At 72.0% G+C, this 56,858-nt stretch carries 52 protein-coding genes, 1 pseudogene and 1 riboswitch (2 of these 54 only partly in view); of the genes and pseudogenes, 11 read left to right on the top strand and 42 right to left on the bottom strand.

All coding sequences use genetic code 11. From position 1 onward, the window contains the following. The 3 genes from ACFY2Z_RS23045 to ACFY2Z_RS23035 form a co-directional block, all read right to left on the bottom strand. Positions 1–273, bottom strand: the 5' portion of a protein-coding gene (locus ACFY2Z_RS23045; protein ID WP_390745968.1) for a peptidase C39 family protein. Its footprint begins 1,098 nt before the window's first position; only the first 273 of its 1,371 coding nucleotides appear in the window; it begins with the start codon at positions 271–273; the stop codon falls past the left edge of the window. Between the two features lie 245 nt (positions 274–518). After that, complete coding sequence (locus ACFY2Z_RS23040) at positions 519–2,060, bottom strand: amino acid permease (RefSeq protein WP_390745967.1); 1,542 nt, start codon at positions 2,058–2,060, stop codon at positions 519–521. A gap of 49 nt (positions 2,061–2,109) precedes the next feature. After that, positions 2,110–3,066, bottom strand: a complete 957-nt coding sequence (locus ACFY2Z_RS23035; RefSeq protein ID WP_390745966.1) for a hypothetical protein — start codon at positions 3,064–3,066, stop codon at positions 2,110–2,112. A 336-nt stretch (positions 3,067–3,402) separates the two neighbouring features. Here ACFY2Z_RS23035 and ACFY2Z_RS23030 point away from each other — a divergent pair, with 336 nt between their 5' ends. Together ACFY2Z_RS23030 and ACFY2Z_RS23025 are read left to right on the top strand one after the other, a co-directional pair. Further along, positions 3,403–3,909, top strand: coding sequence for a uridine kinase (locus ACFY2Z_RS23030; protein ID WP_390745965.1), 507 nt, complete (start codon positions 3,403–3,405; stop codon positions 3,907–3,909). A gap of 430 nt (positions 3,910–4,339) precedes the next feature. Continuing rightward, on the top strand, positions 4,340–6,196 hold the full coding sequence (locus tag ACFY2Z_RS23025) for an AAA family ATPase (protein ID WP_390745964.1): 1,857 nt from the start codon (positions 4,340–4,342) through the stop codon (positions 6,194–6,196). 59 nt (positions 6,197–6,255) lie between these two features. On the opposite strand, the gene ACFY2Z_RS23020 is transcribed toward ACFY2Z_RS23025, so the two are convergent. The 9 genes from ACFY2Z_RS23020 to ACFY2Z_RS22980 form a co-directional block, all read right to left on the bottom strand. After that, a complete protein-coding gene (locus ACFY2Z_RS23020; RefSeq protein ID WP_390745963.1) occupies positions 6,256–7,326 on the bottom strand; it encodes a hemolysin family protein in 1,071 nt (356 codons plus the stop codon). After that, a complete protein-coding gene (locus ACFY2Z_RS23015) occupies positions 7,323–8,660 on the bottom strand; it encodes a hemolysin family protein (RefSeq protein ID WP_390745962.1) in 1,338 nt (445 codons plus the stop codon). Before ACFY2Z_RS23015 ends, ACFY2Z_RS23020 begins: the two co-directional genes overlap by 4 nt. Positions 8,661–8,894: 234 nt before the next feature. Further along, entirely contained in the window at positions 8,895–9,359 is a 465-nt protein-coding gene (locus ACFY2Z_RS23010) for a PH domain-containing protein (RefSeq protein ID WP_390745961.1), read from the bottom strand. A 14-nt stretch (positions 9,360–9,373) separates the two neighbouring features. Continuing rightward, positions 9,374–10,222 carry an ATP phosphoribosyltransferase gene (hisG, locus tag ACFY2Z_RS23005; RefSeq protein ID WP_390745960.1) on the bottom strand — a complete coding sequence of 283 codons (849 nt, stop codon included), beginning with the start codon at positions 10,220–10,222 and terminating at the stop codon, positions 9,374–9,376. 50 nt (positions 10,223–10,272) lie between these two features. Next, complete coding sequence (locus ACFY2Z_RS23000; protein WP_311695937.1) at positions 10,273–10,545, bottom strand: phosphoribosyl-ATP diphosphatase; 273 nt, start codon at positions 10,543–10,545, stop codon at positions 10,273–10,275. Between the two features lie 34 nt (positions 10,546–10,579). Beyond that, positions 10,580–11,065 (bottom strand): 6,7-dimethyl-8-ribityllumazine synthase, encoded by a 486-nt coding sequence (gene ribH / locus ACFY2Z_RS22995; RefSeq protein WP_390745959.1) that lies wholly within the window; start codon positions 11,063–11,065, stop codon positions 10,580–10,582. A 19-nt stretch (positions 11,066–11,084) separates the two neighbouring features. Next, a complete protein-coding gene (locus ACFY2Z_RS22990) occupies positions 11,085–12,374 on the bottom strand; it encodes a bifunctional 3,4-dihydroxy-2-butanone-4-phosphate synthase/GTP cyclohydrolase II (RefSeq protein WP_390745958.1) in 1,290 nt (429 codons plus the stop codon). After that, entirely contained in the window at positions 12,371–13,015 is a 645-nt protein-coding gene (locus tag ACFY2Z_RS22985; RefSeq protein ID WP_390745957.1) for a nicotinamide riboside transporter PnuC, read from the bottom strand. The genes ACFY2Z_RS22990 and ACFY2Z_RS22985 overlap by 4 nt, the downstream gene beginning before the upstream one ends. After that, positions 13,012–13,611: a riboflavin synthase gene (locus ACFY2Z_RS22980; RefSeq protein WP_390745956.1), complete on the bottom strand. Its 600-nt coding sequence runs from the start codon at positions 13,609–13,611 to the stop codon at positions 13,012–13,014. Before ACFY2Z_RS22980 ends, ACFY2Z_RS22985 begins: the two co-directional genes overlap by 4 nt. 146 nt (positions 13,612–13,757) lie before the next feature. After that, positions 13,758–13,888, bottom strand: a riboswitch (FMN riboswitch). Positions 13,889–14,222: 334 nt separating this feature from the next. On the opposite strand from ACFY2Z_RS22980, the gene ACFY2Z_RS22975 reads away from it, so the two are divergent. Beyond that, positions 14,223–15,107 carry an RNA polymerase sigma-70 factor gene (locus ACFY2Z_RS22975; RefSeq protein ID WP_390745955.1) on the top strand — a complete coding sequence of 295 codons (885 nt, stop codon included), beginning with the start codon at positions 14,223–14,225 and terminating at the stop codon, positions 15,105–15,107. Positions 15,108–15,195: 88 nt separating this feature from the next. Then, positions 15,196–15,954, top strand: a complete 759-nt coding sequence (locus ACFY2Z_RS22970) for an SDR family oxidoreductase (protein WP_390745954.1) — start codon at positions 15,196–15,198, stop codon at positions 15,952–15,954. Between the two features lie 432 nt (positions 15,955–16,386). Here ACFY2Z_RS22970 and ACFY2Z_RS22965 read toward each other — a convergent pair whose 3' ends face one another. Continuing rightward, complete coding sequence (locus ACFY2Z_RS22965; protein ID WP_390745953.1) at positions 16,387–17,649, bottom strand: ROK family transcriptional regulator; 1,263 nt, start codon at positions 17,647–17,649, stop codon at positions 16,387–16,389. A gap of 151 nt (positions 17,650–17,800) precedes the next feature. On the opposite strand from ACFY2Z_RS22965, the gene ACFY2Z_RS22960 reads away from it, so the two are divergent. After that, entirely contained in the window at positions 17,801–19,012 is a 1,212-nt protein-coding gene (locus ACFY2Z_RS22960) for an MFS transporter (protein WP_390746015.1), read from the top strand. Here the strand turns inward: ACFY2Z_RS22960 and ACFY2Z_RS22955 are convergent. Then, a pseudogene (locus ACFY2Z_RS22955) lies at positions 18,972–19,429 on the bottom strand (acyl-CoA thioesterase). The gene ACFY2Z_RS22960 and the pseudogene ACFY2Z_RS22955 sit on opposite strands and share 41 nt — an antisense overlap. A 157-nt stretch (positions 19,430–19,586) precedes the next feature. Between ACFY2Z_RS22955 and ACFY2Z_RS22950 the strand changes: the two are divergent. Continuing rightward, positions 19,587–19,712, top strand: a complete 126-nt coding sequence (locus ACFY2Z_RS22950; RefSeq protein ID WP_390745952.1) for a hypothetical protein — start codon at positions 19,587–19,589, stop codon at positions 19,710–19,712. 202 nt (positions 19,713–19,914) lie between these two features. Here the strand turns inward: ACFY2Z_RS22950 and ACFY2Z_RS22945 are convergent, their stop codons facing one another. Then, positions 19,915–21,189 carry an alginate lyase family protein gene (locus ACFY2Z_RS22945; RefSeq protein WP_390745951.1) on the bottom strand — a complete coding sequence of 425 codons (1,275 nt, stop codon included), beginning with the start codon at positions 21,187–21,189 and terminating at the stop codon, positions 19,915–19,917. Between the two features lie 122 nt (positions 21,190–21,311). On the opposite strand from ACFY2Z_RS22945, the gene ACFY2Z_RS22940 reads away from it, so the two are divergent. The 3 genes from ACFY2Z_RS22940 (at position 21,312) to ACFY2Z_RS22930 (ending at position 24,573) form a co-directional block, all read left to right on the top strand. Then, entirely contained in the window at positions 21,312–22,712 is a 1,401-nt protein-coding gene (locus ACFY2Z_RS22940) for a uracil-xanthine permease family protein (protein ID WP_390745950.1), read from the top strand. 165 nt (positions 22,713–22,877) lie between these two features. Continuing rightward, complete coding sequence (locus tag ACFY2Z_RS22935) at positions 22,878–23,552, top strand: DUF5995 family protein (RefSeq protein WP_390745949.1); 675 nt, start codon at positions 22,878–22,880, stop codon at positions 23,550–23,552. Between the two features lie 91 nt (positions 23,553–23,643). Continuing rightward, positions 23,644–24,573 (top strand): LLM class F420-dependent oxidoreductase, encoded by a 930-nt coding sequence (locus ACFY2Z_RS22930; protein WP_390745948.1) that lies wholly within the window; start codon positions 23,644–23,646, stop codon positions 24,571–24,573. 56 nt (positions 24,574–24,629) lie between these two features. On the opposite strand, the gene ACFY2Z_RS22925 is transcribed toward ACFY2Z_RS22930, so the two are convergent. The 10 genes from ACFY2Z_RS22925 to ACFY2Z_RS22880 all read right to left on the bottom strand — a co-directional run bounded on the left by ACFY2Z_RS22925 (position 24,630) and on the right by ACFY2Z_RS22880 (position 36,256). Then, a complete protein-coding gene (locus ACFY2Z_RS22925) occupies positions 24,630–26,342 on the bottom strand; it encodes a flavin monoamine oxidase family protein (RefSeq protein WP_390745947.1) in 1,713 nt (570 codons plus the stop codon). A 54-nt stretch (positions 26,343–26,396) separates the two neighbouring features. After that, positions 26,397–27,185: a carbon-nitrogen hydrolase family protein gene (locus ACFY2Z_RS22920; RefSeq protein WP_390745946.1), complete on the bottom strand. Its 789-nt coding sequence runs from the start codon at positions 27,183–27,185 to the stop codon at positions 26,397–26,399. Between the two features lie 227 nt (positions 27,186–27,412). Then, positions 27,413–27,796, bottom strand: coding sequence for a DUF742 domain-containing protein (locus tag ACFY2Z_RS22915; RefSeq protein ID WP_390745945.1), 384 nt, complete (start codon positions 27,794–27,796; stop codon positions 27,413–27,415). 6 nt (positions 27,797–27,802) lie between these two features. After that, complete coding sequence (locus tag ACFY2Z_RS22910; RefSeq protein WP_390745944.1) at positions 27,803–28,252, bottom strand: roadblock/LC7 domain-containing protein; 450 nt, start codon at positions 28,250–28,252, stop codon at positions 27,803–27,805. Beyond that, complete coding sequence (locus tag ACFY2Z_RS22905; protein ID WP_390745943.1) at positions 28,242–30,638, bottom strand: nitrate- and nitrite sensing domain-containing protein; 2,397 nt, start codon at positions 30,636–30,638, stop codon at positions 28,242–28,244. Before ACFY2Z_RS22905 ends, ACFY2Z_RS22910 begins: the two co-directional genes overlap by 11 nt. A gap of 139 nt (positions 30,639–30,777) precedes the next feature. Then, positions 30,778–32,244 carry an HAD-IA family hydrolase gene (locus tag ACFY2Z_RS22900; protein ID WP_390745942.1) on the bottom strand — a complete coding sequence of 489 codons (1,467 nt, stop codon included), beginning with the start codon at positions 32,242–32,244 and terminating at the stop codon, positions 30,778–30,780. A 64-nt stretch (positions 32,245–32,308) separates the two neighbouring features. Beyond that, positions 32,309–33,397, bottom strand: a complete 1,089-nt coding sequence (locus ACFY2Z_RS22895) for an ABC transporter ATP-binding protein (RefSeq protein ID WP_390745941.1) — start codon at positions 33,395–33,397, stop codon at positions 32,309–32,311. A gap of 5 nt (positions 33,398–33,402) precedes the next feature. Further along, positions 33,403–34,215, bottom strand: a complete 813-nt coding sequence (locus tag ACFY2Z_RS22890) for an ABC transporter permease (protein ID WP_390745940.1) — start codon at positions 34,213–34,215, stop codon at positions 33,403–33,405. Continuing rightward, positions 34,203–35,102 carry an ABC transporter permease gene (locus ACFY2Z_RS22885; protein ID WP_390745939.1) on the bottom strand — a complete coding sequence of 300 codons (900 nt, stop codon included), beginning with the start codon at positions 35,100–35,102 and terminating at the stop codon, positions 34,203–34,205. The genes ACFY2Z_RS22890 and ACFY2Z_RS22885 overlap by 13 nt, the downstream gene beginning before the upstream one ends. Beyond that, positions 35,099–36,256 carry an ABC transporter substrate-binding protein gene (locus ACFY2Z_RS22880; RefSeq protein ID WP_390745938.1) on the bottom strand — a complete coding sequence of 386 codons (1,158 nt, stop codon included), beginning with the start codon at positions 36,254–36,256 and terminating at the stop codon, positions 35,099–35,101. The genes ACFY2Z_RS22885 and ACFY2Z_RS22880 overlap by 4 nt, the downstream gene beginning before the upstream one ends. A gap of 224 nt (positions 36,257–36,480) precedes the next feature. Here ACFY2Z_RS22880 and ACFY2Z_RS22875 point away from each other — a divergent pair, with 224 nt between their 5' ends. Continuing rightward, on the top strand, positions 36,481–37,221 hold the full coding sequence (locus ACFY2Z_RS22875; RefSeq protein WP_390745937.1) for a GntR family transcriptional regulator: 741 nt from the start codon (positions 36,481–36,483) through the stop codon (positions 37,219–37,221). Between the two features lie 34 nt (positions 37,222–37,255). Here the strand turns inward: ACFY2Z_RS22875 and ACFY2Z_RS22870 are convergent, their stop codons facing one another. The 8 genes from ACFY2Z_RS22870 to fmt all read right to left on the bottom strand — a co-directional run bounded on the left by ACFY2Z_RS22870 (position 37,256) and on the right by fmt (position 46,400). Next, a complete protein-coding gene (locus ACFY2Z_RS22870) occupies positions 37,256–37,708 on the bottom strand; it encodes an Lrp/AsnC family transcriptional regulator (RefSeq protein WP_263228900.1) in 453 nt (150 codons plus the stop codon). Positions 37,709–37,718: 10 nt separating this feature from the next. After that, a complete protein-coding gene (locus ACFY2Z_RS22865; RefSeq protein ID WP_390745936.1) occupies positions 37,719–39,212 on the bottom strand; it encodes an amino acid permease in 1,494 nt (497 codons plus the stop codon). 343 nt (positions 39,213–39,555) lie between these two features. Next, positions 39,556–40,998 (bottom strand): GuaB1 family IMP dehydrogenase-related protein, encoded by a 1,443-nt coding sequence (locus ACFY2Z_RS22860; RefSeq protein ID WP_390745935.1) that lies wholly within the window; start codon positions 40,996–40,998, stop codon positions 39,556–39,558. Positions 40,999–41,128: 130 nt separating this feature from the next. After that, positions 41,129–41,458 carry a barstar family protein gene (locus tag ACFY2Z_RS22855; RefSeq protein WP_390745934.1) on the bottom strand — a complete coding sequence of 110 codons (330 nt, stop codon included), beginning with the start codon at positions 41,456–41,458 and terminating at the stop codon, positions 41,129–41,131. 187 nt (positions 41,459–41,645) lie between these two features. Beyond that, complete coding sequence (locus ACFY2Z_RS22850) at positions 41,646–42,689, bottom strand: sugar-binding transcriptional regulator (protein WP_390746014.1); 1,044 nt, start codon at positions 42,687–42,689, stop codon at positions 41,646–41,648. Between the two features lie 78 nt (positions 42,690–42,767). After that, positions 42,768–43,454, bottom strand: coding sequence for a ribulose-phosphate 3-epimerase (gene rpe, locus ACFY2Z_RS22845; protein WP_390745933.1), 687 nt, complete (start codon positions 43,452–43,454; stop codon positions 42,768–42,770). 519 nt (positions 43,455–43,973) lie between these two features. Next, positions 43,974–45,392, bottom strand: a complete 1,419-nt coding sequence (locus ACFY2Z_RS22840) for an RsmB/NOP family class I SAM-dependent RNA methyltransferase (RefSeq protein WP_390745932.1) — start codon at positions 45,390–45,392, stop codon at positions 43,974–43,976. Between the two features lie 75 nt (positions 45,393–45,467). Next, complete coding sequence (fmt, locus tag ACFY2Z_RS22835) at positions 45,468–46,400, bottom strand: methionyl-tRNA formyltransferase (protein ID WP_390745931.1); 933 nt, start codon at positions 46,398–46,400, stop codon at positions 45,468–45,470. A 300-nt stretch (positions 46,401–46,700) separates the two neighbouring features. Between fmt and ACFY2Z_RS22830 the strand changes: the two genes are divergently transcribed. Next, the gene (locus tag ACFY2Z_RS22830; protein ID WP_390745930.1) at positions 46,701–47,234 is read left to right on the top strand and encodes a hypothetical protein; all 534 of its coding nucleotides are present in this window, start codon (positions 46,701–46,703) and stop codon (positions 47,232–47,234) included. Positions 47,235–47,665: 431 nt separating this feature from the next. Here the strand turns inward: ACFY2Z_RS22830 and ACFY2Z_RS22825 are convergent, their stop codons facing one another. The 9 genes from ACFY2Z_RS22825 to carB all read right to left on the bottom strand — a co-directional run. Then, a complete protein-coding gene (locus ACFY2Z_RS22825; RefSeq protein WP_390745929.1) occupies positions 47,666–49,828 on the bottom strand; it encodes a primosomal protein N' in 2,163 nt (720 codons plus the stop codon). 133 nt (positions 49,829–49,961) lie between these two features. Then, positions 49,962–51,170, bottom strand: coding sequence for a methionine adenosyltransferase (gene metK / locus ACFY2Z_RS22820; protein WP_390745928.1), 1,209 nt, complete (start codon positions 51,168–51,170; stop codon positions 49,962–49,964). Between the two features lie 240 nt (positions 51,171–51,410). Beyond that, positions 51,411–52,613, bottom strand: a complete 1,203-nt coding sequence (gene coaBC / locus ACFY2Z_RS22815; RefSeq protein WP_390745927.1) for a bifunctional phosphopantothenoylcysteine decarboxylase/phosphopantothenate--cysteine ligase CoaBC — start codon at positions 52,611–52,613, stop codon at positions 51,411–51,413. Between the two features lie 164 nt (positions 52,614–52,777). Further along, entirely contained in the window at positions 52,778–53,050 is a 273-nt protein-coding gene (gene rpoZ, locus ACFY2Z_RS22810) for a DNA-directed RNA polymerase subunit omega (RefSeq protein ID WP_005319902.1), read from the bottom strand. 51 nt (positions 53,051–53,101) lie between these two features. Continuing rightward, positions 53,102–53,659, bottom strand: coding sequence for a guanylate kinase (gene gmk / locus ACFY2Z_RS22805; protein ID WP_390745926.1), 558 nt, complete (start codon positions 53,657–53,659; stop codon positions 53,102–53,104). 37 nt (positions 53,660–53,696) lie between these two features. Further along, a complete protein-coding gene (locus ACFY2Z_RS22800) occupies positions 53,697–54,020 on the bottom strand; it encodes an integration host factor (RefSeq protein ID WP_055492888.1) in 324 nt (107 codons plus the stop codon). Between the two features lie 275 nt (positions 54,021–54,295). Continuing rightward, positions 54,296–55,141 carry an orotidine-5'-phosphate decarboxylase gene (gene pyrF / locus ACFY2Z_RS22795; RefSeq protein WP_390746013.1) on the bottom strand — a complete coding sequence of 282 codons (846 nt, stop codon included), beginning with the start codon at positions 55,139–55,141 and terminating at the stop codon, positions 54,296–54,298. A gap of 5 nt (positions 55,142–55,146) precedes the next feature. Continuing rightward, positions 55,147–56,253, bottom strand: coding sequence for a quinone-dependent dihydroorotate dehydrogenase (locus ACFY2Z_RS22790; RefSeq protein ID WP_390745925.1), 1,107 nt, complete (start codon positions 56,251–56,253; stop codon positions 55,147–55,149). Positions 56,254–56,310: 57 nt separating this feature from the next. Further along, positions 56,311–56,858 carry the end of a carbamoyl-phosphate synthase large subunit gene (gene carB, locus ACFY2Z_RS22785; RefSeq protein WP_390745924.1) on the bottom strand. Its footprint extends 2,761 nt past the window's final position, so only the last 548 of its 3,309 coding nucleotides appear in the window; its start codon lies beyond the right edge, outside the window; its stop codon occupies positions 56,311–56,313.

Below are 56,858 nucleotides of genomic sequence, written 5' to 3'. Positions count from 1 at the left end.
CGGGTAGTCGGTGCGGCCGGCCGGGGTGGCGATCACCACCCCGGGGCGGGCGCCGGCGAGGGCCCGGACCCCTTGGCCGGCGCCGCTGCGCCAGTCGGAGTACGTGGTCCAGGCGCGGTAGTCCACGGGGCGCGGGGGTTCCTCCGCCGGTCCGGTGGCCGGACCCGCCGGGGCGGCCGCGGCCGCCGGACTCGTGACCGCCCCGGTCACCGCGGCCACGGCGATCGCGGCGGCGAGGAGGGTTCTGCGGGACGGCTCTGAAGCTCTGCTCATCTGTCGAGACCCCCAGGTGTCCTGAAGCGATGGTCCGGACGCACGGTGTGCGCCAACTATGGCGGCCGTACGGGGAGTACGCCACCGCTTCGGCCCTCGGCGTGTCCACCACTATTGGTCCCGACCACTGGCGGGACCTGGGGCTTTCGTGCCCGGCGGACGCACGCGGGTGCCGGGCACCCCGGCGCGCCCGGCGGGTGGACACGAGAGTCGCGCACCCCGCCGGACGCGGCGCCGGGTGTCCCTCAGACGAGGTCCATCGCCGCCACCTCGTCCGGGCGGCCGTAGCTGACCGGCCCCTGGAAGCGGCGGCGCGCGGTGGCGAACCACCACGCCGTGGCGACGACCAGCACGGCCCCGAGGGCGATCGGGGCGTAGTTGAAGGAGTCGACGGTGATCGGCGAGGCCTGGGGCAGCATGAACAGCACGCTGCTCAGCAGGATCCAGGCGACGGCGACCACCCCGACCGGCCGGCTCCAGCGTCCGAGCTGCCAGGGCCCGGGGTGGAATTCGGCGCCGAGCCGGAGCCGCAGGAAGATCGGCACGGCGTAGGCCAGGAAGAGCCCCACGACGTTGACGCTGACGATCGCCGTGAACGCGGTGTGGGACCACCAGCCGGGCAGCACCAGGGCGAGCGAGCAGACGACCGCGAGCCACACCGCCTTCACGGGGGTACGGGTGCGCGGCGAGACCGAGTGCCACCAGCGGGAACCGGGCATCGCGCCGTCCCGGGAGAAGGCGAAGATCTGCCGGGTGTTGCTGGTCAGGTTGGCCAGGCCGCAGAAGAGCATGGCGCCGATGACGATCAGCAGCAGCGCCTTCGCCGCGCCCGTGCCCAGCCCGTCGATGAGGATCTGTACGGGCGGCGCCGAGGAGCCGGCCACCTTGGCGTAGTCACCGATGCTGTACACCAGGGCCAGCATGAGGACGAGCCCGGTGGCCGCCGACCAGGCGATGGAGCGGGTGATGCCCCGGGGCGCGTTGACCGTCGCCCGGACCGTCTCCTCGGACATGTGGAAGCTGCCGTCGAAGCCGGTGAAGGTCCAGCTGGTGACGAGCAGGCCGAGCATGCCGCCGTAGAGCCCGTTGGTGAAGCCGGTGTTGTTCACGAAGTGCGTCACGAACGAGGCGGGCCGGTGTTCGTCGGGGCCGAACGCCAGGGCGCCCACGATCACCCCGAGGCCGATCAGCAGCCACCACACGGAGATCCGGTTGAGGACCGCGACCAGACGCACCGTGTAGGTGTTGGCCAGCCCCTGGAGCACGATGATCAGCGCCGTGATCAGCACGGTCTGGTGTGCGGTGGGCCGGTAGGAGGTCCACTGCAGGGCGATGAACGCCTGGATGAAGGTGGCGGCCGCATATCCGGTGGCCGCGGTACCGCCCACCTGGCCCACGAAGTTCAGCCAGCCGGTGTACCAGGACCAGGCACCCTTGTGCCGTCGGGCGAGTTTTCCGGCGGAGAAATACAGGGCCCCGCTGGTCGGATAGGCGGATGCCACCTCCGCCATCGCGGCGCCGATGAAAAGCACCATGACGGAGACCCCGATCCAGCCGAAGACGAGAATGCGGGGTCCGCCCGCATTCATGCCGAAGCCGAACGAGGAGAAAATTCCGGAGAGGATGTTGATGATGGTGAAGGATATGGCGAAATTGTCGAAGGCCTGGAACCTTCGGGTGAGTTTCCGCGGATATCCCATCGCGTGCAGGGTCGCGTCGTCGTCGATCGCGACGGGATCCCGGCCCGCACGGCGTCTCGTACGGGGCAGCGACGTCCGTTCTGACACAATCGGACCCTTTCTGTGTGGGGGGTGGACCGATGGACGGAGAGACGGATCAGGGGGCTCCCGGGACGGGCAGTCCGCAGGTGCGACGGGCGCGCGAGAGCTGTTCCTCGGGGTCCCCGAAGACGCTCCACGGCATACGGGAGGCGTAGGGCCCCATGGCCATAAGGACGGCGCGCGCCTCGAACACGCACTGGGCCATGACCAGCGCGTGCGCGAGATACGCCAGGTCGAGCACCGGTGTGAAGCGGTAACCGGCGACCTGGGGCAGCCAGTTCTGGTAGACCGCGAGCGCGGTGGACCGCCACTGGGGCTGTTCCCAGACCCGGTCGGCGAGCGACTGCGCCGGGTTGTAACTCTCCACGAGCGCGACCAGGGGCAGCAGCCGCAGCGCGGAGGTGACGGGCGCCCGCTGACCGAGGAAGGCGGCGACGTCCCAGGCGGCGTTCACCGAGCCCCGGTGGCGGGCGAAGAAGTAGGCGAGAAAACGGTGGTGGCCCTCGCGGTGGAAGGGGTCGAGCCGCAGGATGTGCGAGAACAGCTCCCAGGGGCCCGGCGGCGCGGTGAGCAGCCCGTGCGGCGCGGGTTCACGGATCTCGTGCAGTCGCGCGAGCGACATTCTGGCCACCCAGGGAGTGGGGTCGTGCGGTGCCATGACGGTGGCGCGCGCACAGGCCTTCAGCGCGATGTGCTCCAGCGGACGGGCCCGCTCGTCGTGGGCGTCCGCGGCCCGCAGCGCCCGCAGCGTGGCCACGCGTGCCCAAAACAACGCGGCCTCGGGGCCGGGCTCCTCGGCGAGCCAGCGTTCGGCCAGGTCGGAGTCGGCGGCCTCGGAGGCGAGCACCAGGGATCGATGGGCGCGCAGTCCGGGGTCGTCACGCGTCTCGGCGAGCAGTCCGTGGGCGCCCAGATAGCGGCCGGCCCGTACTTCCACACATACGCTCGCCAGCTCACGGTCGTCGGCCGCCGGATGCCACACGTACTGCCCTGCGAATAACCCCGCGGCCATGCTCCCCTGTCCGTCCCCGTAACGACACCGGCGGTTGCGCATCTGCACCTTACTCACCATGCGGCACAAGCGGAATGCTCATTCCCGCCTCCTGGGCCGCGCCGGTGATTGATCAATGAACAGTTCAATGAGAGACCGATTTCCCGGACCGGGACCTCTGACGCGGTCGCGTAAAATGTCCTGCGGAAAACGCCCCTGTCCCTTCCACCCCTCGCAGGAATCGCCATTCACACGCTCGCCTCCCGTCTGCGGCGGCTGCCGCCGTCCTGCGGCCCCGTCCGCCTCGTCGGCGTCGACGGGCACGCCGGCTCCGGGAAGTCCACGTTCACCGGGCAGTTGGCAGCCGCGCTCGGTGCGCCGGTGCTGCACCTTGACGACATCGCCACCCACGAGGACCTCTTCGCCTGGACGGACCGGCTGCTGCGCGAGGTGATCACCCCGCTCGGCCGCGGCGAGAGCGCGCACTACCGGCCCTACGACTGGCGCACCCGCACCTTCGCCCCCGCCCGCACGCTGCCGCCCGCTCCGGTGGTCCTCGTCGAGGGGGTCGGCGCCGGACGCCGCGCGCTGCGCCCCCATCTGCGGCACCTGCTGTGGATGGAGATGCCACGCGAGGAGGCCTGGGAGCGCGGACGCTCCCGGGACGGCGAGGAACAGAGCGCGTTCTGGGCCGGATGGACGGCGGCGGAGCGACAGCACTTCGCCGAGGACCCCTCGCGACCGTACGCCGATCTCCTGGTGCACCAGAGGCCGATGGGTTATCAGGTGGTGCGCGGACCCGCCGGGACCTCTGGTCCGGACCACGAGATCACCGACAGTGACGGATCCACGCCGTTGTGCTGAACTCGTGAAGGCCCTTGCGGACGAACTTCCTTGAGGGCTTCAGGTCGGCTTGACCCGGGGGCCGGGCAGGACTTACGTTCTCAATGTGCGGTTTCGAAGCCGCCCTCAGACGCGAAGCCCCCGGTTGTTCCCCCGTGATCGGGGGCTTCGTTCTGCCCTGGACACCCTTTTCGGGCGCCGCGAGGCGTGATCCGCTCACACTCGGTCACCATCCGTAGTGCGCCCGTCGCCTCCCACCTCGTCGAACGGCTCGTGCGGCACCCTTCGGTGCGCCACTCCCCCGCAGGTACGATGCCTCTCGGTGCGACCATCGGACAGCCGCTTCGCGCACTGTTCCAACTCCGGTCCGCGGTACAGCGGTTCGAGCACAACGGCCGACGGGCACGGGCCCGGCGGTGAACCAACGGGGGCACGGTTTGTGGGGGACGTGATGGACTTCGGCACGCGGGGCCCCGAGGCTCCGGCCGACCTCGCCTGGGTGCGAGGCGTCGACGCCTACACCATGGGCGCCTATCCGCAGGCGGAGGAGGAGTTCCGCGCGGCGGTCCGGATGGATCCCGGGATGGCCGACGGCTGGCTCGGGCTGCACGCGCTGCGCGTGGACACGACGACCGCGCTGCTGCGGATGTTCCGCCATCGCGACCGCTTCGGGGAGCAGCGGGCGCGGCACCGGCGGACGCTCAACTCCTGGTACTGGCTGGGCTGGTGGGTTCAGCCGGTGCTGGAGAGCCCGCGCGACCTGCTGCTCGCGCACGCCTCGCACTGGCTGGACGGCCGCCATGTCCCGGAGCTGGACCGGGCGCTGGCCGGGCTGCCGCCCGTCGACACCGACGCCCAGGTCCGCTTTCTGCACGCCTGCCGCGCCTACCTCGTCAAGGACTGGGAGCAGCTGGTCCGGCACACCGATCCGCTGATCGACGACCCGATGCTGGGTATCGAGGCCGGGCTGTTCGGCGGGATGGCCCGGGTCCGCCTGGAGATGTACGGCCAGGCCGAGCCGCTGCTGTCCGCCGCGCTGATGCGCTGCCGCAGCGAGCAGCCGCAGCGCAAGGAGCTGCGGTACTGGCTGGCCCGGGCGCACGAGGGCACCGGCCGTTCGGCGGCCGCGCTGCCCCTGTACCGGGCGGTGCACCGGGTCGACCCGGCCTTCATGGACACCTCCGCCCGGCTCGCCGCGATCGCCGAGGGCGACGGGTACGACGAGTCGGCCGACTTCACGTCGGTGGCGTTCGCCGGGGGCGGCGACGTGCTGGACGGGCCGGACTGCCTCGATCCCCTCTTCGGCGCCGAGAGCCGGGAGGTGAAGCTGTCCGAGCCCGAGCCGCCGACGGGCCCGCTGCCGGCGCAGAACGATTTCGTACGGGAGAAGGCCACACCTCCGGCGCCGCCGCTGCCGACGGGCCCGACGGATCCGGCGCTGCTGGAGGAGGCCCTGACCGAGCTGGAGCGGATGGTCGGCCTGGAGCCGGTCAAGCGCCAGGTGAAGGCCCTGTCGGCCCAGCTGAACATGGCGCGGCTGCGGGCGGGCGAGGGGTTACCCGTACAGCCGCCCAAGCGCCACTTCGTCTTCTCGGGCCCCTCGGGCACCGGCAAGACCACGGTGGCGCGCATCCTGGGCCGGGTCTTCTACGCGCTCGGTCTGCTCGGCGGCGACCATCTGGTGGAGGCGCAGCGGGCGGACCTGGTCGGCGAGTACCTGGGCCAGACCGCGGTGAAGGCCAATGAGCTGATCGACTCGGCGATCGGCGGCGTGCTGTTCGTGGACGAGGCGTACTCGCTGTCCAACTCGGGCTACGGCAAGGGCGACGCGTACGGCGACGAGGCCCTGCAGGTGCTGCTGAAGCGCGCGGAGGACAACCGGGACCACCTGGTGGTGATCCTCGCCGGCTACCCGGAGGGCATGGACCGCCTGCTGGCCGCCAACCCGGGCCTGTCCTCCCGCTTCACCACCCGTGTCGACTTCCCCTCCTACCGGCCCCTTGAGCTGACCTCGATCGGTGAGGTCCTGGCGGGCGAGAACGGGGACGTCTGGGACGAGGAGGCGCTGGACGAGCTGCGCTCCATCGCCGGTCATGTCGTGGACCAGGGGTGGATCGACGAACTCGGCAACGGACGGTTCCTGCGGACGCTGTACGAGAAGAGCTGTGCCTACCGGGACCTCCGGCTGAGCGGATACTCCGCGATCCCCAACCGGGACGACCTGTCGACCTTGCGGCTCCCGGATCTGATGCAGGCCTACGGGGAGGTCCTGTCCGGGCGCGGGCCGCACGATCCGTCGAGTCCCTGAACGGCGAGGGCCGGCGTCCGCGATCGCGGACGCCGGCCCCTGTGACCGAGAGCACGGTGTCAGCCGGCCACGGCTGCCCGCTCCTCCGGCATGCGCGGCTGGGGCGGGGCCTCCCGGTGGGCCGGGTCCCTGACCTCACCCACGAGGAGTTCCAGCACGTCCTCCAGGGCGACCAGACCGAGCACCCGGCCGGAGCCGTCGGCGACCGCTGCGAGGTGGGTGGCGGCGCGCCGCATCACCGTGAGCGCGTCGTCGAGCGGCAGCTCCGCCGCGAGCGTGATCATCGGGCGCCACAGCTGCTGCGGCACCGCCCGCTCGGACTCCTCCAGATCCAGGACGTCCTTGACGTGCAGATAGCCCATGAAGGCGCCGTTCTGGCCGACCACCGGGAAACGGGAGTACCCGGTGCGCGCCGTGAGCGCCACCACCTCGCCGGGGGTCACCGTGGGCGCCACGGTGACCAGCAGCGCCGGGTCGAGGAGGACGTCGGTCACCGGGTGTGAGCCCAGCTCCAGCGCGTCCCCGAGCCGCTCCTGCTCCCCGGGGTCGAGCAGTCCGGCCTGGCCGGCGTCCTCCACCAGCTGGTTGAGCTGCTCGCTGGTGAAGACGGCCTCGACCTCGTCCTTCGGCTCCACCCGGAACAGCTTGAGGATCAGCCGGGCGCAGGCGCTCAGTGCGACCGTCACGGGCCGGCACAGTCGCGCGAACGCGACCAGTCCCGGGCTGAGCCAGAGCGCGGCCTTCTCCGGTGCCGCCATCGCCAGGTTCTTCGGCACCATCTCGCCGATCACCAGATGGAAGAAGACGACGGCGGCGAGCGCGATCACATAGCCGAGGGGATGGACCATCCCGTCGGGCAGCTGCGCCGCCTCGAATATCGGTTCGAGCAGATGGGCCACCGTCGGCTCGGCGACCGCGCCGAGCGTCAGCGAGCAGACGGTGATGCCGAACTGGGCCGCGGCCATCATCTGCGGGAGCCGCTCGAGGCCGTAGAGCACCTGACGGGCCCGGGCGGTGCCGAGCGGCTCGATCTGGCTGCGCCGCACGGACACGAGCGCGAACTCGGCGCCGACGAAGAACCCGTTCACCAGCACCAGCAGTGTGGCGAGCACGAGTTGGAGCAGGCTCATCGCACCGCCTCCGCGACCGGTGCGGGGGCGTCCGCGAGCTTCACGAGCCTGACCCGCTCCGCGCGGTAGTGCTCCACCTGGCGCACCGTGAGCCGCCAGCCGGGCAGCTCGGCCCGGTCGCCGGGCGCCGGGATCCGGCCGAGGAGATCCGCGACGAGTCCGGCGACGGTCTCGTAGGGCCCCTCGGGCACGTCCAGGCCTATGCGCTTGAGGATGTCGACCCGGCAGCTGCCGTCGGCCTCCCAGGCGGGACGCCCGTCCTCGGGCGGCGCGACCGCGAGTTCCGGCAGGTCCTGTACGTCGTGCTCGTCACGCACCTCGCCGACGAGTTCCTCGACGATGTCCTCCAGGGTGACGACACCCGCCGTGCCGCCGTACTCGTCGACGACGACCGCGATGGGCTGCTGGCTGCGCAGCAGCTCCAGGAGGGGCTGCACCGGCAGGGTCTGGGGGACGAGCAGCGGCGTCTGGGCGATGCGCACCACGGGGGTGCGCAGCCGTTCGTAGGCCGGCACCGCGAGGGCGTCCTTGAGGTGGACCATGCCGACGACCTCGTCGATCTTCTCTCGGTAGACGGGGAAACGGGACAGTCCGGTGGCCCGGGTCAGATTGACCACGTCCTGGGCCGTGGCGGACGACTGCAGCGCGCTCACCTTGACCCGGGGGGTCATCACATGCTGCGCGGTCAGCTCGCCGAGGGACAGGGTGCGCACGAACAGGTCGGCCGTGTCCTGTTCCAGCGCCCCGGCCCGCGCCGAGTGCCGGGCCAGGGAGACCAGCTCCCCGGGCGTACGGGCGGAGGCCAGCTCCGCTGTGGGCTCGACGCCGAGCGCGCGCACCAGCCGGTTGGCGACCGTGTTGAGGGCCGCGATGACGGGCCGGAACAGCCGGGAGAACAGATGCTGGGGGCCCGCGACGAAGCGGGCGACCTGGAGCGGCCGGGACACCGCCCAGTTCTTGGGGACCAGCTCACCGATCACCATCTGGGCGGCGGACGCCAGCAGCATGCCGACGACCACGGCTATGCCGTCCGCCGCGCCGTCGGGGATGCCGACGAGGCCCAGGGGGCCCCGCAGCACCCGGGTGAGCGCGGGTTCGGCGAGCATGCCGACGAGGAGCGAGGTGATGGTGATGCCGAGCTGGGTGCCGGAGAGCTGGAAGGACAGCTCCCTGAGCGACTCGACGACCGTACGGGCCCGTGCGTCGCCGCCGGCCGCGGCCTTCTCGGCGTCGGCCCGTTCGACCGTGACCAGTCCGAATTCGGCCGCGACGAAGAATCCGTTGGCCAGGATGAGCAGAAGGGCCGCCCCGAGGAGCAGCAGAGCGAGGGTCATGATGCCGCCGCCTCCGCGTCGACGCGTACCGCAGGAGAGCGGTACGCGCTATGTCGGCAGGGGGCGGCGCAGGTACTACAGGACGATCCGTCCATCGCCGGAGGGAGTCACTCCTCGGGTAGCAGGAACCCCTGAGCACCGGGCGGAGCCTCAGGGGCGGAGGCGCAACAGGAACGCCTCTCCCACCAGATTAATCAAGATTCCGTCGTATGTGTCGGGCAGGACCGCCCGGAGTCAGTCCTGATGTCGCTCGACAGCGGCCGTGGAGCGGGCCTCGGCGAGCGCGCGCAGGGTGCGCGCGTCCTCGATGGCCCGCTGCTTGGCGATGCCCGGCTGGATGCCGAGCGCGGGCAGGCTGGTGCCGTCGCTCAGGTTCAGGAACACCCAGGGGTCACCCGGACGCAGGTTGACCTGAAGGATCTCCGCCCAGTCCAGACGGCGTCGGCTTGCGATGTTGACGACGGTCACCCCGGATTCGTCGGCGACGACCTTGGGCCGGGCGAGCAGCAGCAGGATGCCGCAGAGAAGGGCCCCTGTGAACACGAAGCTGACCCGTTCCCCGGCGGTGAGCGTCTCCAGCAGCAGGGCGACCGCGGTGATCACGGCGAACATCGCGATTCCCGCGGTGACCAGCACGGCCCGGGTGCGGGCGGGGCGGAAGGTCACGGGGAGGGCGGGCAGGTGTGACAGATCCGACATCGGTGTGCGATCCCTCACAGACGGCAGGCGTGGATCGCCGTGGTCAGGATGGCCCGGGCGCCGATGGCGTACAGGTCGTCCATGATCCGCTGGGCCTCCTTGGCCGGGACCATGGCGCGGACGGCGACCCAGCCCTCGTTGTGCAGCGGGGAGACGGTCGGGGACTCCAGGCCCGGCGTCAGGGCGACGGCCTTCTCCAACTGCTCGACCCGGCAGTCGTAGTCCATCATCACGTACGTCCGGGCCACCAGGACGCCCTGCAGACGGCGCAGGAACTGCTGGACCTTGGCTTCCTCGGCGTCGGCGCCGGTGCGGCGGACGACGATCGCCTCGGACTTCATGATCGGCTCGCCGAAGACCTCCAGGCCCGCGTTGCGCAGCGAGGTGCCGGTCTCGACGACGTCCGCGATGACCTCGGCGACACCGAGTTCGATGGCGGTCTCCACGGCGCCGTCCAGGTGGACGACGGAGGCGTCGACGCCCTGGTCGGCGAGGTGCTTGGCGACGATGCCCTCGTAGGAGGTGGCGACCGTCATGCCCGCGAGGTCCTCGACGCTGCTCGCGGTGCCGGGCTTGGTGGCGAAACGGAAGGTCGAGCGGGCGAAGCCGAGCGGAAGGATCTCCTCGGCGTTGGCGTCGGAGTCGAGCAGCAGGTCCCGGCCGGTGATGCCGATGTCGAGGCGGCCGGAGGAGACGTAGATCGCGATGTCGCGGGGGCGGAGGTAGAAGAACTCGACCTCGTTCTGCGGGTCGACGATCCTCAGTTCCTTGGACTCGCGGCGTTGCTGGTAGCCGGCCTCATGCAGCATCTCCGCCGCAGGGCCGGACAGTGAACCCTTGTTGGGGACGGCGATGCGCAGCATGAGGTCGGCTTCCTTTGCTCGTTACGTACGGAACTGGGGTGAGGGCTTGCTCAGAGGTGGGCGTAGACGTCGTCCAGGGAGATCCCGCGCGCCACCATCATCACCTGGACGTGGTAGAGCAACTGGGAGATCTCCTCGGCGGCCGCCTCCTTGCCCTCGTACTCGGCGGCCATCCAGACCTCGGCGGCCTCCTCGACGACCTTCTTGCCGATGGCATGGACACCCTTGCCGACCAGCTCGGCGGTACGGGAGCTGGCGGGGTCGCCATGGACGGCCTTGTGCTGGAGCTCGGTGAACAGCTCCTCGAACGTCTTCTTGGACATGGTGGTGCTAACCCTACGCGCTCCGGACGCTGTCTCAGTGCCAGGGCTCGGATACGGAGCGAAGCGTCGCGGCGGTCGCCACGGCCGCCGTCACGGCCTCGTGGCCCTTGTCCTCGTTGGAACCCTCCAGTCCGGCGCGGTCCAGGGCCTGCTCCTCGGTGTCGCAGGTCAGTACGCCGAAGCCGACGGGGACGCCGGTCTCCACGGACACCTGGGTGAGGCCCTGTGTGGCGCCCTGACACACATAGTCGAAGTGGGGCGTGCCGCCGCGGATGACGACCCCGAGGGCGACGATGGCGTCGTAGCCCCGGCCCGCGAGGACCTTGGCGGCGACCGGCAGCTCGAAGCAGCCGGGGACCCGCAGCAGTGTCGGCTCGTCGATCCCGAGCTCGCGCAGGGCCCGCAGGGCCCCCTCGACCAGACCGTCCATCACCTTGTCGTGCCACTGTGCCGCGATGACGCCGACCCGCAGGTCGCTCACGTTGCGTACGGACAGCTCCGGTGCACCCTTGCCGCTCACGTCTCTCCTCAGTGCTCTGTTACTGGTTGCCGCAGGCGGACACGGCGGTCGTGTCCAGCCAGGGCAGGTCGTGCCCCATCCGGTCCCGCTTGGTGCGCAGGTAACGGAGATTGTGTTCGCCCGCCTGTACGGGCATCGGCTCCCGCTCGGTGACCTTGAGCCCGTGCCGGGTCAACGCCTCCGTCTTGTCGGGGTTGTTGGTCATCAGACGCAGGCTGTGGACCCCGAGGTCCTCCAGGATCTGGGCGCCGGCCGCGTAGTCGCGGGCGTCGGCGGGCAGGCCCAGCTCCAGGTTGGCGTCCAGCGTGTCGCGGCCGCGCTCCTGAAGTTCGTAGGCGCGCAGCTTGGACGTCAGCCCGATGCCGCGTCCCTCGTGGCCGCGCAGATAGACCACCACACCCCGGCCCTCGGTCTGGATGCGCTCCAGGGACGCCTCCAGCTGGGGGCCGCAGTCGCAGCGCAGGGAGTGGAAGACATCGCCGGTGAGGCACTCGGAGTGCACGCGGACCAGGACGTCCTCGCCGGCGCCGATCTCGCCGTGGACGAGGGCGATGTGCTCGACGCCGTCGGTGGTCGACCGGTAGCCGTACGCCGTGAAGGCGCCGAAGGCGGTGGGCAGATGGACCTCGGCCTCGCGGCGGACCGTGGGCTCGGAGGTACGGCGGTAGGCGATCAGGTCCTCGATCGAGATGATCGTCAGGCCGTGCTTGCGGGCGAACGGGATGAGTTCCGGCAGGCGCAGCATGTGGCCGTCCTCGCCGGCGATCTCCACGATCGCGCCGGCCGGGCGCAGGCCCGCGAGCCGGGCGAGGTCGACAGCGGCCTCCGTGTGGCCGTTGCGGACGAGGACACCGCCGGGCTTGGCGCGCAGCGGGAAGATGTGGCCGGGGCGGACGAAGTCGCCGGGGCCCGTCTCTCCCCCGGCGAGCAGCCGCAAGGTGGTGGCGCGATCGGAGGCGGAGATCCCGGTGGTCACGCCGTGGGCACCGCTCGCGTCGACGGACACGGTGAACGCGGTGCGCATGGACTCGGTGTTGTGGTCGACCATCTGCGGGAGTTCGAGGCGGTCCAGTTCGTCGCCCTCCATGGGGGCGCAGATCAGGCCGCGACACTCGCTCATCATGAAGGCGACGATCTCGGGGGTGGCCTTCTCGGCCGCGATGACGAGGTCGCCCTCGTTCTCCCGGTCCTCGTCGTCGACGACCACGACCGGGCGGCCGGCCGCGATGTCGGCGATGGCCTGCTCGACCGGGTCGAGCGTGAAGTCCTCGATGTCGTCCATGCTGTACAGGACGGGCGCGGTCGTCATGCGTGGGCTCCTTCCAGAACGGGCCGCGCGGCGTTGCGGGAGCGCAGCCACCAGTCGCGCATGCCCCACAGGACGAGCGCGCCGTAGATGACGTAGACGAATCCGGAGAAGGCGAAGCCGTTGGCGAAGTTGAGCGGGACACCGACGGCGTCGACGAGCAGCCAGGCGAACCAGAACTCGACCATGCCGCGCGCCTGGGCGTACATCGCGACGATGGTGCCGACGAAGATGTAGGCGTCCGGCCAGGGGTCCCACGACAGCGACGGGAAGGCGGTGAACAGGCCCGCCACGGCGACCGTGCCCACGGCCGCTACGCCGACCAGGACCGCGCGCTCCGGCCAGGTGGCGAACCGCACGGCGACGTGGCCGTCCTCCGCCCGGCCCTTGCCGCGGCTCCACTGCCACCAGCCGTAGCCGGCGACGACCATGACCACGATCTGCTTGCCCGCGCTACCGGACAGATGGGCGGTCGCGAAGGCCGCGAAGAGGATGAGGCCGGACAGGAACTGGGTCGGCCAGGTCCAGAGGGAACGCCGCCAGCCGAACGCCAGAGCGACCAGGCCGATGATGTTGCCGATCATGTCCGACCACTTGATGTGCTGGCCGAACAGGACGAACGCCTCCGAGTTCAGCCAGTTCACCGGGTGGCTCCGTTCGCCAGCAGTCGCTCGACGTACTTGGCGACGATGTCGACCTCCAGGTTGACCGGGTCGCCGGGCTGCTTGAGGCCGAGCGTGGTCAGAGCCAGGGTGGTGGGGATGAGGCTGACGGTGAAGTAGTCCTGGGCCGCCTCGACGACGGTGAGGCTGATGCCGTCGACGGTGACGGAGCCCTTCTCGACGACGTAGCGCGAAAGCTCCGCGGGCAGCGCGACCTTGACGATCTCCCAGTTCTCGGAGGGCGTGCGCGCCAGCACCGTTCCGGTTCCGTCGACGTGGCCCTGCACGATGTGCCCGCCGAGGCGCGCGCCGACGGCGGTGGGGCGTTCGAGGTTGACCCGGGAGCCGACCGCGAGGGCGCCGAGGCTGGAGCGTTCCAGGGTTTCCGCCATGACGTCGGCGGTGAACTCGTCGCCCTCGTGCTCGACGACGGTGAGACAGACACCGTTGACGGCGATGGAGTCACCGTGCCGAGCTCCCTCGGTGACGACGGGTCCACGGAGCCGGAAGCGGGAGGAGTCGCCGAGATTCTCGACGGCGGTGACCTCACCCAGCTCTTCGACGATTCCGGTGAACACTTCCCGGGTCCTCCTGCCTCTGTAGGGCACGGACTCCGGGGCCTGTCGATGACGACAGCAGACACGAGCGAGAGCACCGGGACGACGCCGGACAGAGCCCGTCCCATGGACGAGCCGGTACGGCGGCGCGCATGAATGCCCGCCCGCCGCGCACTGCCTCCCATCCGGACTTTAACCGTCGGTCCAGGAATTTCACCTGGTCAACCGATCGCTGGAAGCGACCGGGTCGCGGACTGTAACCGCCGGTTCGGACTTTCACCGACCCCGGAGTGCGCTGCTTTTGGTACAGGCCCAGTGTGCCACGCTCGATCCGCGGCCATGTGGGTGAACCTGTGTGCGGTGCCTCACACGTTCAGGTGTGGTCTCTCCGGACTCGTCGAGCGGGCTCCGCCTCGCCCGACGGCGCGCCATCGCCACCCCCGCACCAGGGACAACACTCGCCCCATCGACGCCAGTTGACGAGTGGTCCATACCTATTGACGCTGCTGGTCTAGTCCTTTTAGTGTCGGCGGTCCCGGCGCGGTGCGCCGTCCCTGAACGGCCCGGCGGCGGTGACGAAGGCCCTTGCCCCGCCGCCGGGCTCTCACCGGGAGGTCTGCGAGGCTGGCGGCGTGACCACACACGCCGACGAGTTCGAGATCCACCGTTCCCGCCTGTTCGGCCTCGCCTACCGGATGCTGGGATCCGCCGAGGAGGCGGAGGACACGGTCCAGGACGCGTATCTGCGCTGGAGTTCGGCCGACCGGCAGGACGTGGAGCGGCCCGGGGCCTGGCTCGCCAAGGCCGTCACGAATCTCTGCCTCACCCGGCTCACCTCGGCGCGCGCCCGGCGCGAGGTCTACCCCGGGCCCTGGCTGCCGGAGCCCGTGGTCACCTCGGACGGCACCCTCGGACCACTGGAGTCGGCCGAACAGCGCGACGCCGTGTCGTTCGCCCTCCTGGTCCTGCTGGAGCGGCTCACCCCAGCCGAGCGGGCGGTGTACGTGCTGCGCGAGGCGTTCGCCTACGGCTACCGGGAGATCGCGGAGGTGCTGGACCTCGGGGAGGCCAACTGCCGTCAGCTGTACCGCCGGGCGGCACAGCACCTGTCCGCGGAGGGCACCCGGTTCGAGGCGGAACCCGAGCGTCAGGCCCGGCTCGTGGAGTCCTTCCTGACGGCGGCCCGCGACGGCGACGTGGCCAAGTTGGAGCAGTTGCTCGCGGCGGACGTCACCTGGTGGGGCGACGGCGGCGGCAAGGTCAGCGCGGCACGGCGGCCGATCGAGGGGCGCGAGAAGGTCCTGCGTGTCATGGCGATCGGGTTCCGGCGCTTCATCGCGCCCCTCGGCCTCACGGTCGAGGAGATCAACGGCGCCACGGCGCTGGTGGCCCGGGACGGCGACCAGGTCGTCGGGGTCATCGCCCTCGAGATCCACCACGGGGTCATCACTCAGGTGCGCGCGGTGATGAACCCGGACAAGCTGGCCTTCGTGAAGCGCCAACTCGGCGGCGCCTGAACATGTCACATTCGACGGGTGCTGTGCGGTCGTGGCGTCGAAGGGGCGTTCCGGAGGGGGGCGCCCCCACGCGAAGGGAGACAGCGGCATGAGCACGATCCTGGTGACCGGCGGTACCGGAACCCTCGGCCGGCTGGTCACCGAGCGACTGCGGGCGGACGGCCACGAGGTGCGGGTTCTGTCCCGGCACGCGCAGCCCTACGCCGTCGATCTGATCCGGGGCGGCAGCGGTCTGGAGGCGGCCGTCGCGGGCGTCGACACGGTGGTGCACTGCGCCAGCACGCCCCGCGGGGGCGACGAGCGGGCCGCCACCCATCTGATCGAGGCCGCGCGCCGGGCGGGGGTGGCCCATCTCGTGTACATCTCGATCGTCGGGGTGGACGCGGTGCCGATCGGCTACTACAAGGCCAAGCACGCCGTGGAGCGGCAGATCCAGGAGTCGGGCCTGAACTGGACGATCCTGCGGACGACCCAGTTCCACGATCTGCTGGTGCGGGTGTTCGAGACCATGGGCCGGCTGCCGCTGCTGCTGCTCCCGGCCGGGGTGAGCGACCAGCCGATCGCGGTGGCGGAGGTGGCGGACCGGCTGGCGGCTTCGGCGGCAAGCGGTCCGGCCGGGCGGGTGGCGGACATGGGCGGCCCCGAGGTGCGGACGTTCGAGGACCTCGCCCGCGCCTGGCTGCGGGCGACGGGACGGCGTCGGCCGGTCATGACGGTGCCGGTCCCGGGCAGGGCGTTCCGCGCCCTGCGTGCCGGTGGCCATCTGAGCCCCGGGAACGCCGTGGGCAAGGGCACGTTCAAGGAGCACCTCGTGGGGCGGTACGGGAGCGGGTCGGCGGCGCGCTGACCAGTTCGCGGAGGCCGTCCGCGGACTCGCGGACGCCTGCCTGCAGTTGGGCACGCCCCGGCGGGGGCGGTGCGCAGGGCCGACGGCGAGGCGCGGTCCGCAAGGCCGACGGTGAGGCGCGGTCCGCAAGGCCGACGGTGAGGCGCGGTCCGCAGGGCCAGCGGTGAGGCGCGGTCCGCAAGGCCAGCGGTGAGGCGCGGTCCGCAAGGCCAGCGGTGAGGCGCGGTCCGCAGGGCCGACGCCGAGGCGCGGTCCGCAGGGCCAGCGGTGAGGCGCGGTCCGCAGGGCCAGCGGTGAGGCGCGGTCCGCAGGGCCAGCGGTGAGGCGCGGTCCGCAGGGCCGACGCCGAGGCGCGGTCCGCAGGGCCAGCGGCGAGGCGCGGTCCGCAGGGCCAGCGGCGAGGCGCGGTCCGCAGGGCCCCGCGGCCTCCGGTCAGCGGGCCGGGGGCGCGAAGAGGTCGTCCTGCGCACCGTCCCGTGCGGTCAGCAGCGCACCGCGCAGGACCGCGCCGCCGCCCAGCGCACTCGCTCGCACCTCGGTCGGCAGCGGCGACATCCGGACCAGCCGTTCCTGGACGCGCCCGGCGAGCACCCGGCCGCCCGCCTGTCCGACCTCGCCGCCGAGCACCACGCAGCCGGGGTCGAGGACGGCGGTCACGGACGCGGCGCCGATGGCGAGACGGCCGGCGAGGGCGTCGAGGAAGCCGGAGGCGGTGTGCTCGTCCGGGACGGCGTCCTCGCGGCCACCGATGTCCCGGCCTGCCCCGGCGTCTCCGTCGTCGCCGGCCCCCCGGCCTGCCACCGCCCGCACGGCCCGGTGGACCAGCGCGGACGCAGCCGGGCCGTCGGCCTGACCCCCGGTCAACAGTCCGTGGGAACCGGCTAGTTCGGTGATGGCGGCTGCGCCCACCAGAGAGTGGAAGCCCCCTTCGCAGTCCGTCGCCGAGGGCAGGGTCGCGGTGCCCGGCACCGGCAGGAAGCCGATCTCACCGGTGCCGCCCGAGGCACCGCGGCGCAGGGCGCCGTCCAGCACCACGGCCGCGCCCGTGCCGTGTCCCAGCCACAGCAGCACAAAGGTGTCACGGTCGCGCGCCGCGCCCTCGCGCTGCTCGGCCAGCGCCGCGAGGTTGGTCTCGTTCTCCACGATCACGCGCGCGGGCAGCCGCTCCTGGAGCGCGGTGACCAGCCGGCGGTGCCATTCCGGCAGCCCGCTGGAGTCGCGCAGTTCGCCGGTGGCGGGGTCGATCAGCCCGGGCGCCCCGACCCCGACCGTGTGCAGCGACGCGGCACCGGCCTCCTTCGCGGTGCGCTCCACCAGCGTCACCGCCTGTTCCACCGCGGGCCCCGTACCGGTGTCGCCGCGAATGGGCACCGATGCCTCGGCGAGCACCTCGCCGAGCAGATCGGACACGAGGACGGAGACGCCACCGGTGCGCACGTCGAGGGCCGCAAGATGGGCGCGGTCGGCGACGATCCCGTACAGCCGCGCGTTCGGACCGCGCCGCTGCTCGCCCGACTCCCCCACCACCGTGATCAGCCCTGCCGCGGCCAGCCGTTCGACGAGGTCGGCGACCGTGGGCCGGGACAGTCCGGTGAGCTGCTTCAACTGCCCTGCCGTCAAGGGGCCTTCCTGCTGGAGGAAGCGCAGGGCGAGCCGGTCGTTGATGGCCCGGGCGGTGCTCGGGGATGCGGGCATACCGGGATCCTTCCAGATCGACGGGGCCTCGGGCGACGGAGCCGTAGGAGGGTCGGCTTCCTTCCTCACTCTATCTATCAGGCAGGGTTCCTGATAGTTTTCGCCGCGCAGCGGGGGCGGACACCCGGGGAGGGGCCCGAGAATGAGCGTGATGACCGGCAGGGGCTACGACCAGCGCGAGGTGAGGCGCGCCCGGTACGCCGTGGCCGCCGTGTTCGCCGTGCACGGCGCCGTCACCGGCTCCTTCGCGACCCGGGTGCCCTGGATCCAGGACCATGCCTCGCTCAGCGCCGGCCAGCTGGGGCTGGCGCTGGCGTTCCCCGCACTCGGAGCATCGGCCGCGATGCCGCTCGCGGGCCGGATCACCCACCGCTTCGGCGCCCGCAACGCCCTGCGCGGTCTGCTCGCCCTGTGGACGCTGTCCCTGGTCCTGCCGTCCCTCTCCCCGAACCTCCTCACCCTGTGCCCGGCGCTGTTCGTCTACGGCGCCTCGGCGGGCATGGCGGACGTCGCGATGAACGCCCTCGGCGTGGAGGTGGAGAACCGGCTCGGCCGGTCGATCATGTCCGGTCTGCACGGCATGTGGAGCGGGGGCGCCCTGCTGGGCTCCGCCGCCGGTACCCTCGCCGCGCACCTCGGCTCGGACGCCCGGGTGCATCACGCCGTCGCGGCCGCCGTGCTGACCATGCTGGGGCTGGTCGCCTGCACCTGGGTGCTCGACCTCCAGGCCGCCGAGGACGAGGAGCCGCCGCCCCGGTTCGCGCTGCCGCCGAAGTCGGCGCTGCTGATCGGTGCCATCGGGTTCTGCGCGGTGTTCGCGGAGGGAGCGAGTCTGGACTGGTCCGCCGTGTATCTGCGGCACGAGCTGGCCACCTCCGCCGGGCTCGCGGCCGCGTGCACGACGGGCTTCACCCTCACCATGGCCGTCGCCCGGCTCGCGGGCGACAGGGTGGTGGACCGTTTCGGCTCGGTGCGCACGGTCCGGGCGAGCGGTGTCCTGGCCGTCCTCGGTGGTCTGCTGATCGTCGGCGCGGGCCGTCCGGCGGTGGCGATGGCCGGGTTCGCGCTGATGGGCCTCGGTATCGCGGTCGTCGTGCCCCTGTGCTTCGCGGCGGCGGGCCGCAGCGGGCCGAACCCCAGCCAGGCCATCGCCGGCGTCGCGACCATCACCTATACCTCGGGGCTGGTGGCGCCGAGCGCGATCGGCGGACTGGCCCAGGCGACCAGTCTCGTGGTGTCGTTCGGCCTGGTGACGGTGCTGGCCTGCGGGCTCGCCGCGTTCGCGGGGGTGCTGCGCGCGGGCGAGCGGGACCGTCCGGGGGTCAGTCGGCCGGACGCAGCAGTTCCCGGCCCGCGACCCTGAACCGCTCGCTCCACGACGTGGGGCGCAGCGTCGTCGCGTCGAGCCGGACGAGGACCCGGGTGCCGTGCGCGTACGTCACCGCTCCGTCGGCCGAGCAGAACCGGAACCCGTAGGTGAGACCGGTGTTCCCGAGCCGCTCCAGCCACAGGTGCACGGCGTACCCGCCCGGCTTGGTCACGGGGGCCTCGTAGCTGATCCGCAGTCCTTGACGGCGTTGCAGAAGTCGCCCGCGGCCTCCCAGTCCCCGTCGAAGACCCAGCCCAGCTCGTGCCACAGCGCCGACCAGGCCCGCTCGACCATGACCGGATAGCGGGCGTTGTGGAGCAGTCCGAGCGCGTCCAGGTCGTCGAAGTGGACGGTGACGGGGATCAGCCGACCGTACGACAGGGCGGGCGCGGCCTGGGCTTCGACGGTCACGGGCAGGGCTCCAGACGTTCCTGGTGAGGCGCTCGCGACGCTGCGGCGCTTGACCCGCCCATGGTAAGCGGTCGCTCAGCCGACTCCCTGCGTGGGGCTGGTTGATGCTGCTGAGCGAGGGGGCCTTGGCCCAGATGCTCTTGGCGGCGGCCAGCCGGTGTCCGACGGCGTCGAGGACATCGCCGAGGCCTCCCGCGCCGCGAAGGCGGCGGCCAGGTGCTTCGAGTGCTTCCTCGCCGGCACCAAGGTCCTGATGGCCGACGGGTCGACGAAGAACATATAGACCGCGTTCCCCAGGCCGCCGGCCTGAGCTTCGAGGGACGCCCGGGACTACGCGAACGTAGGTGCAACCTTCGGGTGGCGGTCGCTCGGGTTGTTCGCGCCCGGCAATGAGGGAGCCAGGGTGGGTCCGCACATGGACGCGGACCCACCCTGGCTTCGTGACCTGGCGTGCCGGCGAGGCGGGGAACACTCCCCCGGCAGGCTCAGCCCGCGATCGAGTCCAGTTGCTCGGCCGCGGGGCGCAGGGCCCACAGATCGCCGCCGGGCGGGGGCTCCAGCAGGTGTACGGCCTGCCCGGCCCGGGCGTCGCCCGCGTCCGCGGCCGCGTGCACCACGTCGGTCGCCGCGTACCGGTGGAACTCCAGCTCCGGACGGGTCCAGGAGGCGGCGCCGGTGGCGGCGGGCAGCAGGTAGTCGACGGCCTTGAACAGGCTCTGTCCGTCCGGGCCCCGGTAGGACCACAGGTCCACGCCGACATGCCGGCCGATGGCCGCGAGCCGGGTGTAGGCGACCAGGTCGAAGGTCGAGTAGTGCCAGCTGCGCGTCCGGGCCAGTTCCTGCGGCTGGCTGCCGTCCCCCGCTATCTGTGTGTCGATGCGCGCGGTGCGCGCGGCGAGGACGGTCCGCCGGGCGAGGTCCTTGTCGCCGGTGGCGTAGGCGAGGGCGGCGAGCTGCATGTCGTAGAAGGTGCCGTGGTTGTTCTGGGCGGCCCCCTCCTCCTTGCCGAAGGCGCTGTCCGCCAGCCAGTTCCGGAAGGCGACGTTCCAGTCTTGCATCGCGGTCCGGTCCGCCCTGGACCAGCCCGGAGCGCCGGTGTCCAGCAGGGCGATCGCGTCGAGGACGCTGGTGTAGGACTGCGAGAAGTCGATGATGCCGATGGCGCGGCCGTCGTACTTGCACGGGATGAACTGCCCGTGGTCCAGATCGGGATTCATCCGGGTCGCCGGGTCGAGGAACCAGGTGCGCATGACCTGGGCGGCCTTCTGGGCGTACTGTTTCTTCCCGGTGTAGTACCAGGCCAGCGAGAGGTCGTAGGACGAGTCGAAGACCTTCTCCACGTCCTGGCGGTCCGTCCCGCTGTCGACGTCCGGGTTGCGCTGCCCGTCACGCTGCGCATAGGGGCAGCCCCACGGGTTGTCCGCGGTCTTCGGCTGCGTGGGCCACCAGTAGGGAGCCTGGCTGAGGTACTCGTGGACGTCCCCGCCGGGTGCGGGCCTCGGCTTGTCGACGACCGTCCACGGCCCCTGCCCCAGCCAGGCGTCGGCGCGCGCGGTCAGATCCTTGAGTGCACCGCGCAGCCGGGCGTCCCCGTGGTCGAGCCGGACTCTGGTCTGCTGCAGCCGGGTGCCGTCGAGCACAGCGGTCGCGGGGACTTTCGGTGCCGCGTGGGCGGAGGCGGTGGGTGCCCCCGCGATCGCCACGGCCGCGAAGGCGGTCGCCGCGGCGAGCAGGGCGGCCAGCCGGGATCGAGCACTCATCAAAGCTCCGATCATGTACGTGAACGCAGTTCATGAGTGGGACCGTGTGAGCGTAGGACCCGCTGGTGCCCCTGACAATGGTTCGGACAGTTCTTCACGTACAGAGAAAGAGAAGCTTCACCATGGACCTCGGCGTGCGCTGGAAGCTGCACGGTGACGGGCGTACGCCCGCGCCCGGAGCGGTCGTCCGCCCCGACGAACGGCTTTCCTGGCCCCGTACGATCGGGCTCGGCGCCCAGCATGTCGTGGCCATGTTCGGCGCGAGTTTTGTCGCGCCCGTGCTCATGGGGCTGGACCCCAACCTCGCGATCATGATGTCGGGCGTCGCGACCGTGATCTTCCTGCTGGCCACCCGCGGCCGGGTGCCTAGCTATCTCGGCTGCTCCCTGTCCTTCGTGGGGGTCGCCGCGGTGATCCGGGCGCAGGGCGGCACCAGTGCCACCGTGACCGGCGCCGTGTTCGTGGTGGGCATCGCGCTGTTCCTGGTGGGTCTCGCGGTCCAGCGGTTCGGGGCGCGGATCATCCACGCGGCGATGCCGCCGATCGTGACCGGCGCGGTCGTCATGCTGATCGGGTTCAACCTCGCGCCGGTCACCGCGTCGACGTACTGGCCGCAGGACCAGTGGACCGCGCTGCTGGTGATGCTGTTCACCGGGCTCGCCGTGGTGTGCCTGCGCGGCTTCTGGTCCCGGATCGCGATCTTCCTGGGCCTGCTCTTCGGCTACGGGATCTCATGGGCCTTCGACCGGGTCCTCGGAAAGATCCACTCGGTGGACGCGAGCGGCAAGCTCACCGCCCACTGGCGCCTGGACCTGTCCGGGGTCGGCAAGGCGGACTGGATCGGCCTGCCCCACTTCCACGGTCCGTCCTTCCAGTGGTCCGCCGTCCTGGTCGCCCTGCCCGTGGTGATCGCCCTGGTCGCGGAGAACGCCGGGCACGTCAAGGCGGTCGGCGAGATGACCGGTGACGCGCTGGACGACAAGCTGGGCACCGCGATCTCCGCGGACGGCGTCGCCTCCATGCTCTCCACCGCGGTCGGCGGCCCGCCCAACACGACGTACTCCGAGAACATCGGCGTGATGGCGGCCACCCGTGTCTACTCGACCGCCGCCTACTGGGCCGCGGCCGGCTTCGCCCTGCTCTTCGGCGTCTGCCCCAAGTTCGGTGCGATCGTGGCCGCGATACCCGGCGGAGTGCTCGGCGGCATCACCGTCATCCTGTACGGCATGATCGGCCTGCTCGGCGCGCAGATCTGGATCAGTTCCAAGGTCGACCTGCGCAACCCGCTGAACCTGGTGCCGGCCGCCGCGGGCATCATCATCGGCGTCGGTAACGTCAGCCTGAAGTTCACCGACCACTTCTCGCTGAGCGGCATCGCCCTGGGCACGCTGGTCGTCATCACCGGCTACCACGCGCTGCGGGCGCTGGCCCCCGCCCATCTGAAGACCCAGGAACCGCTGCTGGACTCGGGCACCTCCGCGTACGACGAGGAGAGCGCCGAGGGCGACGGCGCCAGGCCCTAGGTGGCGTGCGACGCGCGCACGCCGGCTCGTGGAGCGCAGCACGAGAGCACGCCCGTCCGTGGACGCCCTCCGTCCCCCTGACGGCCGACGGAGGGCATCCCCCGTTCCGGGGAAGCCCGCGGGCCGCGGCTGCTCCGGTCGGCCCAGGGCTGTCACCCTGCCCCCATGGTGCGGTTGGAGCAGTTCACGACCGGGGTGGACACGGTCGTCTCACGGATGCGCGCGCTCGACGGAGCCTGGCCGGAGCGCGACGGCGTCGCGGTCTTCAACCGCGTCTATCTCGCCGTCACCCGGGAGGTCGACCGCCGTCTGGACGGCGGGTACTTCCGGGACCGCCGAGGGGTGATCGCACTGGACGTCCGGTTCGCCGAGCGGTATCTGGCCGTGGCCGAGGAGGGGCCGCTGCCCGCCTGCTGGCGGCCGCTGTTCCAGCTGCGGCGCCATCCGGGCGTACGGCCGCTGCAGTTCGCGCTGGCCGGGATCAACGCCCACATCGGCCATGACCTGGCGCTCGCCGTCGTGGACACCTGCCGCACGCTCGACTGCGAACCGGCCGTTCTGGAGGACGCGTTCGAGCGGGTGGGCGACCTCCTCGTCGCACTGGAAGAGCACATCCGCGAGGACCTGATGCCCGGGCCCGATCTGCTCCAGCTCGCCGACCCGCTGACGCATCTGCTCGGCGCGTGGAGCCTGGAGCGGGCCCGGGAGGCCGCCTGGTCGGCGGCCCGCGCCCTGTGGGCGCTGCGGCATCTGCCGGACGTGGCGGAGGAGTTCGCGCACCGGCTCGACGCGGCGGTGGGATTCGCGAGCCGGATGCTGCTCACACCCCTGCCGCACTGATCCGGCCAGCCGCGCCTGTCGTGCCGCGACGTGCCTCCGTGACCGCTGTACGTTGATGAGGCGGCCCCTCCCAGGCGAAGGAGCGACAGGTATGGCGACCCGGCTCGGACTCGGCCTCCCCCAGAACAAGCAGTACGACATCGGGCGGGACGTGCCGGACGTCGCACGCGCCGCCGAGGCGATGGGCTACGACAGCCTGTGGGTGTACGAGCGCGCCCTGTTCCCCGAGACCACCACCCAGGGGCTCTACGGCGTGGAGGGCCTGCCCTGGCCGGACAGCTACCGCGGGGTGGCCGAGCCCCTGGTCACGCTCGCCCTCGCCGTCACCGCCACCCGGCGCGTCCGGCTCGGCACGAGCGTGCTGGTGGCGCCCCTGCACGGCCCCTTCCAACTCGCCAAGGCGCTGGCCTCGCTGGACGCGGCGAGCGGCGGCCGGGTCGTGGCGGGCCTGGGCACGGGCTGGTCCCTCGACGAGTACGCGGCGGCCGGGGTGCGCCCGTTCGAGGAGCGCGGCCGGGTCATGGACGAGATCATCGATGTCTGCCGCGCCGTCTGGGGTCCGGACCCGGTCTCCTACGAGGGCCGGCTCACGACGATCTCCTCGGCGGTGGTCGCGCCCAAGCCGGCCCGGCCGATCCCGATCCTGCTGGCGGCGACCAACGAGAAGGCACAGCGGCGGCTGGTCGACAAGGCCGACGGCTGGATCCCGGTGGCCCTCGGCGCCGAGGTGGTGGCCCGGCAGTGGCGCGCCCTGCAGGACCTGGCCGCCGAGCAGGGGCGCGTCAAGCCGCTGCAGACGGTGCTGCGCGCGAACGCCGCGTACTCGGCGAAGGCGTACCCCGGCCAGGACCGGGGGCCCTTCCAGGGCAGCGTCGACCAGATCGTGGAGGACCTGGTGGCGCACGCCGAGGTCGGCCTCGAAGAGATCCTCATCGACCTTCAGGGCTCGGTCCGGGACGCGGAGGAGCTCAAGGACGTGGCCGCGCAGGTGTACACGTCCGCACGGGCGGCCGGCGTCTGACCCGCCGCCCGTCGTCGGTTCATCGGTCCGACGGCCCGAGGATCCCTCGGTCCGGCTCAGTCCTCCGGCAGCTCCACGGGTGCGATCTCGTCGTAGACGTCGCCCGGACCGGGGTTGGTCGGGTCGGTCTCGCCGCCGAAGTGGTGCATCACGCCCCACACGGCGTTGAGCGCGGTCTGCACGGCGCCCTCGGCCCAGCCCGCCGTCCAGGAGATGTCGTCGCCGGCGAGGAAGATGCCGCGCTTGTCGGCGGGCAGCCGGTCCTGCATGAAGTGCGTGAACAGGCGCCGCTGGTAGCGGTAGTGGCCGGGCAGGTTGGCCTTGAACGCGCCCATGAAGTAGGGCTCGTTCTCCCAGGAGACGGTCACCGGGTTGCCGATGATGTGCTTCCTGATGTCGACCTTCGGGTAGATCTCGCCGAGGGACTTCAGCATGACCTCCATCCGCTCGCTCGCGGACAGCGGCAGCCACTTCAGGCTGTCGTCGCACCAGGTGTAGGACAGGCAGATGACGGCGGGCTTGTCCGGGCCGTCGTCCAGCAGATAGGTGCCGCGGGTCATCCGGTCGGTGAGCGTCATCGACATGACGTCCCGGCCCGTCGGATTTCCCTTGTCGTCGACGGCCTTGTCCAGCCAGAAGGGCCGGTCCACCGGCACGAAGAGCTTGCTGGACTCCATGTAGTGGGTGCGCTCGATGGCCGTCCAGTGGTCGATCGGGAACAGCGCGTCGTCACAGGCGATCTTGGAGAGCAGCATCCAGGACTGGGCGGTGAAGATCGCCGCCGGGTAGGTGCGGATGTCGCCGTGCGCGTCGGTGACGGTGATCCGGTTTCCGGCGGTGCGGTGCAGCCGGGTGACGGCGGGCCGGGGCTCGCCGCCCTCGTGCAGGGACTTCAGGGAGGTCCCGTGAGCCCAGTGGACGATCTTCCGGGGTTCGCGCTCCCACAGCCGCAGCGGCAGCTGCTGGGAGCCGCCGACGATGCCCCGGTGGTGGTCGTCGGCCTCGGTGTAGACGACCCGCAGGATCTCCAGGATGGAGTTCGGGAAGTCGGTGTCCCAGCCGCCGGTGCCGAAGCCCACCTGGCCGAAGATCTCGCGGTGTCGGAAGGACTTGAAGGCCTCGGAGTCGCAGAGGAAGCCGTAGAAGGTCTGGTTGTCGAGCTTCTCGACGAGCTTCGCCCAGATCTCGCGGATGCGCGGCACATCGCGCTCGCGCATCGCGCGGTTCATGTCGGAGAAGTCGGCGCCCTCCTCCAGGCAGGCGTTCCACGCGTTCGCGACGTCACGGTAGACCTGCGGCAGGTCGTCGAGCGTCTCGGCGTAGTGGCTCTCGCCCTTCAGGTCCACGACCGTCGAGGGGGTGGCCTCGGCGAGCGGGTTGGGGAACGGCGCGGTCCGGAGGCCCACCAGGTCGATGTAGTGCTGGAGTGCCGTGGAGGAGGGCGGGAAGCGCATGGCGCCCATCTCGGCGGTAAGCGAAGGGTCGCAGCCCTCGAAGCCGACGGTGCGCAGCCGGCCCCCGATCTTGTCGGCCTCGTAGACGACGGGCTTGAGGCCCATCTTCATCAGCTCGTACGCGGCCACGATGCCGGAGAGGCCACCGCCGATGACGGCGACCTCGGTGCCGTGCTCGGTCGCGGGTATCTGGCCGAGGCCCGCCGGGTGGGCGAGGAAGTCGTCGTAGGCGTAGGGGAAGTCCGGGCCGAACATGGTGATCGGCGGCTGCTGCTCGTCTGCGTGCTCGACGGCGTTGGGCACCGTGGACGTCATGGGGTACGGACTCCTTGCGCGGGAAGAACTCGAGGGGGGAGGAGGGCTGCGGGGTCAGACCAGGGACCCGTACAGGCCGGGGCGGCGGTCCTTGAGGTACGGGTTGGCCTCGCGGGAGGCGGCGAGGTGCGCGGGGTCGACATCGGCGAGGACGAGTTCCTCGACGCGGGCGGCCCGGGCGCGGGCGACCCCGTCGGGTCCGGCGAGGGTGGACAGCCCGACGAACTCGAACTCCCCTTCCTGACCGACCCGGTTGACGTAGGCGATGTACATCTGGTTCTCGAAGGCCCGCACCGGTACGAGGGACTCGGCGACGAACTGGAAGGGATGCATCTGGGCCGTGGGGACCACGAGGAGATCGGTGCCGGCCAGGGCGTGGGCGCGGACGTTCTCCGGGAACTCGACGTCGTAGCAGATCATCAGGCCGATGCGGAGGCCGTCCAGCTCGGCCTGGACGACCGGCTGGTCGCCCGGGATGAAGTGGTCGCGCTCGAAGCCGCCGAAGAGGTGGGTCTTGCGGTAGTTCGCGAGGCGGGTGCCGTCGGCGGAGATGAGCTGGGCGGCGTTGAAGACGGTGTCGCCGTCCCGCTCCGGGTAGCCGTAGGCGACGGCCAGGCCGTGCCGGGAGGCGATGTCCGCGATCGCGTCGGCGGAGTCGCCGTCGGCGGTCTCGGCGAGCCGGGCGATCGCGTCGTCGATCGCGTAGCCGGTGAGGAACATCTCCGGAGCGATCAGCAGCCGGGCCCCCGCGGCGGCGGCACGGCCCGCGGCCTCGTCGAGCACCTTGAGGTTCTCGACGACCGAGCCTGGGCGGCCGGAGCTCTGGAGCAGGGCGGTGCGCATGCGTGTTCTCCACCGGTGCGGAAGGGTTTGGGGGGCCGCTTAGACGGTACGGTCGACGCCCTCGGCCGGACAAGGAGAACCCGTTGCGCGCCGGTGCGCGAATCGTTGCGTGCACCGGGGGCCGCCCGGCGATTCGTTGCGTGCTTCCCGAGCCGCCTCACGGTCGGCGGGGCGCGGGTGGCCCGGATGCTCCGGCCCCGGCGGGGCGCGCCCGCCGGCCCCGGGGCTCACAGCTCGCGCAGCCGCTCCACGATCTCGCGCAGCAGCTCGGGGTCGGCCGCCGGGGCGCCCGCCGGCCCGGAGCGCGGCTCGTCGATGCGTACGAGTCCGGCCTCCGCGAGGTCGCCGACGAGCACCCGGACGACGGTCAGCGGCAGATCGGCGTCCGCGGCGAGTTCCACGACCGGCCGGGGGCCGCGGCGCACCAGGTCGAGCAGGGACGCCCGGGCATGGTCGACGTCCCCGCGCAGGTCCTCCGTGTCCAGGGCGGTGATCCGCGACATCAGGTCGACGGTGTGCCGGTGCGAGGGGCGGGTACGCCCCCGCGTCACCATGTACGGGCGCACCATCGGCCCGGTCTCGTCCTCGTACCAGTGGTCGTCGTCGGGCACGGCGGGTCAGGAGCCGGCCGGGCCCGTGGCCGTCCGCACGGCGGCGTCCATATGGCGGCCGACCCGCCGGACGAGCAGCGCCATCTCGTGCGCCAGCTGTCCGACGTCGGTGCGGGCCTCGCTCAGTACGGCCATCCGGGTGCCGGCCCCGGCCGGGGTGATGAACAGGTACGCGTCGTCGAGCATCACCATGGTCTGCCGGACGTTCCCGCCGCCGAACCGCTCCCCTGCCGAGGCGGCCAGGCTGTGGAAGCCGGAGGAGACGGCGGCGAGGTGCTCGATGTCCCGCCGGGGCATGCCCTCCGAGCGGCTCAGCGGCAGGCCGTCCGCGGTCAGCAGCACGGCCTGGCGCACATGGTCGGTTCTGGCCACGAGATCGTCGAGCAGCCAGCCCAGATCGGTGCCGGGCTGCTGCTCGGCCTCGTCGGAGTGCTCGGGGCTCTGGTCACGGCGCATCGTCGGCGTCCGTCCCTTCCTCGGTGTCGGTTCGCTCCGTGGGGGGCTCGTGGGGGCCGGTGTCGCTGGGGATGCCCATCCGGCCGCGGCTCAGGCCGCGCTGGTAGGCACCGAAGATCGCCCGTACCTCCTCGGCGCTCACCTCACGCCCCGGGGCCTCCTCGGCGGCCGGGGCATCGGTGCGCAGTCCGGGGGCGAGCGAGCTCTGCCGGATCCGGGTGGGCAGGGTGGGGGCGGCGGAGCCGGGACGGCCGGGGGCCGGGGCGTCGGGGCCCGTCCCACCGGTGCCCGGGGCGTCCGCGCCCGCACCGTCGGAGGCCTCGCGCGCGGGCCGCCGCTCCGGCTCCGGTGCCCGCTCCCGGGTGAGCACCGCCGTCCTCCCCCGTACGGGCAGCGCCAGCACGGGCGCGTCCTCCCGCCGGGCCGGAGCGCCGGGCGGCAGGGGCGCCTCGTCCGGCGCGGCCGGAGTCCCGGCCTCCACCTCGGCCAGAACCGCGGCCGGCAGCAGCACCACCGCCGTCGTACCGCCGTACGGCGACCGGGTCAGGGTGACCTCGATGCCGTGCCGGGCGGCGAGCCGGCCCACCACGTACAGGCCCAGCCGGTCGTGGCGGGTCGGGTCGAAGTCGTCGGGCCGGGTGAGCGTGCGGTGGGCCGCGTCGAGCTGGTCGGGGCCGAGACCGAGGCCGCGGTCGTCGATCTCCAGGACGAAGTCGCCGCGGACGCGGTCGGTGCGCAGGGTGACCCGGGTGTGGGGCGGCGAGAACACGGTGGCGTTCTCGAGGAGCTCGGCGAGCAGATGCACGACGTCGGCGACGGCGTCCGCCGCGATCCCGACCTCCGGCATCGGCGGGACCACGACCCGCGCGTAGTCCTCGATCTCGCTCACCGCGGACGACACCACGTCGGCGACGGGCACGGGCCGCCGCCAGCGGCGGCCGGGCGCCGCACCGGAGAGGATGATCAGGCTCTCCGCGTTGCGCCGCATACGGGTGGTCAGGTGGTCGATCCGGAACAGCTCCTCCAGGGCGTCCGGGTCGTCCGTACGCCTCTCCAGCGTGTCGACCAGCTTCAACTGGCGGTGGACGAGCGCCTGGTTGCGCCGCGCGATGTTGAGCAGCACGGCGAAGAGCCCGCTCCTGAGCATGGCCTGCTTCACGGCCGCCTCGACGGCCGCGCGACGGGCGGCGTTGAAGGCCCGGCCGACCTGCCCGATCTCGTCGGAGCTCGCCTCGCCCTCGGCCAGCGGCGGCGCCGCCACCTGGGCGTCCACCTCCTCGCCCGCGCTCAACCGTTCCATGACCTCGGGCAGTTGCCGCGTCGTCAGCAGGTCGGCGGCGTCCCGCAGGGTCTCCAGTCGGCGCGAGATCCGCCGGGCGCCGCGCACCGCCAGCCAGAGCGACAGACCCATGGCTGCCAGTCCGACCACCGCGACGACGGCGGCCTTGGCCAGCTCCCGGTAGGCGAACGCCGTCCCGCGTGCGGCCGAGTTCTTGGCCGCCTGGGTGCACAGCAGCATGTAGCGCTGCACGGCCCGGTCGGTGGTCGTCCGCCAGGAGTCGGCCGCGACCGCCCGGCCCGCGCCGGTGGCGCCCGCCCGCAGCAGGGCGTCCTCGCCCGCGGTCAGGGCCCGGTGCACATCGTCGCGCCGGAACCGCTCGAAGAGGGTCCGTGAGTCGGACGGCAGGGCGGGGACATAGGTACGCTCGAACACCCGGCGGTCCTCGACGGTGGCCGCGAGCATCTCGTACTGACCGCCCGTCAGCCGCCCCGCGGCGCGTGCCCCGGCGACGAGCGCGTCCTCCCGGGAGACGAACTCCCGTACCCGGACCAGCTCGCTGACGGTCTGCGCCTCCCGCGCGAGGCGGCCGGCCTGGAGCGCGGTGAGGGCGGACTGGACCTCGAAGTCGGGTTCCACGAGGGCGCTGTACTCGGACACCGCGCCGTCCCAGGAGATACGGCCCGACAGCACCCGCTCCCGCAGTCGCTCCAGCTTGTCCGCGGCGGCGAGCGCGGAGTCGAGTGCCCGCTGCTGCCCGGCGGACAGCCGGCTGCGGTCCGCGCCCTGGATCACCGTGCGCATGGCGTTCACGGCCCGGTCGGTGCGGCGCTGCTGCTCCAGCAGATCGAGGGCCGCTCCGTTGCGGTGGCCCCCGCCCAGATACGCGGCGGCGAGCCGCCGCTCGATCTGGATCTGGCCGGTCGCCGTGTCGACGGGCGTGCCGAAGTCCTCGTAGACGCCCTGGAGCCGGACCAGTGCCCGGAGTTCACCGGTCACCGACACCATGGCGAAGCTCCACAGGATCAGCAGGGCGATCGCCGGAGCCAGTGAGAGCGCCACGATCCGCGTGCGAACCGTGGTGGGACGGCCGAAGGGCCAACGCATGGTCTCCCCCGGGGGAACAGGACGGTCGGGTGCCTGGCGGGACTCGGGTGACCTGCAGGTATTACCCGCCGGTAGTGAACGCGCCACAACCTACGGGAAGGACCACGCCACCGCAATGGTTGCCCGGGGTAACGCGGAGTCAGAGCCTCCGGGACACGGCGAAGGTGGTGACGACCGCCGCGTGGTCCGAGGGCCAGTCGTTGCCGGCGACGTCGGGCCAGGCGCTGGGGGTGCCGGTGACCACGGTGCGGGAGTCGAGCACCGTGAGGCCCCGGTGCAGCACGAAGTCGATGCGGTCCTGCGGTTCGGGGCGCCCGCTGCCGTCCTCGTGCAGAGGGTGGATCGGGGACCAGGTGTGGCCCGGGTCGCGGACCGGGTCCGGGTGCGCCGCACGGTAGGAGTCGCACAGGCCCGCCTCCTCGGCGGCCCGGGTCACCGGCCAGGCGACGTCCGGCCAGTCCAGGTGCGAGGGGCAGTTGAAGTCGCCGGTCAGCACGACCGGCACACCGTCGTCGGCCGACTCGTCGATCCGCCGCAGGGTGTCCCGCATCTGTGCGAGCCGCACCTCCTCATGGGCGATCAGCTCGGCCTCCGGCAGTCCGTCGAAGACGGACTCGTAGGGCCCGTACGGCGTGTAGTCCAGGTGGGCCGTCCAGACGTCGACCTCGCACCCCGGGGCGACGCGCACCCTGACGCCCGCCGCGCCGTAGAAGCCCACCTCCGGGTCGCCGAAGCGGCCGGTGACCGGGTACCGGCTGATGACGCCGAGGTTCTCCCCGGCCCGGTGGTGGTACCAGCCGAGCGCCTCGGCCAGCTCCTGGGCTGCCGTGCCGGCCGTCTCCTGGAGGCCCACCACATCGGCCCCCGTCTCCAGGACGGTCTTGAGCTGCTTGGCCCGGTGGTCGTCCACCATGCTGCCGCCGAGCCACAGGTTCCAGCTCATCACCCTCAGTTCGCACGACAGCAGGGACCGCAGCCGCTCGGGCGTGACCTCCTCCAGGCTGGCCAGCACGGTGCGCCCCGGGGCCGCGTCGATCGGCGCGAGCGACGGTACGGCGAGCACCGCGCAGCCCGCCGCCTCGGCGGAGGCGACCCCGGTCGGGGTGTCCTCCACGGCCACGCAGCCGGCCGGGTCCACACCCAGCGCGCGGCATGCGGCCAGGTACGGGTCGGGCGCGGGCTTGGTGTGCTCGGTGTCGTCGGCGGTGACGGAGACCGCGAAGCGTTCGGCGCCCAGCGCCTGCAGGACGGTGTCGGTGACGGCCCTGGGGGAGGCGGTCACCAGCGCGGTGGGGACGCCGTCGCGGGCGAGGGCGTCCAGCAGCCCGAGCGCGCCCGGGCGGGGCACGACCCCGTCCCGGACCCGGTCGGCGAACTCACGGTGCAGCTCCGCGGCGACATCGGCGGCCGGGGCGCCGGTGAGCGAGGCCAGCCAGTCGGCCGTGTGCTCGACGGGGCGGCCGAGCACCTCCGGCTGATCGTCGTCGTCCAGTGTCCGGCCGAGTCCGGCCGCGACCCGCTCCACCGCCTCCCACCACAGTCGCTCGGTGTCGACGAGGGTGCCGTCCATGTCGAACAGGACGGCCTGGAGCGGGAGTCGGGTCACGGTTCTCTCTTTCCTGTGTGGGGGGAGTAAGGCATGCACGGCATGCGGACGGGAACGGCGGGCCTCAGCGGAGGCGTTCGGCGACCAGCACCGGGCGCTCCGGCAGCGTCACCGTCACGGCGGCACCGGCGCCGAGTCCGGCCGCGTCGTGCGCCGGCAGGTCGGCCTTCACCTCGGTGGCGTCGGCGAGACGCACGGTCAGCCGGACCGTGGCACCGAGGAACGCGGTGGCGACCACGCGCGCCTCCGCCTTGTCGTCCGCGGTCACCCGGACCGACTCGGGGCGCACCAGCACATCCACCTCGGTCACGGCGGGCGCGTCCCCGTCGACGGGGAGCCGCTGGCCGAGCACCTCGACGGTGTCCGAGTTCAGCCGGCCCGGGATCCGGCTCATCGTGCCGACGAACTCGGCCACGAAGGCGGTGGCCGGACGCCCGTACAACTCGGCCGGTTCGGCGCACTGTTCGAGCCGGCCGGCGCGCATCACCGCGACCCGGTCCGCCATGGAAAGGGCCTCCTCCTGGTCGTGGGTGACGAACAGGGTGGTGATGCCGAGTTCCTGCTGAAGGCGGCGGATCTCCTCGCGCAGGGTGAGCCGCACCTTGGCGTCGAGCGCGGAGAGCGGCTCGTCGAGCAGCAGGACCCGCGGGCGCAGGGCGAGCGCCCGGGCCAGGGCGACGCGCTGCTGCTGTCCGCCGGAGAGCTGGTGCGGGAAGCGCTCGCCCTTGTCCCCGAGGCCGACCAGATCGAGCAGCTCGGCGGCGCGGGCGCGCCGCTGCGCGGTGCGCACCTTGCGCATGCGCAGCCCGAACGCCACGTTGTCGAGCACGGTCAGATGCGGGAAGAGGCTGTACGACTGGAAGACCATCCCGGCGTCGCGGCGGTGCGCCGGGACGCGGGTGACGTCCTCACCGTCGACGAGCACCGCCCCGGAGTCGGGGTGCTCGAATCCCGCGAGCATCCGCAGCGCGGTGGTCTTGCCGCAGCCGGAGGGGCCCAGCAGGGCGAGGAGTTCGCCGGGCCGGACGGTGAGGTCGAGTCCGTCGAGGGCCACGGTGGGGCCGAACTCCCGGCGCAGGGCGCGGAATTCGACGGTGGCGGCGTTGTCGCGGGATTCGGCCGCAGCGGTCGGGGCGGCCTGGTCGAGGGTCATGTGGTTCATCCCTTGGCGGCGGTTCGGGAGCGCCCGCCGAAGACGGCGAGCGAGAGGAGCAGGGCCCAGGTGACGAGCAGGCTGAGCACGGAGACGGCGACGGACAGCTGGGCCTGGGAGCCGCCGACGCTGTAGATCCACACGGCGAAGGGGGTGAAGCCCAGCAGCTGGGCGACGGTGAACTCGCCGAGGACGAGCGCCAGCGTGAGGAAGGAGGCGTTCAGCAGCGCGCCGCGCAGATTCGGCAGCACCGCCTGGACCAGCGCCTGGGTCCGGCTCGCCCCGCAGCTGCGCGCGGCCTCCATCAGGGTGCGCACGTCGATGGCGCGCAGGCCCGCGTCCAGGGCCCGGTACACGAACGGCAGCGCCATCACGACGTAGGCGAGGACGAGCACCACGGGGAAGTCCGGGTTCTGGATCGCCACGAACGTCTCGAACAGCGGTGTGCGGGAGAGATAGTCGGGCCCCCACTTCAGGACCGTGGCGATGCCCGCGACGAACGCGATCGGCGGGACGACCAGCGGCAGCGAGCAGACCACCTCGACGACCGGCCGCAGCCTGGAGGCGTCCAGCCGCAGGGCGACGGTGGCGGGCACCATCAGCAGCAGCACCACGACGATGGTGGCGGCGGCCAGTTCCAGCGACAGCAGCAGGCCTGAGCCGAAGCCGGGGGTGGAGACGATCTGCCGGTAGGCGTCGACGTTGACCCCCTGGCCGGGCACGTCCACCGTGAAGATCACGGAGGCGGCGAGCGGGACCAGGAAGTACAGACCGGCAAGGGTGAGGACGCCCCAGCGCCACAGGTTCAGGCGAGCCATCGCGCACTCCGTCGTTGCAGGGGCAGGTACACGGCCATGACCAGGCCCGCGACGAGGACCATGTCGAGGCTGAGGGCGAGCGCCACGTTCTCCTGGCCGACCAGGACGTTGCCGGAGAGGGCGTCCGCGATCTGCAGCGTCACCAGCGGCACCGCGCTGCCCACCATGGCCGCCGCCGTGGCGTACGCGGAGAAGGCGCTGCCGAACAGCAGCACGAGTCCGCCGAGCAGCGAGGGCAGGAGCACGGGCAGGGCCACATGGCGCCAGTACTGGACGGTGGTGGCGCCGTTGTTCTGCGCGGCCTCCCGCCACTGGATGCGCAGGCCTTCCAGCGCCGGGGTGATGGTGAGGACCATCAGCGGGATCAGGAAGTACAGGTACACGATCACCAGGCCCCAGAAGCTGTACAGGTTCCAGCCCTGGTCGGTGAGGTCCAGACGGCGGGTCACCACACCGGAGTTGCCGAGGGTGGCCACGAAGGCGAAGGCCAGCGGGACGCCGCCGAAGTTGGCGAGGACGCCGGACGCGGTGAGCACGGCCTCGCGCAGGGCGCGGAAGCGGGAGGTCACCACGGCCTGGGCGAGGAGCAGCCCGAGGACGGTGCCGAGGGCGGCGCAGACGGCGGACAGCTTCACGCTGCCGAGCAGGGCCGTGAGGTAGGCGCCGTGCAGGGACACGGTCAGGTTGGCCGTGCCGTAGGACGTGGCGCCCGTCGTCGGGTCCTTGACGCTGAAGGCGCCGTTGAGCATGGCCAGCGCGGGCACGCCGAAGGCGACGGCCGTGAAGACGAGCAGCGGCAGGACGGCGAGCGAGCCGGAGACGCGGCGCCGCCGCTGCTGCTGAGCAGCGGCGGGCGCCACCTCGGTCTCGGTGAGAACGGCGGTCATCCGGAGACGGCCTTGCCCCAGCCCTGAGCGATGGCCGTCTTGGCCTTGCTCTGCTGGGCCTCCGTCGGGAAGGACGGCGTGCCGGTGACCTGCGGGAGCTTGGCCGCGGCGGTCTTGTCGAGCGTGCCGGCCGCCTCCATGGCGGTCATCAGGGCCGGGCGGGCGTAGCCCTTGAGCCAGAGGTTCTGGCCCTCGGCGCTGTAGAGGTACTCCTGCCACAGACGGGCGGCCGCCGGGTGCGGGGCCTCCTTGTTGATGGCCTGCGAGTAGTACTGGGCGTACGCGCCGTCGCTCGGAACGGCGACCTTCCAGTCCAGGCCCTTGGACTTGAACTCGTCGGCGTAGCCGGCGTTCAGGTAGTCCCAGTCGATGCTGATCGGGGTCTCGCCCTTTTCGACGGTGGCCGGGGTCGACTCGACGGGCGTGTAGTTGCCGCTCTTCTTCAGCTTGGCGAAGAAGTCGAGGCCGGCCTGGATGTTGTCGAAGGAGCCGCCGTTCGCGAGCGCGGCCGCGTAGACGCCGCCGAAGGCGGAACCGGACTTGGTGGGGTTGCCGTTGAGGGCGACCTGGCCCTTGTACTGCGGCTTGAGGAGGTCCTTGAAGGTGGTGGGGCACTCCTTGACGCGCTTGGCGTCGCAGCCGATGGAGATGTAGCCGCCGTAGTCGTTGTACCAGCGGGCCTGCGGGTCCTTCTGCACGGCGGGGATGTCGTTGTACGCCGTGACCTTGTAGGGCGCGAGCAGACCCTGCTGGGCGGCGCTCAGCGCGAAGGAGCTGCCGAGGTCGAGGACGTCGGGGGCGCGGTCCTGGCCCTTGCGGGAGGTGACGGCGTTGATCTCGTCCTGGCTGGCGCCGTCGGGGTTCTCGACCTGCACCTTGATGCCGTACTTCTTCTGGAAGCCGTCGATCAGGGCGCCGTAGTTGGCCCAGTCGCGGGGCAGGGCGATCGCGTGCAGCGTGCCCTCCTTCTTGGCCGCCTTCACGAGGGCGTCGAGGCCGCCGAGGTCGGCGGCGGAGGTCGCGGTGGCCGCGCTCTTGCCGTCTGTCGCGGTGGACGCGTTGTCGGGGGCTGCGCCACAGGCGCTGAGGGCGAGTGCTGCGGCGACGGCAAGGCCACCGGTCAGGACGGCGGTTCTCGGCAGGAACACGGTCACTGTCTCTCCAGGAGTACACGCGAGCGGTGAAGCTGAGGGCGGGAGGGCTTGTTCAACTTGTCTGAACAAGTTGCCCCTAGTACGCCCGCCGCTGGTGTCTTTTTCGTAAACGCCTGAGAAACCCTGGACCCTTCTTGCCTGCACAATCCCGACGAGGGAAGATCACGCCCAGGTCTCGATTAGGCTGGCCATGCTGTGAACAGCAATCAACTCAGAGGGGAAGCATGGCGGCGCGACACGAGGAGATCGCCGACGAACTGCGGCGGGCGATCGACCGCGAGGAGTACACAGTGGGCAGTCTGCTGCCCACCGAGTCGGACCTCGCGGCCCACTACGGCGTCTCCCGCGGCACGGTCCGCCAGGCGGTCGCGGCCCTGACCGCCGAGGGGCTCATCGGGTCCCGGCAGGGCGCCCGCCGGGTGGTGCTGGCCAGCCGGCGCAGCCAGAGCTTCGCGGAGCTGCGCAGCTTCGCCGAGTGGGCCCGCGCCATGGGCCGGGAGGCCACCGGGCACGTCGTGGCGCAGGAGTACCGGCCGGCGACCAAGGAGGACGCGGTACGGCTTCATCTGCCGGAGCGCACACCGGTGTTGCACGTCCTGCGGGTGCGCGGGCTGGACGGCGAGCCCGTGCTCCTGGAACGCACGGTGTACGCCGACTGGATCTCCCCCGCGGTGCACTCCATCGAGTCGGACTGCCCCTCCGTCACCCAGCGGCTCTACGAGGACACGGGCGTGGTGTTCGCGTACGGCGAGCACATCATCGACGCCGTCGCGGCGGGCGCCCAGGACGCCGAGCTGCTCGGTGTCCGCCGGGCCGGCCCGCTGCTGCGGGTCCGCCGGGTCACCACCACCCGCGAGGGGCGCCCGGTGGAGTGGTCGGACGACCGCTACCGCTCGGACGCCGTGAGCTTCAGCGTGCACAACTCGATCGGGAACAACGCGCTGGCCCGGAAGACCGCGAAGTAGGGCGCGGCTCGGCCGGCGTCTTCGAGGGGACGGCTCAGGTGGGCGATCCCGACGAGAACCGGCGCAGCAGGGGCGACAACACCAGCACGGACTTCGTGCGCTCCACGAACGGCTCCCCGGCGATCCGCTCCAGCACGCGCTCGAAGTGGCGCATGTCGGAGGCGAAGACCTGGGCGATCGCGTCCGCCTCACCGGTGACGGTGGAGGCGGCCACGACCTCCTGGTAGCGCTCCAGCCCCCGCTGGATGGTCTCCGGGGACGTGTTGCGCCGGCAGTAGATCTCGACGAACCCCTCGGTCTCCCAGCCGAGCGCCCCGGGGTCGACCCGGACGGTGAACCCGGTGATGGCGCCGGTCGCGCGCAGCCGGTCCACCCGCCGCTTCACGGCGGGCGCGGACAGGCCGACCAGTTGCCCGATGTCCGCGTAGGAGCGGCGGGCGTCCTCGGCGAGGGCGTGGACGATGCGTTCGTCGAGATCGTTCAGCAAGGCGGGTGGTTCACTTCTCTACGGTGGCTGCGGGCGCCGCGGGCTCCGCGGCGGCCAGCCGGGATCGCCGGTGGCCATACACGAAGTAGAACACGAGCCCGACGGCCATCCAGACTCCGAACACCACCCAGGTGACGGCCGAGAGACTGCCCATCATCCACACGCAGAGGGCGAAGCCCAGGGCGGGCAGCACCGGCGACAGCGGCACCCGGAAGGTACGGGGCATCTGCGGACGGGTCCGGCGCAGCACCACGACCGCGATATTGACCAGCGCGAAGGCGAACAGCGTGCCGATGCTGGTGGCGTCGGCCAGCTGGCCGAGCGGGATCGCGGCGGCGAGGACACCGCAGAAGACGGAGACGATGACGGTGTTGGCGCGCGGCGTGCCGGTCCGGGGGTGCACCCGCGAGAACACCTTCGGCACCAGGCCGTCGCGGGACATCGCGAAGAGGATGCGCGTCTGGCCGTAGAGCACGGTCAGCACGACGCTCGCGATGGCGATGACCGCGCAGGCCGCCAGCAGCGTGCCCCAGAAGGTCTGTCCCGTGACGTCCTTCATGATCTGGGCGAGCGCCGCCTCGGAGTCGTTGAACCGCCGCCAGGGCTTCGCGCCCACGGCGACCGCCGCGACGACGACGTACAGCGCCGTCACGATGACCAGCGACAGCATGATCGCGCGGGGCAGGTCGCGCTGCGCGTTCTTGGCCTCCTCGCCGGCCGTGGAGGCCGCGTCGAAGCCGATGTACGAGAAGAAGAGCGTGGCCCCGGCGGCACTGACCCCGGCCATGCCGAGCGGCATGAAGTTCGCGTAGTTGCCGGAGCGGAAGCCCTGGATGCCGATGAGACAGAACAGCAGCAGCGCGGCGATCTTCACACAGACCATGATCGTGTTGGCGCGCGCCGACTCCCGGGCACCGCCGAGCAGGAACGCCATGGCCAGCAGCACGACGATCAGCGCGGGCAGGTTGAAGATGCCGCCGTCACCGGGCGGCGCGGACAGCACGGCCGGGATGGTGACGCCGATGGTGCCGTCCAGCAACTCGTTGAGGTACTGGCCCCAGCCCACCGCGACGGCGGCGACCGAGACGCCGTACTCCAGGACCAGACACCAGCCGCAGATCCAGGCGATCAGCTCGCCCATCGTTGCGTACGCATAGGAGTACGAGGATCCGGCGACCGGGATCGTGCCCGCCAGCTCGGCGTAGGACAGGGCGGAGAACAGCGCGGTGAGCCCGGCGATCACGAAGGACAGCGTCACGGCCGGACCGGCCTTGGGGACGGCCTCGCCGAGGACCACGAAGATGCCGGTGCCGAGGGTGGCTCCGATGCTGATCATGGTGAGCTGCCACAGCCCGAGGGAGCGCCGAAGCGTTCCTCCCTCGCCCTGGCCGCCCTCGGCGACCAGGTGTTCCACGGGCTTGCGGCGCATCAGCCGCGCGCCGAGGCCGGGGGGCGGCGGGGCTGGATGACTGGGGGACTGCGGGGGTGCGCCTTGGTCGAGCAAGCGTCGGCTCCTTATCGCTGCCGGTCACGGGGGCAGGCGGGGACCGGCGGCACCCAGAGGCAGGGACCACCGAGCGGGGTCCTCGCCACGCCGCGTACAGCGCATGACCCTATGAGTCCGCCCTTCACGGGCGTAATGCAGCAGCCTTGCGCACTGTCGCAAGATCCTTGCGTTCATCGGGATGTCATGGACGTTTGTTGCGCGGGACCTTCGGATGTTTGCGATGTGTGCAACCGAGCCGCGCGAACGCGTCCGGACACGGCTACGGCCCCCGTTCCGCCCGGAGGGGGAACAGGGGCCGTACGGCCGAGGCGACCAGGTCACATCGCCGAGGCGACGGGGGTCAGCTCCAGCTGGCGTGCAGCGGCTTGCCCTCCGCGTAGCCCGCCGCGCTCTGGATGCCCACGACGGCCCGCTCGGCGAACTCCTCCAGGGAGTCGGCGCCCGCGTAGGTGCAGGAGGAGCGGACGCCCGCGATGATCGAGTCGATCAGGTCCTCGACGCCCGGGCGGCCCGGGTCGAGGAACATCCGGGAGGTCGAGATGCCCTCCTCGAACAGCGCCTTGCGGGCCCGGTCGTACGACGACTCCTCCGACGTGCGGTTGCGGACCGCGCGCGCCGACGCCATGCCGAACGACTCCTTGTAGAGCCGGCCGCCCGCGTCCTGCTGCAGATCGCCCGGGGACTCGTAGGTGCCCGCGAACCAGGAGCCGATCATCACGTTGGAGGCACCGGCCGCCAGTGCCATGGCGACGTCGCGCGGGTGGCGGACACCGCCGTCGGCCCACACGTGCTTGCCGTACTTCCGTGCCTCGGCCGCGCACTCCAGCACCGCCGAGAACTGGGGCCGGCCGACGCCGGTCATCATCCGCGTGGTGCACATGGCGCCGGGGCCCACACCGACCTTGACGATGTCCGCGCCGGCCTCGATCAGATCACGCACGCCCTCGGCGGCGACGATGTTGCCCGCCACCAGAGGCACCTGCGGGTCCAGCGCCCGCACGGTCCTGATGGCGCTGATCATCGACTCCTGGTGGCCGTGCGCGGTGTCGATCACGAGGGTGTCGACGCCCGCGTCGAGCAGCTGCTTGGCCTTGCCGGCGACGTCGCCGTTGATGCCGACGGCGGCGGCGATGCGCAGTCGGCCGTTCGCGTCGGTGGCCGGCGTGTAGAGCGTGGCCCGCAGGGCGCCCTTGCGGGTGAGGATGCCGGCGAGCTTGCCGTCCTCGTCCACGGCGGGCGCGTAACGGCGGTTGGCGCCGTCGAGGGTGTTGAACGCCTCACGGGGGTCGATACCGGCGTCGAGCAGCAACAGGTCCTTGGACATGACCACTTCGAGCTGGGTGAAGCGGTCCACGCCGGAGAGGTCCGCGTCGGTGACCACGCCGATCGGCCGGTGCTCCCCGTCGACGACGACACCCGCGTTGTGCGCGCGCTTGGACAGCAGCGCCAGGGCGTCGGCGACGGTCTGGTGCGGGGCGAGCACGATCGGGGTGTCCAGCACCAGGTGGCGGCTCTTGACCCAGGAGACGACGTCGGTGACCACGTCGATGGGGATGTCCTGCGGAATGACGACCAGTCCCCCGCGCCGGGCCACCGTCTCCGCCATGCGGCGGCCGGCGATCGCGGTCATGTTGGCGACGACCAGCGGGATGGTCGTACCCGAGCCGTCCGGGGAGGAGAGGTCCACACCCTGCCGGGAGCCGACCGCGGAGCGGCTCGGCACCATGAACACGTCGTCGTACGTCAGGTCGTAGGCAGGCTGGATGTCATTCAGGAAACGCACGTGCTGCACATCCCAGTCGATCAAAGGCGGCCCCCGGACAGGACAGCCAGGGGGAAGAGCACGTACTTCATTGTCCCATGCCCGGCGCAGCAGAGTCCCCGGACAGATCATCCAGGCAGGTCAGAGCGGGTTAGTGGGATCCTCCAAGCGCGAGCGCCACGGTCAGCTCCGGGGTACCGTCCACGGCCTCGGAGAACACCTCCTCGGCGATCCGCCACTCCTCGGGCCGCTCCTTCGCGTACGCCCGCCAGCCCTGGACCACCAGCAGCAGGCCCCGCTCCACGGCATCGGCGGGCCAGACGGTGAGGTCGGTCAGCGAGTCGGCGAGGGCGTCCCAGTTACGGCCGAACCAGTCCGGGAGCTCCAGGGCGAGCCCGATCCGCTCCATGAACGCGGCCTTGTCGGTGACCCCGTCGAGGTCCACCGTCACCACGTGCCGGGACTCCAGGTCTTCGGTCATGTCGACACCGCCCTGAACGCGTTGTAGGGATCTTCGAGGTGATCGCCGGTGGGGCGCACCGCGCCACCCGGCCGCCGGTCGACACGCGGTGTCCCGCCGGAGGGTTGCGGGCGAGGGGACGGCCGTGCCGCGTCGGTGGGGCGTGACGCGGCCTCGGCCGTCCCCTCGCATTCTGCCGTCGGTCCCCTCAAGGGCCGTCGGGGTCCGCGCGGTGCAGGGCCGGGGTCGGCGTCGGACCCGCGGTCATCAGATAGTCCGCCGCCGCCGTGTCCGTGACCAGGCTGGTGACCAGCCCGGAGCGCAGGACCGCGTCGATGGCGGCCGCCTTCCGCTGCCCGCCCGCGATCGCGACGACCTCGGGGATACGGCGCAGCTGGTCCGCCTTGACGGTGATGCAGCGCTCCCCCAGGTCCCGCCCGACCCGGCGGCCCTCGGTGTCGAAGAGGTGCGCGGACATCTCGGCGGCGACGCCGAGGGACGCGTAGTGCGCCCGCTCCTCGTCGCTCAGCATGTCGTGCACCGTCGAGATGCCCGCCTCCCAGGAGCCGATGGAGACACAGGCGACCGTGACCTTGTCGAAGTACTCGAAGGCACGGGCGATCCCCGTCTGGTTGCGCAGCGCCGCCGCCGTCGCCGCGTCCGGCAGCAGCATCGGCGCGTAGATGGGGTGCGCGTCCCCGCCGGAGACCTGGGCGGCACGGCGGACGGCCTCCACCGAGCCGCGCTCGGCGGTCCCGGCGTCGTACACGCCCGTCAGCTGCACCACCGTGCACGGCGGCAGCCGGTCCAGGGCGGCCGCCATGTTGATGGTCGACCGGCCCCAGGCGAGCCCCAGCACATCTCCCTCGGTCACCAGTTCGCCGAGCAGATCCGCGGCCACCTCCCCGAGGTTCTCCGGGTCGGGCGACTCCTCGGCCTCGGCAGGGGACTCCACGACCACGGCGTGCCTGAGGCCGTAGCGGGCGCGCAGCGCGTCGGAGCGCTCCGCGTCCAGCTCGGCCGGCACTCTGATCTCGATCCGTACGAGATCCCGTTCGAGGGCGGTCTCCAGGACCCGGGCCACCTTGAAGCGGCTGACGCCGAACTCCTCAGCGATCTGGATCTTGGACTTGCCCTCGAGATAGAAGCGACGGGCCATGGCCGCCGCCTGCACCAGCTCAGCGGGTCCCATCCGCATGGCTGACCGGCCCGCCGACATACCCGACACGGCCATCTCCTCACTGCTGTTCACACTCTGCATTCGCCGTTCATCCTTGCAGATCCGGCGGATTCGATCAGCCCGGACGGTCGGCGTTCAGGTTCCGTTGGCTCAGTCGTCGCACGCCCACGACGCCCGGGCCGTCGCCGCCTCCGCCTGGCTGCGCAGTGCACGTACCGCCGCGGCCGGGTCGGCCGCGCCGTAGACCGCCGAACCGGCCACGAAGACGTCCGCCCCCGCCTCCGCGCAGCGCTCGACGGTGGAAGCGGAGACACCGCCGTCGACCTGGAGCCACAGTTCGAGGCCGTGCTTGCTGATCAGCTCACGGGTGCGGCGGATCTTCGGCAGCATGATGTCGAGGAACGCCTGCCCGCCGAAGCCCGGCTCCACCGTCATGATCAGCACCATGTCCAGCTCGGGCAGCAGGTCCTCGTACGGTTCGATGGGCGTCGCGGGCTTGAGCGCCATGGAGGCCCGCGCCCCCTTGGCCCGGATCTCCCGGGCGAGCCGGACCGGCGCGGCGGCCGCCTCGGCGTGGAACGTGACCGACCCGGCACCCGCCTCGACGTACTGCGGTGCCCACCGATCGGCGTCCTCGATCATCAGATGGCAGTCCAGCGGGGTGTCCGTCGCCCGCGCCAGGGCCTCTACGACCGGCACGCCGAGCGTGAGGTTAGGGACGAAGTGGTTGTCCATGACGTCGACGTGGAGCCAGTCGGCTCCCCGCACGGCCTGCGCCTCCTCGGCGAGGCGGGCGAAGTCGGCGGACAGGATGCTGGGGTTGATCTGCACGGCCATGACCCAAGCCTGCCATGCCCGCCGACGGTTGCTCCCCCCGGTCCGAATGCCGGGCTCCGCGCCCGGGACCACAGCGCCCCGCCGGGCCGGGTTCCCGCATCTCCTGCACCGTGGCCACCGGCGAAGGCCTCACCTGCGGCTCTTCCGACGCATCACACGGTGACCGGCGCTGATCCGTCTCACGATCTCGCCACGCATCGGAATCGGCGCGCGGTCGGCCTGCACGGCACATGCGACTGCCGCGCGTTCGCCCCGGCGGGCCGGCGTGGGCTGAGCAGGTGTGCGTGCCCGACATCACAACCGTGTTCGCCGAGCGGCATGCAGGAGGGCCCGGTCCGCGGAAGTGAACTTGGCCCTGGTGGTGCCGAGTTCGACGCCGCACGGAAGAAGCCTCACATTCCGCACGAGTCGGCGAGGACCCGAGGGACCGTCCGTCTCACCTCGGTGGCCGATCGGCCAGGCGTCGGCCAACCGAGATGAGAACGGGTCACTTGTTCGGGGAACGTGCAGCTCCGGGGGTCAGGCGGTGCGGCGGATCAGGGCCAGATACATCGCGTCGGTGCCGTGCATATGCGGCCACAGCTGTACGTCGGGGCCGTCACCGAGGGCCGGTACACCGGGCAACAGCGGCCGGGCGTCGATGAGTTCGGCGTTGCGGTACTGCTTGAGGACGTCGTCGACCACGGCCCGGGTCTCGGCGAGATGGGGCGAGCAGGTGGCGTAGCCCACGACGCCGCCGGCGCGTACGGACTCCAGGGCCGTCCGCAGCAGGGCGCGCTGGAGGGGCGCGAAGCCGTCGAGGTCCTCGGGCCGGCGCCGCCAGCGGGCCTCGGGCCTGCGGCGCAGCGCACCGAGCCCCGTGCAGGGCACGTCCATCAGGACCCGGTCGAACACCCCGGGGCGCCACGGCGGCCGGGTTCCGTCGGCGGTGACGACCTGGTACGGCCCGGGGTTCCCGGCGAGCGCCTTGGCCACCAGGCCGGCGCGGTGCGGCTGCTTCTCGGAGGCGAGCAGCGTGGCGCCCCGCTCGGCGGCGAGGGCGGCCAGCAGGGCGGCCTTGCCGCCTGGCCCCGCGCAGCCGTCCAGCCATCGCTCGTCGGGGCCCTCCAGGGGCGCGTTCGCGAGGGCGAGGGCGACGAGCTGGCTGCCCTCGTCCTGGACGCCCGCGCGGCCCTCCCGCACGGCCTCCACGGCCCCGGGGTCGCCGCCCTCGGTGAGCCGGACGGCGTACGGCGACCAGCGACCGGGCACCGCGGCCTCCTCGCCGAGCAGCTCCTCGGTGGTGCCGCGGCCGGGCCGGGCCACGAGCGTGACCTCGGGCCGCTCGTTGTCGGCCTCCAGCAGGTCCTCGATCCCGGCGCGCCCGCCGCCGAGGGAGTCCCACAGGGCGGAGACGACCCAGCGCGGGTGCGAGTGCACGACGGCGAGGTGGTCCTCGGGGTCCTCGTCGTAGGGCGGCGCGACCCGTTCCAGCCAGCCGTCGAGGTCGTTCTGGGCGACCTTGCGCAGCACGGCGTTGACGAACTTGGCCCGTCCGTCCCCGAGCACGACCCGGGCGAGCTCGACGGTGGCGGACACGGCGGCGTGGCTGGGGATCCGTGTCCCCAGCAGCTGGTGCGCCCCGAGGCTCAGCACGTCGAGCACGGGCGGGTCGACCTCGCGCAGCGGCCGGTCGACACAGGCCGCGATGACGGCGTCGTACGTCCCCTGACGGCGCAGTGTCCCGTACACCAGCTCGGTGGCGAGGGCCGCGTCCCGCCCGTCCATCTCGCCCGCCTCGCGCGCCTTGCGCAGCAGGGGCGGCAGGACGAGGTTCGCGTACGCGTCCCGCTCGTCGACGGCCCGTAGCGCGTCGAAGGCGAGGATGCGGACGGGGTCCTTCTTGGGCCGACGGTAGGGCTTGCCGGGCTTGCGGGGCCGACGGAACTGGTCGCTCACGAAAAAGGTGCTCCGGGTATGGGACGACGTGCGCTTCCCAGCGTACGTCCGGGGGCCGGCGGGCGGACGGGGAGGTCAGCCGCCGAGGGTCTCGGAGGCGCCGATGCGCACTCCGCGCGCCCAGTCCGCGGCCTGCATCGGCTTCTTGCCCTGGGCCTGCACCCACACCAGCTCGACGGCGTAGGAACCGGTGCCGACATACACGTTGTTCTTGCCGGCCGCCAGCTGTCCCGGGGCGAGGTCCGTGCGCTCGGACACGGGTGTGACCTGGATCAGCTTGAGCCGCTCGCCGCGGAAGGTGGTCCAGGCGCCGGGCGCGGGCGTGCAGCCCCGCACCACCCGGTCCACCCGGAGCGCGGGCGCGGCCCAGACCACCTGCGCGTCCTCAACGGTGATCTTGGGCGCGAGCGTGACACCCTCGGCGGGCTGCGGCACGGGCTTCAGGGTTCCGTCCTCGATGCCGTCCATGGTGGCGGCGAGCAGCCCGGAACCGGCGAAGGCGAGGCGGGTGAGCAGGTCGCCGCTGGTGTCGGTGGGGCGGATCCGCTCGGTGACGGTGCCGTAGACGGGCCCGGAGTCCAGTCCCTCCTCGATGAGGAACGTGGAGGCACCGGTGATCTCGTCGCCCGCCATGAGCGAGTGCTGCACGGGGGCCGCGCCGCGCCAGGCGGGCAGCAGCGAGAAGTGCAGATTGACCCAGCCGTGGGTGGGGACGTCGAGCGCCACCCGGGGCAGCAGCGCCCCGTAGGCGACGACTGGACAGCAGTCGGGCGCGATCTCCCGCAGGCGCGCGAGGAAGTCCTCGTCGCGGGGCCGGTTCGGCTTGAGGACCTCGATCCCTGCCTCCTCCGCCCGTTCGGCGACGGGGCTGGCGACGAGCCTGCGCCCGCGTCCCGCCGGTGCGTCGGGCCGCGTGACGACGGCCGCCACCTCGTGCCGGCCGGACGCGATCAGGGCGTCCAGCGCGGGAACGGCGACCTCGGGGGTACCTGCGAAGACAAGCCTCATGGGTGGGTGACGGCCTCTCGGGCGGGAGTCGGGACAAGGCCCGGGCGACTGCGGCGGGCCGAGACGCACGGATAGCGCACCAGTCTATGGGGGGTTGTGGCGCCGAAAGCGCGAAGGGCGGCCCTGATCCAGGGCGAATGCCCCTCACAGCGCACACCGCCACAGGGGGCGTACATCCGTCTCGTTACGCCCCCGCACCGTGACCAGAGCCCCTCACGCGCGTTGGTCAAGAAAGAGTTGACCACAACGGGCCGCGATCGCGGCCCGATTCCTTTCAACGCCGGTTCGAGAGGCTTGTTCATGGCCGACCACGCAACCCACGACGCCCAGGCCCGGGCCAGCCTGCACTTGCTGGTGCGGGACATCGAGCGGGTCCGCCGACAGGTGGACGCGTTGCGCACCCTCACCGCTCAGTTGGGCAATGTCTACCGCCCGCGCCGCTCCGGCCCGTCCACGGGCTTCGTCGTCTACGGCCGCGCCCCCGCCCCGACCGTCCGCCTCGCCCAGGAGCTGCGGGACAGTGTCGAGACCCTGGTCACGGCGGCCGTGGACTTCGACCGCTCACTCGGGTTCTCGTGGGACGCCGTGGGCTCCGCACTCGGCGTCACCAAGCAGGCGGTGCACCGCCGTTACGGGGCCCGCCGCGCCGCCGCCCAGGCGCCGACCGAGGCCGAACACGCTCCGGAGCCGACCGGCACCCGCACGCTCAACATGGGCGCCGGCATGCCCACGGTGCCCGCGGCCCGTTCGATGCCGACCCAGCCCACAGCGGGCAGCCCCACCCTCCGCGACGAGGTGCGGTCGACGGCGTTCCCCGGCCCGCGCAACGGCTGAGCGGCCCTCCGCCTGCCTCCCGGCCGCACCGGGAGGCAGCCGTGCGGCCGCGCCGCGACGGCACCGATCCGTATCCGAGGGCGGCCCCTGAGCACCGCCGGGCGCGTCCCGATCCCCCGACTACCGCCTTGCGGTGACATGCCCTGGCGCACGAACCGGCCGCGGTCCGGCGGACGTGCGCCGCCCCGCCTCCCCCGGCCGACGGGCCCGGCGCCCAGCATCGCGCGCCGCCAGCCCCCGCCGCCGCCGGGCGCGTCCCGATCCCGCAACCACCGCCTTGCGGTGACATGCCCTGGCGCACGAACCGGCCGCGGTCCGGCGGACGTGCGCCGCCCCGCCTCCCCCCGGCCGACGGGCCCGGCGCCCTGTACCGCGGGCCGTCGGCCCCCGCCCTTCACCCGCCGTACCACCGACCGCGGATGCGCCGCCGGTCAGCCGATCTCCGGCGGGTCGATCCGGATCCGTACCGCCTCGCTCCCGCCGCTCCCCCCACGGGCCATCCGCGCCGCCAGCGCGGTCTTCAGCGCGGTGGCCAGTGCCGCTCCGCTGCCCGGTGGTACGCGGATGAGTGCCCGCTCCCACCGCTCCCCCGGTGGCGGCCCCCCGGTCCGTCGCGGGCGTCCTGCCTCGGTGACCGGCACGGGTACGGGCCCGAGCACCTCGGCGTCCGGCGGGAGTCCGGCCCCGGCGAGGAAGCCCATGACCGCCCCGGCCGGTCCTGACACCGCCGCCATCCGCGACACCGGCGGAAAGCCCAGCTCGGCCCGCTCGGCCAGCTCCCGCACCGCGTGCCCGACGGGGTCCCATCGCACCAGCGCCTGCACCGGCCGCAGCGTCGGCTCGGCGACGACCACCACGGTCCCGCCCGCCGACTGCGGCCGGACGAGCGCGCCCGCACCGATCCACCGCCGCAACGCCTCCTCGCCCGCCCGCAGATCCGGCCGCCCGAGCATGGCCCATCCGTCCAGCAGCAGTGCGGTCGCATAGCCGCCCTCGGCGACCGGCTCGGCTCCCGGGGTGCTGACGACCAGGGCGGGGGCGTCCGGAACCGTGTCGAGCACCTGCTCGCGCCCCGACGTCCGCACCGGAACGGCCGGAAACGCGCGCCCCAGCTCCTCCGCCGTCCGCCGGGCGCCCACCACCTGGGCACGCAGCCGGAAGCCGCCGCACTCCGGACAGTGCCAGGCGCTCTCCTCCCGCCCGCACCAGCCGCATCGCAGCTCCCCCGCGTCCTGGGCCGCCAGTGGCCCGGCGCAGTGCCTGCAGCGGGCGGGCGCGCGGCACTGGGCGCAGGCCAGCCGGGGGACGTATCCCCGCCGGGGCACCTGCACCAGCACGGGACCGCGCCGCAGCCCCTCCCGTACGGCCTCCCAGGCGAGCGTCGGCAGTCGGGCCGCCCGGGCCGCCTCGTCCCGCGCTAGATCCTGGTCCCCCACGGTCCGCACCAGCGGCGCGGCGGCTCGTACCTGCTCGCGGTCGGCGGCCAGCGGCGCCGCCCAGCCGCTCTCGACGAGCTGTGCGGCCTCGACGGTGCAGCTCCACCCTCCCAGCAGAAAAGCGCACTTGTCGCGCGAGGCCCGCAGCTCCAGGACCTCGCGCACATGCGGGAAGGGGGCGTTGTCGTCGCTGTGACTGGAGTCCCCGTCGTCCCAGACGACGACGAGGCCGAGATCGCGGACCGGCGCGAACATCGCGGCCCTCGTCCCGACGACGGCCCGCACGGCCCCGCGCCGTATCGCGAGCCACTCCCGGTACCGCCGCTCCTGTCCCGCGTCGGCGGTCAGCAGCGCATGCTGCCCGTGCCCCAGCAGCGCCCTCAGTGCGGCATCGACCCGTGCGGCGGGGCGCCCCGCGGGCACCACGACCAGCGCACCCCGGCCCGACGCGAGCGTGGCCTGTACGGCCCGGGCGATCTCCTCCGCCCACCAGGGTCCGGGCAGGGCCGTCCACACGGCCCGCGGCGCACCGCCGGAGGCCAGGGACCGCAGAAACTCGGGGCCTCGCGCATAGCGCCGCCAGGAGGCGGGATCCGGCGCGGCGGGCGGCGCGGGCGGCGGACCCATCTCGGTGGCCTCGGCCCGGGCGTGCCGCGGCGGCACGGCGAGCTGGAGCACATCGGCGAGGCTGCCCGCGTACCGGTCCGCGACGGCCCGCGCGAGATCCAGCAGCTCGGGCGAGAGGACGGGCTCGGGCGACACGACCTGGGCCAGCGCCGCGAGGGGCCCCGTGTAGTCGGACTCGGCCACCCGCTCCACGAGAAACCCGTCGATGAGCCCCCCGCCCTCGCGCCGTCCGTCGCGCACCGTCCGCCCGCCGGCCCCGAACCGCACCCGGACCCGCACCCCGGGCCGGGCCACGGCGTCCAGCTCCTCCGGCACCGCGTAGTCGAAGTACCGGTCCAGATGCAGCACGCCCTTGTCGACCAGGACGCGCGCGACGGGCAGGTCCTTGGCGAGCGCGGCCCCTCGCCAGGTGCGCGGCTTGGCCCGGGGCGCCCTGGCCTGGCGCACGGCCTCACGGATCAGCGCAAGCTGCTCGGGCGGCCCGGCGTCGTCCCCGCCCGCCCCTTGCTGCTGCCCGTTCCCGCTGCTCACGCTTGCATTCTTACCAAACCCCACTGACACCGCCGTCCGAGCCTCGGCACGCGCTCGGCCCCGGGCCCGCCGGTGACGCGCCGAGGCCCGGCTCCCTCGAAGGGCGCCGGGCCTCGTGCACGAGTGGGAGGGACTACAGCCCCGCGGCCTCGCGGAGGGCCTCCACCCGGTCGGTGCGCTCCCAGGTGAAGTCGGGGAGCTCCCGGCCGAAGTGGCCGTAGGCGGCGGTCTGGGCGTAGATCGGGCGGAGCAGGTCCAGGTCGCGGATGATCGCGGCCGGGCGGAGGTCGAAGACCTTGGTGATCGCGTGCTCGATCTTCTCGGCGTCGACCTTGGCCGTGCCGAAGGTCTCCACGAACAGACCGACCGGCTCGGCCTTGCCGATCGCGTACGCGACCTGCACCTCGCAGCGGGAGGCCAGGCCGGCCGCCACCACGTTCTTGGCGACCCAGCGCATCGCGTACGCCGCCGAGCGGTCCACCTTGGACGGGTCCTTGCCGGAGAACGCGCCACCGCCGTGCCGCGCCATACCGCCGTAGGTGTCGATGATGATCTTCCGGCCGGTGAGGCCCGCGTCACCCATCGGACCGCCGATCTCGAACCGGCCGGTGGGGTTGACCAGCAGGCGGTAGCCGTCCGTCTCCAGCTTGATGCCCTCGTCCAGCAGGGCCTTGAGCTCCGGCTCGACGACGAACTCGCGGATGTCGGGGGCGAGCAGCGACTCGAGATCGATGTCGCTCGCGTGCTGCGAGGAGATGACCACCGTGTCCAGACGGACCGCCTTGTCAGCGTCGTACTCGATGGTGACCTGGGTCTTTCCGTCCGGGCGCAGGTAGGGGATGGTGCCGTTCTTGCGGACGTCGGACAGCCGCTTGGACAGGCGGTGCGCCAGGAAGATGGGCAGCGGCATCAGCGTCGGCGTCTCGTCCGTCGCGTAGCCGAACATCAGGCCCTGGTCGCCCGCGCCCTGGCGGTCCAGCTCGTCGTCGTCGCCCTCGACACGGGACTCGTACGCCGTGTCCACACCCTGCGCGATGTCCGGGGACTGCGCGCCGATCGACACCGAGACACCGCAGGAAGCGCCGTCGAAGCCCTTCTTCGACGAGTCGTAGCCGATCTCGAGGACCTTGTTGCGCACCAGCGTCGCGATGTCCGCGTACGTCTTGGTCGTGACCTCGCCGGCCACGTGCACCAGACCGGTCGTGATCAGCGTCTCCACGGCGACCCGGGACGTCGGGTCCTCACGCAGAAGCGCATCGAGAATGGTGTCACTGATCTGGTCAGCGATCTTGTCGGGGTGACCCTCGGTCACAGACTCCGAGGTGAACAGGCGACGGGACACAACGCTCCCTGGGGTTGCAGCGGCTGCTGGCTGATCATTGGTGGACGGGACGGGGGCTGCGCCCGGCGTCGTCCGAGAACAGTTTATCGGTCGCGCTCGGCCACCGGCCCACCTGTCTCGCCTCTCGGGAGCCCTGTGACCTGCGGCACGGGCATTCTGCCCAATGCCGCGCGCTCTTTTCCAGGGCCGCCACGCGCGAATGTGGCGAGGCCCGAGCGACTCTTGAGAGGAAGGAGGGATTCAGGACAGGCGGGGCGACACGAGGTCCCACACCGTCTCGGCGAGTGCCTCCTTCGGGCCGTACGGCACCGGGGTCTCACTGCCGTCGGCCCCCAGCACCAGGGCCTCGTTCTCCTCGGCGCCGAAGGTCTTGCGCTCCCCCACCTCGTTGACCACAAGCAGGTCGCAGCCCTTGCGCGCGAGCTTGGCGCGGCCGTTCACCAGCACGTCGTCCGTCTCCGCGGCGAAACCGACGACCACCTGGCCGGGGCGGGCCCGGTCCGCCGAGATCTCGGCGAGGATGTCCGGATTCCGCACCAGGACGATGGGCTCGGGATCCTGGCCGTCCTTCTTCTTGATCTTCCCGGAGGCGTAGACCGCCGGCCGGAAGTCCGCCACCGCGGCCGCCATGACCACGGCGTCCGCGTCCGCGGCCGCCTTCAGCACCGCCTCGCGCAGCTGCACGGCCGTGCCCACCCGCACGACGTCCACGCCGGCCGGATCGGGGAGGGTCGTGTTCGCGGCGATCAGGGTGACCCGGGCGCCCCGGGCCGCGGCAGTGCGCGCCAGGGCGTAGCCCTGCTTGCCGGAGGAGCGGTTGCCGAGGAAACGGACCGGGTCGAGGGGCTCGCGGGTGCCGCCGGCGGTGACGACGACATGCCGGTCCTTGAGGTCCGGCTCGGTCACGCCCCGGGCCAGCACCCGGCGGCAGACCTCGAAGATCTCGGCCGGGTCGGGCAGCCGCCCCTTGCCCGTGTCCACGCCGGTCAGCCGGCCGACCGCGGGTTCGATGACGACGGCGCCGCGGCGGCGCAGCGTCGCCACGTTCTCCTGGGTGGCCGGGTGCTCCCACATCTCGGTGTGCATCGCGGGGGCGAAGACGACCGGGCAGCGGGCGGTGAGGAGGGTGTTGGTCAGCAGGTCGTCGGCGAGACCGTGGGCCGCCTTGGCCAGTGTGTCGGCCGTCGCGGGGGCCACGACGACCAGATCGGCGTGCTGGCCGATGCGGACGTGCGGCACCTCGTGGACGTCGTCCCAGACCTCGGTGGAGACCGGATTGCCGGAGAGCGCGGACCATGTCGCCGCGCCGACGAAGTGCAGCGCGGAGTCCGTCGGCACGACGCGCACGTCATGCCCGGACTCGGTCAGTCTGCGCAGCAGCTCGCACGCCTTGTAGGCGGCGATGCCACCGCTGACCCCCAGAACGACCTTCGGCTTGTCCACCGTCTCTCCCCGGACTCGGATCCGTACATCCCCATGCTGCATCACCGCGAAGGGCGTTCCCCGCGCTCCCCCCTTGAGCAGACCACAGGCCCGGCAGGAGTACTGCCGGGCCTGTGGAAAAAACCTGCCGCGATATGGCGATATGACATATCGCACCGTGTGGCTTACTGCGCCGGGCCCTCGATGGCCTCGGAGGTCAGCAGACCCGCGTTGATCTCGCGCAGGGCGATCGAGAGCGGCTTCTCGTGGACGTGGGTGTCGACGAGGGGACCGACGTACTCGAGGAGGCCCTCACCGAGCTGCGAGTAGTACGCGTTGATCTGGCGGGCCCGCTTGGCCGCGTAGATCACGAGGCTGTACTTCGAGTCGGTGGCCTCGAGGAGCTCGTCGATCGGCGGGTTGATGATGCCCTCGGGCGCGGTGATGGAAGAGGACACGCTCTACCTTCCGAAAGATGGGAAAGATCAGACCTGATCACACAACCCTGATCACACAACGTTCATCAAGGCTAGCAGCTCGCGCGCCACATCCTCGACCGAGGTGTTGACCAGGGTCTCGTCAAACTCGGGCTCGGCCGCGAGTTCGATCTTGGCCGCCTCCAGGCGGCGCTCGATCACCTCGGGCGGCTCGGTACCGCGTCCGGTGAGCCTGCGCACCAGCTCCTCCCAGGAGGGCGGAGCCAGGAACACGAGCTGCGCCTCCGGCATGGTCTCACGGACCTGCCGGGCGCCCTGGAGGTCGATCTCCAGCAGCACCGGCACGCCGGACTCCAGGTGCTCCAGCACGGCCGCTCGCGGCGTGCCGTAGCGGTTGCCGGCGAACTCGGCCCACTCCAGCAGCTCGCCGTTGGCGATCAGCTTGTCCATCTCGTCGTCGGTGACGAAGAAGTAGTGGACCCCGTGCCGCTCACCCGGGCGAGGCTTACGGGTCGTCGCCGACACCGAGAGCCAGACCTCGGGGTGTTCCTTGCGCATGTGAGCGACGACCGTGCTCTTACCGACCCCCGAGGGGCCGGAGAGCACGGTCAGCCGCGGACGTTCACTCATGCAGCGATTATTCCAGCAATCCCGGAGTGCACCGGACTCAGCTGGCGGCGCCGCCGAACTCGCGCTCCAGAGAGGCGATCTGGTTGGAACCGAGGCCACGCACACGGCGACTCTCGGAGATCCCGAGACGCTCCATGATCTGCTTGGCGCGGACCTTGCCCACGCCCGGCAGGGACTCGAGGAGGGCGGAGACCTTCATCTTGCCGATGACGTCGTTTTCCTGGCCCTGCTTGATGACCTCGTGCAGAGAGGCGCCGGAGTGCTTGAGTCGATTCTTGACCTCGGCCCGCTCCCGGCGAGCCGCGGCGGCCTTTTCGAGCGCGGCTGCGCGCTGTTCAGGGGTAAGGGGCGGAAGAGCCACGCCTACGTCACCTCGGATGTCGAACTGTCGGATACGGACCGGTGAGGAACCTAGTCGCCCCACACCTGGGGAGGCACGAGCAACACGCTTGCCCGTTCTCTCGTCGGAGACTAGCGGGCAAGTCCGCCAGAGTCAGCGAGAACAGCGGAAAAGTCCTGGTCAGCCTCTACCGAGCCAGACTTTTCGGACATACTGCCCGGGATTTGAGGATGTATTCAGACTCAGGCGCCTCCGCGAGCACATGTCAGAGGACTCCCGCGGCGACGCCGGAACCTCTAGCCGGCCGCCACCACGACCCTGATCTCCTCCGCGAAGCGTTCCGAGGCGTCACGGAGCGCGACCACGTCGGGACCGTACCGCAACACTCCCCGGCTCACGTTCGGCACCACGTTGCGCACGGCCTTGCCGAAGACCCGGGGAAGGTCGGCCGGGGCGGCTCCCTGGGCTCCGATGCCGGGCGCGAGGAGCGGGCCGCCCATGTCGAGGTCGTACGACGACAGATCGCCGAGCGTGGCGCCCACGACGGCCCCGAAGGAGCCGAGGGGCTCCGCTCCCGCGTTCTCGGCCGCGAGGTGGGCGAGCATCGTCGCGCCCACGTTCCGGCCGTCGGCGCGTACGGCGTGCTGTACCTCGCCGCCCTCGGGGTTCGAGGTCAGCGCCAGCACGAAGAGCCCGGTGCCGCTCTCCCGCGCGAGGTCCACGGCCGGCTTGAGCGAGCCGTAGCCCAGATAGGGCGAGACGGTCAGCGCGTCGGAGAACAGCGGAGCGTCCTTGCGCAGGAAGGACTCGGCGTACGCGGCCATGGTCGAGCCGATGTCGCCGCGCTTGGCGTCCATGACGACCAGTGCCCCGGCCGCCCGCGCCTCCTCGACCGCCTTCTCCAGGACGGCGAGCCCGCGCGACCCGAAACGCTCGAAGAAGGCGCTCTGCGGCTTGAGGACGGCGACGCGCTCGGCCATAGCCTCCACCACCGTGCGGCTGAACCGCTCCAGACCGGCCACATCGTCGTTCAGGCCCCACTGGGCCAGCAGCGAGGCGTGCGGGTCGATGCCGACGCACAGCGGGCCCCGCTCGTCCATGGCGCGGCGCAGACGCGTGCCGAAGGGTTCCAGACCTGTCATGCCTGTCATGCGGGGTTCCTCACATCGGCGCCGACCGCGTCGGCGAGGGTGGCGTACGGGCTGGTGCGCAGACGTGCCGCGAGTCCCTTGTGGAGAGCGCGGCCCCAGAAGGGCCCCTCGTAGATGAAGGCGCTGTACCCCTGCACCAGCGTGGCACCGGCCAGAATGCGCTGCCAGGCGTCCTCGGCGCTCTCGATGCCGCCCACGCCCACCAGGGTGATGCGGTCGCCCACGCGCGCGTACAGGCGGCGCAGCACCTCCAGAGAGCGTGTTTTGAGCGGCGCCCCGGACAGTCCGCCGGTCTCCTTCACCACGGCGGGGTCGGAGGTCAGTCCGAGCCCGTCGCGCGCGATGGTGGTATTGGTGGCGATGATCCCGTCCAGGCCCAGTTCCACCGCGAGGTCGGCGACGGCGTCGACGTCCTCGTCGGCGAGGTCAGGGGCGATCTTGACCAGCAGCGGGACGCGCCGGGCGGTGACCGTACGGTCGGCGGCCTCGCGGACGGCGCTCAGCAGCGGGCGCAGCGCCTCGGTCGCCTGCAGACTGCGCAGACCGGGGGTGTTCGGCGAGGAGACGTTGACGACCAGGTAGTCGGCGTACGGCGCGAGCCGCTCGGCCGACTTCACGTAGTCCGCAACGGCCTCCGCCTCGGGGACGACCTTGGTCTTGCCGATGTTGACGCCCACGACGGTCCGGAAGACGGGCGTACGGGAGGCCAGGCGGGCGGCGACAGCGAGCGAGCCCTCGTTGTTGAAGCCCATGCGGTTGATCAGCGCCCGGTCCGCGACGAGCCGGAACAGCCGCTTCCTGGGGTTGCCCGGCTGCGGCTCCCCGGTGACCGTGCCGATCTCGACGTGGTCGAAGCCCATCATCGCCATGCCGTCGACGGCGAGGGCGTTCTTGTCGAAGCCGGCCGCGAGACCCATCGGGCCGTGCATGCGCAGCCCGAACGCCTCCGTGCGCAGCTCCTTGTACCGAGGCGCGAGAACGGCGGCGGCGAAGGTGCGCAGCACCGGGATGCGCACGGCGCGGCGGATCCAGCGGAAGGCCAGGTGATGGGCCTGCTCCGGGTCCATCCGGGAGAAAACCAGACGGAAGAAAAGCTTGTACATGTCCCTGTGTCCTCACGAAGAGGGGGACACCGTTTCCGATGTCCCCCTCAAGGGCTGCTAGTCGCGGGCCGCGGTCAGGTGTTCCGCGTGTTCCTGGAGCGAGCGGACGCTCACGTCGCCGCGGTTGAGGGCGTCGATGCCCTGGACGGCGGCGGCGAGCGCCTGGACCGTCGTCAGACAGGGCACGGAGCGGGCCACCGCGGCCGTACGGATCTCGTAGCCGTCGAGGCGGCCACCGGTGCCGTAGGGGGTGTTGACGATGAGGTCGACCTCGCCGTCGTGGATGAGCTGGACGATGGTCTTCTCACCGTTCGGGCCGGTGCCCTCGGACTGCTTGCGCACGACGGTGACGTTGATGCCGTTGCGCTTGAGCACCTCGGCCGTGCCGGAGGTGGCGAGCAGCTCGAAGCCGTGGGCCACCAGCTCCCGCGCCGGGAAGATCATCGACCGCTTGTCCCGGTTGGCCACCGAGATGAAGGCGCGGCCCTTCGTCGGCAGCGGGCCGTAGGCGCCCGCCTGCGACTTGGCGTACGCCGTGCCGAAGACGGAGTCGATGCCCATGACCTCGCCGGTGGAGCGCATCTCCGGGCCGAGGACCGTGTCCA

The organism is Streptomyces sp. NPDC001222 (assembly GCF_042896945.1).
In the GTDB taxonomy this organism is placed as follows: Bacteria; Actinomycetota; Actinomycetes; order Streptomycetales; family Streptomycetaceae; genus Streptomyces; species Streptomyces gibsoniae.
This window is presented reverse-complemented; position numbering and strand designations above follow the sequence as displayed.

Coding starts and splice junctions, on each gene's coding strand:
- ACFY2Z_RS23035 (WP_390745966.1), bottom strand. CDS start 3,066: ATGGCCGCGGGGTTATTCGCAGGGCAGTACGTGTGGCATCCGGCGGCC.
- ACFY2Z_RS23025 (WP_390745964.1), top strand. CDS start 4,340: ATGGACTTCGGCACGCGGGGCCCCGAGGCTCCGGCCGACCTCGCCTGG.
- ACFY2Z_RS23020 (WP_390745963.1), bottom strand. CDS start 7,326: ATGAGCCTGCTCCAACTCGTGCTCGCCACACTGCTGGTGCTGGTGAAC.
- ACFY2Z_RS23015 (WP_390745962.1), bottom strand. CDS start 8,660: ATGACCCTCGCTCTGCTGCTCCTCGGGGCGGCCCTTCTGCTCATCCTG.
- ACFY2Z_RS23010 (WP_390745961.1), bottom strand. CDS start 9,359: ATGTCGGATCTGTCACACCTGCCCGCCCTCCCCGTGACCTTCCGCCCC.
- hisG (WP_390745960.1), bottom strand. CDS start 10,222: ATGCTGCGCATCGCCGTCCCCAACAAGGGTTCACTGTCCGGCCCTGCG.
- ACFY2Z_RS23000 (WP_311695937.1), bottom strand. CDS start 10,545: ATGTCCAAGAAGACGTTCGAGGAGCTGTTCACCGAGCTCCAGCACAAG.
- ACFY2Z_RS22990 (WP_390745958.1), bottom strand. CDS start 12,374: ATGACGACCGCGCCCGTCCTGTACAGCATGGACGACATCGAGGACTTC.
- ACFY2Z_RS22970 (WP_390745954.1), top strand. CDS start 15,196: ATGAGCACGATCCTGGTGACCGGCGGTACCGGAACCCTCGGCCGGCTG.
- ACFY2Z_RS22965 (WP_390745953.1), bottom strand. CDS start 17,649: ATGCCCGCATCCCCGAGCACCGCCCGGGCCATCAACGACCGGCTCGCC.
- ACFY2Z_RS22960 (WP_390746015.1), top strand. CDS start 17,801: ATGACCGGCAGGGGCTACGACCAGCGCGAGGTGAGGCGCGCCCGGTAC.
- ACFY2Z_RS22945 (WP_390745951.1), bottom strand. CDS start 21,189: ATGAGTGCTCGATCCCGGCTGGCCGCCCTGCTCGCCGCGGCGACCGCC.
- ACFY2Z_RS22940 (WP_390745950.1), top strand. CDS start 21,312: ATGGACCTCGGCGTGCGCTGGAAGCTGCACGGTGACGGGCGTACGCCC.
- ACFY2Z_RS22935 (WP_390745949.1), top strand. CDS start 22,878: ATGGTGCGGTTGGAGCAGTTCACGACCGGGGTGGACACGGTCGTCTCA.
- ACFY2Z_RS22930 (WP_390745948.1), top strand. CDS start 23,644: ATGGCGACCCGGCTCGGACTCGGCCTCCCCCAGAACAAGCAGTACGAC.
- ACFY2Z_RS22925 (WP_390745947.1), bottom strand. CDS start 26,342: ATGACGTCCACGGTGCCCAACGCCGTCGAGCACGCAGACGAGCAGCAG.
- ACFY2Z_RS22920 (WP_390745946.1), bottom strand. CDS start 27,185: ATGCGCACCGCCCTGCTCCAGAGCTCCGGCCGCCCAGGCTCGGTCGTC.
- ACFY2Z_RS22910 (WP_390745944.1), bottom strand. CDS start 28,252: ATGCGCCGTGACCAGAGCCCCGAGCACTCCGACGAGGCCGAGCAGCAG.
- ACFY2Z_RS22905 (WP_390745943.1), bottom strand. CDS start 30,638: ATGCGTTGGCCCTTCGGCCGTCCCACCACGGTTCGCACGCGGATCGTG.
- ACFY2Z_RS22895 (WP_390745941.1), bottom strand. CDS start 33,397: ATGACCCTCGACCAGGCCGCCCCGACCGCTGCGGCCGAATCCCGCGAC.
- ACFY2Z_RS22890 (WP_390745940.1), bottom strand. CDS start 34,215: ATGGCTCGCCTGAACCTGTGGCGCTGGGGCGTCCTCACCCTTGCCGGT.
- ACFY2Z_RS22885 (WP_390745939.1), bottom strand. CDS start 35,102: ATGACCGCCGTTCTCACCGAGACCGAGGTGGCGCCCGCCGCTGCTCAG.
- ACFY2Z_RS22875 (WP_390745937.1), top strand. CDS start 36,481: ATGGCGGCGCGACACGAGGAGATCGCCGACGAACTGCGGCGGGCGATC.
- ACFY2Z_RS22855 (WP_390745934.1), bottom strand. CDS start 41,458: ATGACCGAAGACCTGGAGTCCCGGCACGTGGTGACGGTGGACCTCGAC.
- rpe (WP_390745933.1), bottom strand. CDS start 43,454: ATGGCCGTGCAGATCAACCCCAGCATCCTGTCCGCCGACTTCGCCCGC.
- fmt (WP_390745931.1), bottom strand. CDS start 46,400: ATGAGGCTTGTCTTCGCAGGTACCCCCGAGGTCGCCGTTCCCGCGCTG.
- ACFY2Z_RS22830 (WP_390745930.1), top strand. CDS start 46,701: ATGGCCGACCACGCAACCCACGACGCCCAGGCCCGGGCCAGCCTGCAC.
- gmk (WP_390745926.1), bottom strand. CDS start 53,659: ATGAGTGAACGTCCGCGGCTGACCGTGCTCTCCGGCCCCTCGGGGGTC.
- pyrF (WP_390746013.1), bottom strand. CDS start 55,141: ATGACAGGTCTGGAACCCTTCGGCACGCGTCTGCGCCGCGCCATGGAC.
- ACFY2Z_RS22790 (WP_390745925.1), bottom strand. CDS start 56,253: ATGTACAAGCTTTTCTTCCGTCTGGTTTTCTCCCGGATGGACCCGGAG.